The organism is Streptomyces sp. NPDC005805 (assembly GCF_040630445.1).
Lineage (GTDB): Bacteria > Actinomycetota > Actinomycetes > Streptomycetales > Streptomycetaceae > Streptomyces.
In genome coordinates this window covers 55,114-109,445 of record NZ_JBEXXN010000013.1, presented here as the reverse complement: position 1 = coordinate 109,445, position 54,332 = coordinate 55,114, and the positions used below count along the sequence as shown (strand labels likewise).

General features: G+C 73.6%; 55 protein-coding genes and 5 pseudogenes (2 of these 60 only partly in view). 28 read left to right on the top strand and 32 right to left on the bottom strand.

All coding sequences use genetic code 11. The features are described from left to right. Positions 1-180: 180 nt before the first annotated feature. Positions 181-414, bottom strand: a complete 234-nt coding sequence (locus tag ABZ457_RS10440; RefSeq protein WP_359156053.1) for a helix-turn-helix transcriptional regulator — start codon at positions 412-414, stop codon at positions 181-183. Positions 415-704: 290 nt separating this feature from the next. On the opposite strand from ABZ457_RS10440, the gene ABZ457_RS10435 reads away from it, so the two are divergent. Further along, complete coding sequence (locus ABZ457_RS10435; protein WP_359156114.1) at positions 705-1,718, top strand: bifunctional lytic transglycosylase/C40 family peptidase; 1,014 nt, start codon at positions 705-707, stop codon at positions 1,716-1,718. A 244-nt stretch (positions 1,719-1,962) separates the two neighbouring features. Continuing rightward, complete coding sequence (locus ABZ457_RS10430; protein WP_359156051.1) at positions 1,963-2,706, top strand: phosphatase PAP2 family protein; 744 nt, start codon at positions 1,963-1,965, stop codon at positions 2,704-2,706. Between the two features lie 211 nt (positions 2,707-2,917). Here ABZ457_RS10430 and ABZ457_RS10425 read toward each other — a convergent pair whose 3' ends face one another. Both ABZ457_RS10425 and ABZ457_RS10420 read right to left on the bottom strand, forming a co-directional pair. Further along, positions 2,918-4,510 carry an FAD-binding oxidoreductase gene (locus ABZ457_RS10425; RefSeq protein ID WP_359156048.1) on the bottom strand — a complete coding sequence of 531 codons (1,593 nt, stop codon included), beginning with the start codon at positions 4,508-4,510 and terminating at the stop codon, positions 2,918-2,920. A 76-nt stretch (positions 4,511-4,586) separates the two neighbouring features. After that, a complete protein-coding gene (locus ABZ457_RS10420) occupies positions 4,587-4,763 on the bottom strand; it encodes a hypothetical protein (protein ID WP_359156046.1) in 177 nt (58 codons plus the stop codon). Positions 4,764-4,964: 201 nt separating this feature from the next. Between ABZ457_RS10420 and ABZ457_RS10415 the strand changes: the two genes are divergently transcribed. Continuing rightward, entirely contained in the window at positions 4,965-5,792 is an 828-nt protein-coding gene (locus ABZ457_RS10415; RefSeq protein WP_359156112.1) for a hypothetical protein, read from the top strand. Between the two features lie 163 nt (positions 5,793-5,955). Next, positions 5,956-6,159 carry a hypothetical protein gene (locus tag ABZ457_RS10410; RefSeq protein ID WP_359156044.1) on the top strand — a complete coding sequence of 68 codons (204 nt, stop codon included), beginning with the start codon at positions 5,956-5,958 and terminating at the stop codon, positions 6,157-6,159. A 160-nt stretch (positions 6,160-6,319) separates the two neighbouring features. Here the strand turns inward: ABZ457_RS10410 and ABZ457_RS10405 are convergent, their stop codons facing one another. After that, the gene (locus ABZ457_RS10405) at positions 6,320-6,694 is read right to left on the bottom strand and encodes a metal-sensitive transcriptional regulator (RefSeq protein WP_359156042.1); all 375 of its coding nucleotides are present in this window, start codon (positions 6,692-6,694) and stop codon (positions 6,320-6,322) included. 195 nt (positions 6,695-6,889) lie between these two features. On the opposite strand from ABZ457_RS10405, the gene ABZ457_RS10400 reads away from it, so the two are divergent. After that, positions 6,890-7,510 carry a DUF47 family protein gene (locus ABZ457_RS10400; RefSeq protein ID WP_026277555.1) on the top strand — a complete coding sequence of 207 codons (621 nt, stop codon included), beginning with the start codon at positions 6,890-6,892 and terminating at the stop codon, positions 7,508-7,510. 5 nt (positions 7,511-7,515) lie between these two features. Further along, entirely contained in the window at positions 7,516-8,514 is a 999-nt protein-coding gene (locus tag ABZ457_RS10395; RefSeq protein WP_359156039.1) for an inorganic phosphate transporter, read from the top strand. Between the two features lie 90 nt (positions 8,515-8,604). On the opposite strand, the gene ABZ457_RS10390 is transcribed toward ABZ457_RS10395, so the two are convergent. The 12 genes from ABZ457_RS10390 to mshD form a co-directional block, all read right to left on the bottom strand. Continuing rightward, entirely contained in the window at positions 8,605-10,086 is a 1,482-nt protein-coding gene (locus ABZ457_RS10390) for an FG-GAP-like repeat-containing protein (RefSeq protein ID WP_359156037.1), read from the bottom strand. 265 nt (positions 10,087-10,351) lie between these two features. Then, positions 10,352-11,128: a phosphate ABC transporter ATP-binding protein PstB gene (pstB, locus tag ABZ457_RS10385; protein WP_359156035.1), complete on the bottom strand. Its 777-nt coding sequence runs from the start codon at positions 11,126-11,128 to the stop codon at positions 10,352-10,354. Positions 11,129-11,149: 21 nt separating this feature from the next. Continuing rightward, positions 11,150-12,229: a phosphate ABC transporter permease PstA gene (gene pstA, locus ABZ457_RS10380; protein ID WP_359156033.1), complete on the bottom strand. Its 1,080-nt coding sequence runs from the start codon at positions 12,227-12,229 to the stop codon at positions 11,150-11,152. Further along, entirely contained in the window at positions 12,226-13,230 is a 1,005-nt protein-coding gene (gene pstC, locus ABZ457_RS10375; RefSeq protein WP_359156031.1) for a phosphate ABC transporter permease subunit PstC, read from the bottom strand. Before pstC ends, pstA begins: the two co-directional genes overlap by 4 nt. 100 nt (positions 13,231-13,330) lie before the next feature. Continuing rightward, complete coding sequence (pstS, locus tag ABZ457_RS10370) at positions 13,331-14,464, bottom strand: phosphate ABC transporter substrate-binding protein PstS (protein WP_359156029.1); 1,134 nt, start codon at positions 14,462-14,464, stop codon at positions 13,331-13,333. Between the two features lie 276 nt (positions 14,465-14,740). After that, positions 14,741-15,226 carry an NUDIX hydrolase gene (locus ABZ457_RS10365; protein WP_359156027.1) on the bottom strand — a complete coding sequence of 162 codons (486 nt, stop codon included), beginning with the start codon at positions 15,224-15,226 and terminating at the stop codon, positions 14,741-14,743. Beyond that, the gene (locus ABZ457_RS10360; RefSeq protein WP_359156025.1) at positions 15,223-16,821 is read right to left on the bottom strand and encodes a CHAD domain-containing protein; all 1,599 of its coding nucleotides are present in this window, start codon (positions 16,819-16,821) and stop codon (positions 15,223-15,225) included. The genes ABZ457_RS10365 and ABZ457_RS10360 overlap by 4 nt, the downstream gene beginning before the upstream one ends. After that, on the bottom strand, positions 16,808-19,033 hold the full coding sequence (locus ABZ457_RS10355) for an RNA degradosome polyphosphate kinase (protein ID WP_359156023.1): 2,226 nt from the start codon (positions 19,031-19,033) through the stop codon (positions 16,808-16,810). The genes ABZ457_RS10360 and ABZ457_RS10355 overlap by 14 nt, the downstream gene beginning before the upstream one ends. Positions 19,034-19,322: 289 nt before the next feature. Further along, the gene (locus tag ABZ457_RS10350; RefSeq protein ID WP_359156021.1) at positions 19,323-20,291 is read right to left on the bottom strand and encodes an ABC transporter permease; all 969 of its coding nucleotides are present in this window, start codon (positions 20,289-20,291) and stop codon (positions 19,323-19,325) included. After that, positions 20,288-21,169, bottom strand: a complete 882-nt coding sequence (locus ABZ457_RS10345) for an ABC transporter ATP-binding protein (RefSeq protein ID WP_359156019.1) — start codon at positions 21,167-21,169, stop codon at positions 20,288-20,290. The genes ABZ457_RS10350 and ABZ457_RS10345 overlap by 4 nt, the downstream gene beginning before the upstream one ends. Beyond that, positions 21,166-21,588, bottom strand: a complete 423-nt coding sequence (locus ABZ457_RS10340) for a GntR family transcriptional regulator (protein ID WP_359156017.1) — start codon at positions 21,586-21,588, stop codon at positions 21,166-21,168. The genes ABZ457_RS10345 and ABZ457_RS10340 overlap by 4 nt, the downstream gene beginning before the upstream one ends. Before the next feature lie 109 nt (positions 21,589-21,697). Then, on the bottom strand, positions 21,698-22,621 hold the full coding sequence (gene mshD / locus ABZ457_RS10335) for a mycothiol synthase (RefSeq protein WP_359156015.1): 924 nt from the start codon (positions 22,619-22,621) through the stop codon (positions 21,698-21,700). A gap of 248 nt (positions 22,622-22,869) precedes the next feature. On the opposite strand from mshD, the gene ABZ457_RS10330 reads away from it, so the two are divergent. Both ABZ457_RS10330 and ABZ457_RS10325 read left to right on the top strand, forming a co-directional pair. Beyond that, positions 22,870-24,702, top strand: coding sequence for a bifunctional metallophosphatase/5'-nucleotidase (locus ABZ457_RS10330; protein WP_359156012.1), 1,833 nt, complete (start codon positions 22,870-22,872; stop codon positions 24,700-24,702). 144 nt (positions 24,703-24,846) lie between these two features. Further along, positions 24,847-25,722, top strand: coding sequence for a phosphatidylinositol-specific phospholipase C (locus ABZ457_RS10325; RefSeq protein WP_359156010.1), 876 nt, complete (start codon positions 24,847-24,849; stop codon positions 25,720-25,722). Between the two features lie 37 nt (positions 25,723-25,759). On the opposite strand, the gene ABZ457_RS10320 is transcribed toward ABZ457_RS10325, so the two are convergent. From ABZ457_RS10320 to ABZ457_RS10290, 7 genes are all read right to left on the bottom strand, one after another. Next, positions 25,760-26,299: a hypothetical protein gene (locus ABZ457_RS10320; RefSeq protein WP_359156008.1), complete on the bottom strand. Its 540-nt coding sequence runs from the start codon at positions 26,297-26,299 to the stop codon at positions 25,760-25,762. A 50-nt stretch (positions 26,300-26,349) separates the two neighbouring features. Beyond that, on the bottom strand, positions 26,350-26,907 hold the full coding sequence (locus ABZ457_RS10315) for a hypothetical protein (protein ID WP_359156006.1): 558 nt from the start codon (positions 26,905-26,907) through the stop codon (positions 26,350-26,352). A 247-nt stretch (positions 26,908-27,154) separates the two neighbouring features. Further along, a complete protein-coding gene (locus tag ABZ457_RS10310) occupies positions 27,155-28,663 on the bottom strand; it encodes a HAMP domain-containing sensor histidine kinase (protein ID WP_359156004.1) in 1,509 nt (502 codons plus the stop codon). Next, positions 28,660-29,373: a response regulator transcription factor gene (locus ABZ457_RS10305; protein ID WP_359156002.1), complete on the bottom strand. Its 714-nt coding sequence runs from the start codon at positions 29,371-29,373 to the stop codon at positions 28,660-28,662. Before ABZ457_RS10305 ends, ABZ457_RS10310 begins: the two co-directional genes overlap by 4 nt. Before the next feature lie 21 nt (positions 29,374-29,394). Continuing rightward, positions 29,395-30,552 carry a trypsin-like peptidase domain-containing protein gene (locus ABZ457_RS10300; RefSeq protein WP_359156000.1) on the bottom strand — a complete coding sequence of 386 codons (1,158 nt, stop codon included), beginning with the start codon at positions 30,550-30,552 and terminating at the stop codon, positions 29,395-29,397. Positions 30,553-30,707: 155 nt separating this feature from the next. Further along, positions 30,708-31,736: a LacI family DNA-binding transcriptional regulator gene (locus tag ABZ457_RS10295; RefSeq protein WP_359155998.1), complete on the bottom strand. Its 1,029-nt coding sequence runs from the start codon at positions 31,734-31,736 to the stop codon at positions 30,708-30,710. Between the two features lie 23 nt (positions 31,737-31,759). Then, positions 31,760-32,539 (bottom strand): response regulator transcription factor, encoded by a 780-nt coding sequence (locus ABZ457_RS10290; RefSeq protein ID WP_359155996.1) that lies wholly within the window; start codon positions 32,537-32,539, stop codon positions 31,760-31,762. 620 nt (positions 32,540-33,159) lie between these two features. Here ABZ457_RS10290 and ABZ457_RS10285 point away from each other — a divergent pair. The 7 genes from ABZ457_RS10285 to ABZ457_RS10255 all read left to right on the top strand — a co-directional run bounded on the left by ABZ457_RS10285 (position 33,160) and on the right by ABZ457_RS10255 (position 38,563). Next, on the top strand, positions 33,160-33,414 hold the full coding sequence (locus ABZ457_RS10285) for a MoaD/ThiS family protein (RefSeq protein ID WP_018847194.1): 255 nt from the start codon (positions 33,160-33,162) through the stop codon (positions 33,412-33,414). A gap of 688 nt (positions 33,415-34,102) precedes the next feature. After that, positions 34,103-35,524: a hypothetical protein gene (locus tag ABZ457_RS10280; protein WP_359156110.1), complete on the top strand. Its 1,422-nt coding sequence runs from the start codon at positions 34,103-34,105 to the stop codon at positions 35,522-35,524. A 235-nt stretch (positions 35,525-35,759) separates the two neighbouring features. Continuing rightward, positions 35,760-36,509 carry a DUF2993 domain-containing protein gene (locus tag ABZ457_RS10275; protein WP_359155994.1) on the top strand — a complete coding sequence of 250 codons (750 nt, stop codon included), beginning with the start codon at positions 35,760-35,762 and terminating at the stop codon, positions 36,507-36,509. Between the two features lie 219 nt (positions 36,510-36,728). Further along, positions 36,729-36,812 carry a putative leader peptide gene (locus ABZ457_RS10270; protein ID WP_355648638.1) on the top strand — a complete coding sequence of 28 codons (84 nt, stop codon included), beginning with the start codon at positions 36,729-36,731 and terminating at the stop codon, positions 36,810-36,812. Positions 36,813-36,960: 148 nt separating this feature from the next. Next, a complete protein-coding gene (locus ABZ457_RS10265) occupies positions 36,961-37,800 on the top strand; it encodes a sulfurtransferase (protein WP_359155992.1) in 840 nt (279 codons plus the stop codon). Between the two features lie 46 nt (positions 37,801-37,846). Continuing rightward, entirely contained in the window at positions 37,847-38,134 is a 288-nt protein-coding gene (locus tag ABZ457_RS10260; protein ID WP_359155990.1) for a DUF1416 domain-containing protein, read from the top strand. Positions 38,135-38,296: 162 nt separating this feature from the next. After that, positions 38,297-38,563, top strand: a complete 267-nt coding sequence (locus ABZ457_RS10255) for a DUF3099 domain-containing protein (protein ID WP_359155987.1) — start codon at positions 38,297-38,299, stop codon at positions 38,561-38,563. A 20-nt stretch (positions 38,564-38,583) separates the two neighbouring features. Here ABZ457_RS10255 and ABZ457_RS10250 read toward each other — a convergent pair whose 3' ends face one another. Further along, positions 38,584-38,946, bottom strand: coding sequence for a DsrE family protein (locus tag ABZ457_RS10250; RefSeq protein ID WP_359155985.1), 363 nt, complete (start codon positions 38,944-38,946; stop codon positions 38,584-38,586). Positions 38,947-39,177: 231 nt separating this feature from the next. Between ABZ457_RS10250 and ABZ457_RS10245 the strand changes: the two genes are divergently transcribed. The 6 genes from ABZ457_RS10245 (at position 39,178) to ABZ457_RS10220 (ending at position 44,083) form a co-directional block, all read left to right on the top strand. Continuing rightward, positions 39,178-39,849: a hypothetical protein gene (locus ABZ457_RS10245; protein ID WP_359155982.1), complete on the top strand. Its 672-nt coding sequence runs from the start codon at positions 39,178-39,180 to the stop codon at positions 39,847-39,849. Further along, positions 39,846-40,733, top strand: a complete 888-nt coding sequence (locus ABZ457_RS10240) for a hypothetical protein (RefSeq protein WP_359155980.1) — start codon at positions 39,846-39,848, stop codon at positions 40,731-40,733. Before ABZ457_RS10245 ends, ABZ457_RS10240 begins: the two co-directional genes overlap by 4 nt. A 134-nt stretch (positions 40,734-40,867) precedes the next feature. Next, a complete protein-coding gene (locus ABZ457_RS10235) occupies positions 40,868-41,704 on the top strand; it encodes a hypothetical protein (protein ID WP_359155978.1) in 837 nt (278 codons plus the stop codon). A gap of 252 nt (positions 41,705-41,956) precedes the next feature. After that, the gene (locus ABZ457_RS10230; RefSeq protein WP_018847182.1) at positions 41,957-42,529 is read left to right on the top strand and encodes an FABP family protein; all 573 of its coding nucleotides are present in this window, start codon (positions 41,957-41,959) and stop codon (positions 42,527-42,529) included. A gap of 50 nt (positions 42,530-42,579) precedes the next feature. After that, entirely contained in the window at positions 42,580-43,107 is a 528-nt protein-coding gene (locus tag ABZ457_RS10225) for a Fur family transcriptional regulator (RefSeq protein WP_359155975.1), read from the top strand. A gap of 10 nt (positions 43,108-43,117) precedes the next feature. Then, on the top strand, positions 43,118-44,083 hold the full coding sequence (locus tag ABZ457_RS10220; protein ID WP_359155973.1) for a folate-binding protein: 966 nt from the start codon (positions 43,118-43,120) through the stop codon (positions 44,081-44,083). A gap of 36 nt (positions 44,084-44,119) precedes the next feature. Here the strand turns inward: ABZ457_RS10220 and dtd are convergent, their stop codons facing one another. Beyond that, positions 44,120-44,557 (bottom strand): D-aminoacyl-tRNA deacylase, encoded by a 438-nt coding sequence (gene dtd / locus ABZ457_RS10215; RefSeq protein ID WP_359155971.1) that lies wholly within the window; start codon positions 44,555-44,557, stop codon positions 44,120-44,122. 160 nt (positions 44,558-44,717) lie between these two features. Between dtd and ABZ457_RS10210 the strand changes: the two genes are divergently transcribed. Further along, positions 44,718-45,314, top strand: coding sequence for an ABC transporter substrate-binding protein (locus ABZ457_RS10210; protein ID WP_359155969.1), 597 nt, complete (start codon positions 44,718-44,720; stop codon positions 45,312-45,314). A gap of 89 nt (positions 45,315-45,403) precedes the next feature. Next, complete coding sequence (locus ABZ457_RS10205; protein ID WP_359155967.1) at positions 45,404-46,390, top strand: asparaginase; 987 nt, start codon at positions 45,404-45,406, stop codon at positions 46,388-46,390. A 143-nt stretch (positions 46,391-46,533) separates the two neighbouring features. Here ABZ457_RS10205 and ABZ457_RS10200 read toward each other — a convergent pair whose 3' ends face one another. Continuing rightward, the gene (locus ABZ457_RS10200; protein WP_359155965.1) at positions 46,534-46,698 is read right to left on the bottom strand and encodes a hypothetical protein; all 165 of its coding nucleotides are present in this window, start codon (positions 46,696-46,698) and stop codon (positions 46,534-46,536) included. Between the two features lie 246 nt (positions 46,699-46,944). Here ABZ457_RS10200 and ABZ457_RS10195 point away from each other — a divergent pair, with 246 nt between their 5' ends. From ABZ457_RS10195 to ABZ457_RS10185, 3 genes are all read left to right on the top strand, one after another. Next, positions 46,945-47,910, top strand: a complete 966-nt coding sequence (locus ABZ457_RS10195; protein ID WP_359155963.1) for a GntR family transcriptional regulator — start codon at positions 46,945-46,947, stop codon at positions 47,908-47,910. 2 nt (positions 47,911-47,912) lie between these two features. Next, entirely contained in the window at positions 47,913-48,638 is a 726-nt protein-coding gene (locus tag ABZ457_RS10190) for an HAD hydrolase-like protein (RefSeq protein WP_359155961.1), read from the top strand. A 153-nt stretch (positions 48,639-48,791) separates the two neighbouring features. Further along, positions 48,792-49,898 (top strand): phosphotransferase, encoded by a 1,107-nt coding sequence (locus tag ABZ457_RS10185; RefSeq protein ID WP_359155959.1) that lies wholly within the window; start codon positions 48,792-48,794, stop codon positions 49,896-49,898. A 20-nt stretch (positions 49,899-49,918) separates the two neighbouring features. Here ABZ457_RS10185 and ABZ457_RS10180 read toward each other — a convergent pair whose 3' ends face one another. Both ABZ457_RS10180 and ABZ457_RS10175 read right to left on the bottom strand, forming a co-directional pair. Then, entirely contained in the window at positions 49,919-50,644 is a 726-nt protein-coding gene (locus ABZ457_RS10180) for an ABC transporter permease (protein ID WP_359156107.1), read from the bottom strand. An 82-nt stretch (positions 50,645-50,726) separates the two neighbouring features. Further along, positions 50,727-51,806, bottom strand: a complete 1,080-nt coding sequence (locus ABZ457_RS10175) for an ATP-binding cassette domain-containing protein (RefSeq protein WP_359155957.1) — start codon at positions 51,804-51,806, stop codon at positions 50,727-50,729. 311 nt (positions 51,807-52,117) lie between these two features. Here ABZ457_RS10175 and ABZ457_RS10170 point away from each other — a divergent pair, with 311 nt between their 5' ends. Further along, entirely contained in the window at positions 52,118-52,981 is an 864-nt protein-coding gene (locus ABZ457_RS10170) for a TetR/AcrR family transcriptional regulator (RefSeq protein ID WP_359155955.1), read from the top strand. Between the two features lie 22 nt (positions 52,982-53,003). On the opposite strand, the pseudogene ABZ457_RS10165 reads toward ABZ457_RS10170, so the two are convergent. From ABZ457_RS10165 to ABZ457_RS10150, 4 pseudogenes are all read right to left on the bottom strand, one after another. After that, positions 53,004-53,393, bottom strand: a pseudogene (locus ABZ457_RS10165) (histidine phosphatase family protein); the annotation flags it as partial. A 164-nt stretch (positions 53,394-53,557) separates the two neighbouring features. Beyond that, positions 53,558-53,812, bottom strand: a pseudogene (locus tag ABZ457_RS10160) (histidine phosphatase family protein); the annotation flags it as partial. 134 nt (positions 53,813-53,946) lie between these two features. Beyond that, positions 53,947-54,183, bottom strand: a pseudogene (locus ABZ457_RS10155) (DUF664 domain-containing protein); the annotation flags it as partial. Positions 54,184-54,221: 38 nt separating this feature from the next. Continuing rightward, positions 54,222-54,332, bottom strand: a pseudogene (locus tag ABZ457_RS10150) (EamA family transporter) (its annotated part continues 45 nt past the right edge of the window); the annotation flags it as partial. Beyond that, positions 54,328-54,332: pseudogene (locus ABZ457_RS10145) on the top strand (LysR substrate-binding domain-containing protein); its annotated part runs 534 nt beyond the window's last position; the annotation flags it as partial. The pseudogenes ABZ457_RS10150 and ABZ457_RS10145 overlap by 50 nt on opposite strands.

Below are 54,332 nucleotides of genomic sequence, written 5' to 3'. Positions count from 1 at the left end.
CGCGAACGGGCACAGCTCCGCACCGACCCCTGCCGTACGGAAGGGGCGGTGTTCCGGTGGGCTGCTGCTCCGAGCCTGCCGCGTGGGGCCGGGGCTCTCCATTGCCTCTAGAGGCATCGCCTGGTGAGGCGTCGCCGCATCAGGCGATGCCTCATGCGGCGACGCCCGGCGGGGCTCCGCTCACGAGGCGATGGCGTCGTCGGCCAAGGTGTCGTGGTGCTGGACGGCGACCAGGCTCGCCTCGAATCTGGACCCGACGTCCAGCTTGCGGACGATGCTGGTGATGTGCGCCCGCAGGGTCCGTTCGGCGATCCCGAGCTGGCCCGCCAGCACGCGGTTGGTCTTTCCCTTCGCGAGGTTGCGCAGGACCTCGCGCTCCCGGCCGGTCAGCCGGTCGAGCTTCTCGACGTTCACCGAAACGGGAAACGGGTGGGAATCATGTGCCGCTGTCATCGTTCTCCCCCTGTGTCTCTGCCCGCACGGGCCCCAAGGAGCGGGACGCCGCGCGGTGGGACGGGCAGGACCGTGCGAGGGCCGGCACTGGTCGGGTGCCGGAATCGCGGCCCGCCCGGCCCGACTTCGGCTGAAGCCTACTCGGAAGTACGGACGCGTACTCGGCGGGCCGTTGTCCTCCTCGGTGGGGCGTTCGCCTTCTACACTGGCCGGTGGTCGGTCTACTGCCGTGCGACGAGGAGTGGTTGACGGTGCGTAAGGCGTGGCTGGTCGCCGGGGTGTCCTTCGGGGGCGCGCTGCTGTTCCTCGCGCTGCTGGTCGTGGGGACGTACTCGGCCGCCGCCGGGCTGTTCGGCGGGGACGGCAAGAACGGCACGGTCTCCCTCGCCAAGGGGGCGGTGCCCGCGAAGTACCAGGCCCTCGTGCAGAAGTGGGGCACCCTCTGCCCGGCCATCAACCCCGCCCTGCTCGCCGCCCAGCTCTACCAGGAGAGCGGCTGGAACCCGCGGGCGCAGAGCCCGGCCGCCGCGCAGGGGATCGCGCAGTTCATCCCGGGCACCTGGGCCACCCACGGCATCGACGGGGACAAGGACGGCGACCGGGACGTCTGGGACCCGGCCGACGCGATCCCCTCGGCCGCCTCGTACAACTGCGAACTCGCCGGATATGTGCGCAAGGCACCCGGCGACCCGACCAACAACATGCTCGCCGCCTACAACGCGGGCGCCTACGCGGTCATCAAGTACGGCGGTGTCCCGCCCTACCGCGAGACACAGAACTACGTGAAGGTCATCCGCACCCTGGAGAAGAGCTTCGCGCGGCCCGCCGGGCGGGTGGAGCCCTCGCGGCAGGCGGCCGGCGCCATCTACTTCGCGCAGCAGAAGCTCGGCACCCCGTACCTCTGGGGCGGCAACGGCACCCCCGAGCAGGGCGGGCGCTTCGACTGCTCGGGCCTCACCCAGGCCGCCTACCGGACCGTGGGGATCGAGCTGCCCCGCGTCGCCAACGACCAGTACAACGCCGGGCCGCACCCCTCGCGGGACGAGCTGATGCCCGGTGACCTGGTGTTCTTCTCGGACGACCTGACCAACTCCCGGGCCATCCGGCATGTCGGCCTCTACGTCGGCGGCGGCTACATGATCAACGCTCCGTTCACCGGCGCGGTGATCCGCTTCGACAAGATCGACACCCCCGACTACTTCGGCGCGACCCGGGTCACCAAGGACGGCGCGGCGGCGCTGCCGACTCCGCCCGCGGGGACCTGACGCCTCCGGTCATGGCTGGAAACAGACCCTGGCCGCAGGGCTCTGAGCTGCGACGACGTATCACTCTTCGATAACGTCATCGTGATCGTTCGGTGGAGAGCGGAACGGCACCATGGATCGCGTCGTTCCCTTGGACAGGGACAGCCGCACTGACCATGCAGCACGCACCTGACGGATCACGGGGGTTGGCAGAGCGGCGCACAGGCGGTGCGCCCGCAGGCGACAAGGCAAGGGGCCGCGGCAGATGGCTGGACTCGCGAACGGGTTCCCCGTCACGGAGGCGAGGAGCGGGACCAACCCCGACGTCGGCCTGCTCTACGACATCAACGGCCTGGCCAAGGACGCCCCCGGCTGGTTCGACCGGGTCATGTCGTTCACCGGCGAGTACGGGATCATGATCGCCCTGGTCCTGGTGGTGCTCGGCTGCTGGTGGAGCGTCCGCCGGCGCGGCACCACGGAGGACTCCGTCTCGGCCCTCGCCGGACTGGTGTGGGCGCCCCTCGCCGCGGGCATCGCCCTGCTGATCAACATCCCCATCCGGGGTTTCGTCGAGCGGCCGCGGCCGTTCCTCGACCACCAGGGCCTGGAGGTGCTGGTGGCGGGGAAGACCGACTTCTCCTTCGTCAGCGACCACTCGACGATGGCCATGGCGATCGCCGCCGCCGTGTTCATCGCCAACCGCCGCTTCGGCGCGGCGGCCCTCGCCCTCGCCGCCGCCGAGGGCTTCTGCCGCGTGTACATGGGTGTGCACTACCCGACCGACGTCATCGGCGGGTTCGCGCTCGGCACCGCCGTCGCCCTGCTGCTCGCCCCGCTCGCCCTCGCGCTGCTCACCCCGCTGGTGTCCGCGGTGGCCGCGTCGCCGCGTCTCGGCCGGCTGGTCCGCTCGCGCCGGGCGGGCGCCGGACGGCTCGTCACCGAGCCCCTCGACATCCCGGACCCGCGCGGCGGACGGCGCGGCCCGGGGCACAAGGACCTGGCGGCGTAGGAACGCGGGGCACGCGGAGCGCGCGGGATCGGGAGGGGCCGGCCCGGGCGGGCGGCCCGGACGGGGGGCAGACCCCGGCAGCCGCGGGGAGCCCGCCCCCGAGCCCGGCCGCCGCGGGGGCTCACTGCCCGAGCCCGGCCGCGGGGAGCCCTCCGCCCCCGCCGCGGGCCAGACCCGGCCCCGGCCGTGAGGCCGCGTCAGCCCCGGCGGGTCAGATCACCTGGGGGTGGTCGAAGACCCGGTCCGGGTCGTAGCGCCGCTTCAGCCGCGCGAGCCGGTCCGCCGCCGGCCCGTAGTACGCCTCCCGCCAGTTCCGCAGCTCCGGGTCCGCGTAGTTCTGGTACGCGGCCCCCGAGGCGTACCGGCGCAGCGAGGCACGGGTCTCCCGCAGCCAGGACCGCGCCGCCGTGCCCGGAGTGTCCGGCCGCCACGCGGCGATGTACTGCGCGAGCAGCCGGGAGCGCCGGTGCACGAAGGAGGTGGCCAGCGGGTCCACCCGGTTCACCGCCCCGCCCAGCGCGGTGAGCTGGATCGTCCCGCCGCCCGCGCCCTGCCCCGCCGGGATGCGGGTGAACGCCTCTGCCGCCGCGAGCAGCGCGCGCACCCCGCCGTCCGGGATCACGCGGTCGTAGAAGTCCGAGGCCGAGGCGTAGGTCTCGCGCCGCAGCGCGCCCCGCTCCGACCGGCCCGGGGTGGTGCCCGGCAGTCGGCAGCGGTCCTCGTCGAGGGAGGAGCACCCGGCGAAGGCGAGCATCGCGTCCAGATAGGAGCGGGGGCGCAGGGCCACCGAGGAGGCGGGGGACCCGGCGGCGTCCGCGAGCCGGTCGACGGCGTTGCGCAGCCCGGCCTCGTCGCCGAGGGTGAACGCCGTGACGGAGAGGGTCGGCCGCACCCCGCCCGGCCCGGCGGACAGATGCAGCGAGGACCAGATCTCGTCCGGCTGCGCGGGTCCCCACCGCTGCCAGGCCGCGAGCACGGCGGCCGCCCTCGGCCAGGGCCAGGACAGATACGCGGTGACCGTCGGCGGGGCCGGGTGGGTGCGGAAGCGGAAGCCGGTGACCACGCCGAAGCTGCCCGTGCCGCCGCCGCGCAGCGCCCAGAAGAGGTCGGCGTCCGCCTCGGGGCTCGCGGTCCGGGTCCGCCCGTCCGCGGTGACGACCGTCGCCTCCAGGAGGCTGTCGCAGGTCAGCCCGTAGGTGCGGGAGGTGACGCCGTGGCCGCCGCCGAGGGTCAGTCCGGAGATGCCGACCGTGGGGCAGGAGCCGCCGGGGATCGTCCGCCCGGCGCGCGCCAGGGTGCGGTAGACGGTGGCCAGTTTCGCGCCCGCGCCGATGGTGCCGTCCGCCGCGACGCCGTCCAGCGAGGACACGTCGACGACGAGCCGGCCGTCTCCGGAGGACCAACCCCCGTAGGAGTGGCCGCCGTTGCGGACGGCGACGGGGACGCCGTGGGCCCGCGCGTACGCCAGGCACTCGCGGACGTCCCCCTCCCCGGCGGCGTAGGCGACGGCGGCGGGCTTCAGGCCGTCGAAGCGGGTGTTGTAGAGCTGCCGGGCACTCGTCCAGTCCGCGTCGCCCGGGGCGACGAGCCGGCCGTCGAGACCGCGGGCGAGGGCGGCCCAGTCGGCGGGGGCGTTCCCCTTCGGCGTGGTGGACGCGGACGCCGACCCCGGTGGGGAGGCGGGCCGGGTGCCGGGGGTGGTGCCGGCCGAGCCGGTCGGGCCGCCGTCGCCGCCGGTGCAGGCGGTGGCCGCCGCGCCCGCGGTGAGGGCGGTGGCGGTGGTGAGCAGTGTGCGCCGGTCCATGTCGTCCTCCCGGGGACGGAGACGGAAGAAGGGGACGGCGGGTTCCGTCGAGGGGACGCGGCTCGGGGCTCGGGCGTCAGCCGGGCGTGGCGTGGGTGCGGGCGTCCGTGCGGGCGCGGTCGCGGGATCTGCGGGCGGGGCCGGACCATCCGCAGCTGCACCGCGCGACGGCGAAGGAGCCGCGTTCGACGGTGCTGGTGAGATGCGTGGCGCCGTCCGTCGGAGGGGCGGCGGGCGGGTCCTGCTCGGGCACGTGACCACGGTACTGCCCGCCGCCGGGCCGCGGGACACCGCGTACCCGGCGCGGGATTCGGGCCCGCCCCGGGACCGGACCGGCGGGCGGCCGGTGCGTCCCGCGTCCGGGAACCGCGTGACGAGGTGACAGGGGCCGTCGTTAGGGAGGCGGGTGGGATTCCTGGAGGCAAGCGGTCCCGGTATGGGGGTTTGGCAGGCGATGGTGGTGCAGCGGCACTGGGGCAGAAGCGGCACGATGGCCGTCGCGGCGACCGTGGTGGGGGTGATGGCGGCCACGGGGTGTTCCGGCGAGGGGGCCGCGGCCGAGGACGGCAAGGGCGGCCCCGGCGCCGAGGCGGTCCGCACCGCCGCGGACGCGCTGGCCGGGGCGGGCAGCTCCCGGGCCCGGACCGCCATGGAGATGGCCACCGGGGGCACGCGCGTCACCATCCGCGGGGAGGGCGGCTACGACTTCGCCCGGGGCACCGGCCGGCTGCGGGTGGTACTGCCCGAGGACCCGGCGGGCCCGGCCGAGCACAAGCCGATCACCGAGCTGCTGACGCCCGGCGCGCTTTATATGAAGAACCGGGGCGCGGGTGTCCCCGCCGACAAGTGGGTCCGGGTGGACACCACCGCGCTGGACGACGGGAACCTCGTCACCGGCGGGGCGACCGATCCGCTGGCGGCGGCCGAGCTGCTGCGGGGCGCCGAGCAGGTCGCGCTCGTCGGGGAGGCCGTGGTGGAGGGGCACAAGGTCCGGCACTTCCGGGGCACCACCGACATCCGGCGGGCGGCCGAGGTGGCGCGTCCCCAGGTGCGGGCCTCGCTCGCGGCGGCGGCGAAAGGGTTCAGCAAGCACGCCGTCCCCTTCGACGCGTACCTCGACTCCTCGGGCCGGCTCTGCAAGGTGCGGCACCGGTTCACCTTCGCCAACGAGGGCCGGTCGGTGGCGGTGACCTCCACCACCGTGCTCTTCGACTTCGGGACGCCGGTCGAGGTGCGGCTCCCCGAGGAGCGGGACATCTACTCCGGCAAGGTCGGCGCCTGATCCGGCGGCGCCGGAGCCGCCACACGGGCCGGGAGCCCGAAGGGACCCGGGAAGGCCAGGGCGCAAATGGTCCGGACGTGCCATGCGCGGTGTGTGGCCCGCTCCCTACGCTAGGAGACCGGACCGAAGCGAAGCGACAGCGGTGGGAACGAGGTGACGGCGCGTGGCTCCGCCCAGTACGACGGCAGTCCCGGACGACTGCGTGGCCCTCGCCGAGATCGAACTGTGCGGCGAGCTGATGATCGCGGCCTCCGCCGCGGACGGTGAGCGGCTCAGCCCGGACCGGATCGACGAAGTGCTCATGGTCACGGCCGAGCGGCGGGCCAGGGTGCCGGTCCCGCGCCGGGCCGCCGCCGAGAACCGCTGAACCGAGAAGCGCTGAACCGAGGACCCCGGAGCCGAGAAGCGCCGAGCCGAGAAGCGCCGAGCCGAGAACCGCTGATTTCCGGCCAACAGCGAGGGCCCGCGGAGCCGGGCCGCGGCCGGGCCCGCCCCGCGGCACCCGGCGGCGCGCACGGCCGGACCGGTCAGGTGCGCAGCAGGCGGGCGATGGCCTTGGTGGCCTCCTCCACCTTGGCGTCGATCTCCTCGCCGCCCTTGAGGGCCGCGTCGGCGACGCAGTGGCGCAGGTGCTCCTCCAGGAGCTGGAGGGCGAAGGACTGGAGCGCCTTCGTCGAGGCCGAGACCTGCGTGAGTATGTCGATGCAGTAGACGTCCTCGTCGACCATCCGCTGGAGACCGCGGATCTGGCCCTCGATCCGGCGCAGCCGCTTGAGGTGCTCGTCCTTCTGCTTGTGGTAGCCGTGCACCCCGCGGTCGTGGTCGGTCACGACCTCGGTCCCGGTCGCCGCTCCGCCCTCGGTTTCGGAGCCGGTGACGGTCCCGGTCTCGGTGGTCGTCATCGCGTCCTCCCGTTGTCCTGAAAGGGGTCTGTATACCCCTCGTGGGTATATGTTAACGAATCGTGCGGAAATCGGAGGGGGTCTGTGCGGATCAGGCCGTTCGATGGGCGACACTGGGTTGTCGCCGCTCAGCAGTGGCCGGATGATGCGCCTAGCATCAGCCTGACCGACACCGGAACACCCCGAGGACCCCTTGTGCGATTTCGTCTGACCCCCAGGGAGACGAGCTTCTACGACATGTTCGCCGCGTCCGCGGACAACATCGTCACCGGCTCGAAGCTCCTGATGGAACTGCTCGGCGCGGAGCCCTCCGCCCGGGCCGAGATCGCGGAGCGGATGCGGGCGGCGGAGCACGCGGGGGACGACGCGACACACGCGATCTTCCACCAGCTCAACTCCTCTTTCATCACGCCGTTCGACCGCGAGGACATCTACTCCCTCGCGTCCTCCCTCGACGACATCATGGACTTCATGGAGGAGGCCGTCGACCTCGTCGTCCTCTACAACATCGAGGAGCTGCCCAAGGGTGTCGAGCAGCAGATCGAGGTCCTGGCACGGGCGGCGGAGCTGACCGCGGAGGCCATGCCGCACCTGCGGACCATGGACAACCTCACCGAGTACTGGATCGAGGTCAACCGTCTGGAGAACCAGGCCGACCAGATCCACCGCAAGCTCCTGGCCCACCTCTTCAACGGCAAGTACGACGCCATCGAGGTCCTCAAGCTCAAGCAGATCGTGGATGTGCTGGAGGAGGCCGCTGACGCGTTCGAGCACGTCGCGAACACGGTGGAGACCATCGCGGTCAAGGAGTCCTGAGCTTCGTGGACACCTTTGCCCTGATCGTGACCATTGGTGTCGCGCTCGGCTTCACGTACACCAACGGCTTCCACGACTCCGCGAACGCCATCGCGACCTCCGTGTCGACGCGTGCGCTCACCCCCCGGGTCGCGCTGGCGATGGCCGCGGTCATGAACCTCGCGGGCGCCTTCCTCGGCCAGGGGGTCGCCAAGACCGTCAGCGAGGGGCTCATCGCGACCCCGCACGGCGACCGCGGTATGGGCATCCTCTTCGCGGCGCTCGTCGGCGCGATCGTCTGGAACCTCGTCACCTGGTACTTCGGGCTGCCCTCGTCCTCCTCGCACGCCCTCTTCGGCGGGATGGTCGGCGCGGCGCTGGCCGGTGGGACGGATGTGATCTGGACCGGGGTGCTGGAGAAGATCGTCATCCCGATGTTCGTCTCCCCGATCGTCGGTCTGGTCTGCGGCTATCTGGTGATGGTCGCGATCATGTGGATGTTCCGGCGGGCCAACCCGCACAAGGCGAAGCGCGGCTTCCGGATCGCGCAGACCGTCTCGGCGGCCGGTATGGCGCTGGGCCACGGCCTCCAGGACGCGCAGAAGACCATGGGCATCGTGGTCATGGCGCTCGTGATCGCGGACGTCGAGCAGGCGGGCGACGAGATCCCGGTCTGGGTCAAGATCGCGTGTGCGGTGATGCTGTCGCTGGGTACCTACGCGGGCGGCTGGCGCATCATGCGGACGCTGGGCCGCAAGATCATCGAGCTGGACCCGCCGCAGGGGTTCGCGGCGGAGACGACCGGCGCGTCGATCATGTTCGGCTCGGCGTTCCTCTTCCACGCGCCGATCTCGACCACGCATGTGATCACCTCGGCGATCATGGGCGTCGGCGCGACGAAGCGGGTGAACGCGGTCCGCTGGGGCGTCGCGAAGAACATCATCCTGGGGTGGTTCATCACCATGCCGGCCGCGGCGGCGGTCGCCGCGCTGAGCTACGCGGTGGTCTGGCTGATCTTCGGCTGACGGGTCCCGCCCGGCAGCCGGAAAGGGGCGGGGAGAGAAGGGGACACCCCTCTCTCCCCGCCCCTTCGCTTTCCCGGGGTTACGGGACGGTCAGTGGCTGAACCACCGGCCGAAGTGGGCGCTGCCGTTGCCGGCGCCCATGCTGAAGCTCCGGGCGCCGGTGACCCCGTTGGTGTCGATGACCCCGCCGGGACCGGTCGGCAGCTGCCAGACCCGGCCGACCCAGGTGTTCTCGCCGTTGCCGCCGACATAGACCTCGGGCCGGCCGTCGCGGTCGGCGTCGAGGACGGTGACCGCCTCGCCGAAGTGGTCGGACTTCTCGGAGGTGTCCGGGATGCCCTTGGTGTTCTGCGTCAGGACCCGCGCACCCGTGGTGGTCACGCCGGTCTTGGAGCCGCGCAGCACGGTGATCGAGCCGGCCACGGCGGTCTCGGCCCCGGTGCCGCCCTCCCAGGAGGCGCCGACGACGATGTCCGCGTAGCCGTCCCGGTCGAGGTCGCCCAGGGCCACGTCGTTGCCCCAGCGGTCGCCCTTCTCGTTGACGCCGGGGACGCCCGGGGACGCCTGGTCGTAGAAGCGCGCCGGGAGGGTCCGGCTGACGCCGTCGGGGCCGCCGAAGGTGACGGTGATACCGCCGGTCATCTTCTGGATGAAGCGCTGCGGGGAGCCGACGAAGTCCTGGTAGCCGTCGCCGTTGATGTCCCCGAAGCGGCCGCCGTGCCGGGCGTCGATCGAGCCGCCGGGCACCAGCCCGCCGCGGGTGCCCTTGAGGACCAGGGCCTTGAAACCGCTGGTGGTGGCGCCGTTGCCCATCGCGACGATGTCCGCGATGCCGTCCCCGGTCATGTCGCCGACCCGGACGCCGCTGACGGCCACCTGGTCCCTGGCCTTGGTGTCCCGGAAGACGGCCGAGGCCGGCTTGCCGGTGGCGCGGTCGAACGGGCCGTACCGCACGGCCATCCCCCAGTTCGCTCCCGCGTTCGCGGAGCGGACCTGGGCGGGCAGGACGAGGTCCTGCCTGCCGTCGCCGTTCACGTCCCCGATGGCCAGCGAGGAGGACTCGATGGCGGGGGACGCGGTGGTGCCGGCGCCGGCCGGCAGCTCGGTGCCGCCGGAGAGGCCGGCGGGGCCGCCCCACAGCACCAGGATCGTCCCGTTGTCCGTGATGGCCAGGTCGTCGTAGCCGTCGTGGTCGAGGTCGCCGTGGGCGGCTTCCGTTCCCCAGCCGTTGCTGCGGTGCCGGGGCTCGCCCGGGATGCCGGGGGTGGCATGGGTGGTGATCTGCTGCCGGTCCGTGCGCAGACCGGTGGCGGAGCCGTAGATCACGGAGACGGCCCCGGCCCGCTTGATGCCCGTCACGGTGGCGTTCGGGGCGCCGACGGCCAGGTCCGGGTAGCCGTCGCCGTTGAAGTCGGCGGGGGCGGGGACGGCGGCGGCCTTGGCCTTGGTGGCGGCCGGTGCCTTGGCCGCGGGGGCCTTGGCGGTGGGCGCGGCGGCGACCTGGGTCGCGCCGGCGAGGGCGAGGACGGCCGTGGTGCAGGCGGCCGCCGTCACGCGGTGGATGGTGCGCAAGAAGGTTCCCCCAGGGTGCTTCGGATTCACGGGCGGCGGTCGCGGCCCGTGGCGGGTGCACGGGGGAGACCGGCAAGCCGATCATGAGGTTGTGCGGTCGGCGGAGTGGTCTTCGCCATAGTCCGCCCTGGTGCGGGCAGCGTACGGGCCGGTGGACGTGAGTAGGGCCCGCCCCCTCACCAGGGGGCGGGCCCTTCGCCTTGCGGTGGCACCGCCATGCAGCACCGCAGGACGCCTTGCGCGGCCGGGCCCGGCCGCGGCCCGTCTAGCCGAAGCGGCCCGAGATGTAGTCCTCGGTCGCCTGGACGGACGGGTTGGCGAAGATGCGCTCGGTGTCGTCGATCTCGATCAGCTTGCCGGGCTGGCCGACCGCCGCCAGGTTGAAGAAGGCGGTGCGGTCCGAGACCCGGGCGGCCTGCTGCATGTTGTGCGTCACGATGACGATCGTGAAGCGCTCCTTCAGCTCGCCGATCAGGTCCTCGATCGCCAGCGTCGAGATCGGGTCGAGTGCCGAGCAGGGCTCGTCCATCAGCAGGACGTCCGGCTCGACCGCGATCGCGCGGGCGATGCACAGGCGCTGCTGCTGGCCGCCGGAGAGGCCGGAGCCCGGCTTGTTGAGGCGGTCCTTGACCTCGTTCCAGAGGTTGGCGCCCCTGAGGGAGCGCTCGACGACGTCCGCCAGCTGGCTCTTCTTGTAGGAGCCGTTCAGCCGCAGGCCCGCCGCGACGTTGTCGAAGATCGACATCGTCGGGAAGGGGTTCGGCCGCTGGAAGACCATGCCGACCGTGCGGCGCACGGTGACCGGGTCGACTCCGGAGCCGTACAGGTTCTCGTCGTCCAGCATCACCTTGCCCTCGACCCGGCCGCCGGGGGTGACCTCGTGCATGCGGTTCAGGGTGCGCAGGAAGGTGGACTTGCCGCAGCCGGAGGGGCCGATGAAGGCCGTCACCGAGCGGGGCTCCACCGTCATCGAGATGTCCTCGATCGCCTTGTGGGAGCCGTAGTAGGCGGTCAGGCCGCTGACGTCGATTCGCTTGGCCATGGGGATCACTTCCTGGGTGGCCTAGCGGCCGGTCTTGGGGGCCTTCCAGCGGGCGATGCCGCGGGCCACGAGGTTGAGGAGCATGACGAAGGCGATCAGGACCAGGGCGGCGGCCCAGGCGCGGTCGTAGGACGCCTCGCTGCCGACGCGGTACTGCTCCCAGATGTAGAAGGGGAGCGAGGACTGCGGGCCTTCGAAGGGGTTGGCGTTGATCAGCTGGCTGCCGAAGACCAGCAGCATGATCGGCGCGGTCTCACCGGCGATACGGGCGATGGCCAGCATGACACCGGTGGTGATGCCGCCCAGCGCGGTCGGCACGACCACCTTCACGATCGTCCGCCACTTCGGCACGCCGAGGGCGAGGGACGCCTCGCGCAGCTCGTTCGGGACGAGCTTCAGCATCTCCTCGGTGGAGCGGACGACGACCGGGATCATCAGGATCGCCAGCGCCAGCGCGCCCATCAGGCCGGAGGGCTGGAGGTTGAACATCAGCATGATCGACAGCAGGAAGAGGCCCGCGACGATCGACGGGATGCCGGTCATGACGTCGACGAAGAAGGTCACGGCCTTGGCCAGCGCGCCCTTGCCGTACTCGACCAGGTAGATCGCGGTGAGCAGGCCGACCGGCACGGAGACCAGGGTGGCGATGCCGACCTGCTCCAGGGTGCCGAGGATCGCGTGGTAGACGCCGCCGCCCGCCTCGAAGCCGGGGACGCCGGCCATCGAGTGGGTGAGGAAGTACCCGTCGAGGACCTTCACACCGCGGCTGACGGTGACCCAGATCAGGGAGAGCAGCGGGATGACCGCGAGGACGAAGCAGACCCAGACCAGGCTGGTCGCGAGCCGGTCCTTGGCCTGGCGCTTGTTCTCCACGGCGCTGGTGACCGTGTACGAGATGGCGACGAAGAGCAGGGCGGAGATCAGGCCCCACTGGACCCGGCTCTCCCAGCCCGCGGCCAGGCTGATGCCGACGCCGAGGGCGATCGACACGGCGGCGAAGCCGGCCGGTGCCCAGCGCGGCAGGGAGCGGCTGCTCAGACTGCGGCGGGGGCCGGGCGCGGGGGGCGCGGCCTTGGGGTGCGTGACGGCTGCGTGGCTCATGCGTTGGCCCCCGAGTACTCCTTGCGGCGCGCGATGATCAGGCGGGCCGCGCCGTTGACCAGCAGGGTCAGGATGAAGAGGACCAGGCCGGAGGCGATCAGGGCGTCCCGTCCGAGCTCGTTGGCCTCGTCGAACTTGGCGGCGATGTTCTGGGCGAAGGTGCCGCCGCCCGGGTTGAGCAGATGCAGGGAGATCACGAAGCTCGGCGAGAGGACCGTGGCCACCGCCATCGTCTCGCCGAGCGCGCGTCCGAGGCCGAGCATCGAGGCGGAGATGACGCCGGACCGGCCGAAGGGCAGGACCGACATGCGGATGACCTCCCACCGGGTCGCGCCGAGGGCCAGGGCGGCCTCCTCGTTCATGCGCGGGACCTGGAGGAAGACCTCGCGGCTGACGCTGGTCACGATCGGCAGGATCATGATCGCCAGCAGCACGCCGACGGTGAAGAGGGAGCGGGCGACCCCGACCTCGGTCTTCTCGAAGACGTACGTCCAGCCGAAGAACTGGTCGAGCCAGAGGTTGAGGCCCTCCAGGTACGGGACGAGGAAGAGCGCGCCCCAGATGCCGTAGATGATCGACGGCACGGCGGCCAGCAGGTCGACCACATAGGCGATCGGGGTGGCCAGCCGGCGGGGCGCGTAGTGGGAGATGAAGAGCGCGATGCCGACGGCGACGGGGACGGCGATCACCATGGCGATGATCGAGCTGACCACCGTGCCGAAGAGGAGGACCGCGATGCCGAAGACGGGCGGGTCGCCGGCCGGGTTCCAGTCGAAGGTGGTGAGGAAGTTGCCCTCGTCCTTCGAGATGCCGAGCACCGAGCGGTAGGTCAGGAACGCCGCGATCGACGCCATGAGCAGGAGGACGAGGATGCCGGAGCCGCGGGACAGGGCGACGAAGATCCGGTCCCCGGCCCGGCCGGTGGATTTCCCGTCCCCGAGCCCGGCGGCCGGTGGCGCCGGCGGGGGCGGGGTGAGGTCTGTGGGTGTCGTGGAAGCCATGGTCTTTCCGGTCTGTGGTGGGGGAGCGGGACGGCTCCCCTGGCGGCGGTGCACCGGAGGGCGGGCCGGCGGGGGCTGGGCCCCCGCCGGCCGCGCGGTCCTACTTCAGGCCGGCGACGGTCTCGCGGACCTTGCTGTTGATCTCGGCCGGGATGGGGGCGTAGCCGTGCTCGGAGAGCAGCTTCTGGCCCTCGTCACCGGAGGCGTAGGTCAGGAAGGACTTGAGGGTGGAGAGGGTCTCGGGGTTGTTGCCGCTGTCGCAGACGACCTCGTAGGTCACCAGGACGAGCGGGTAGGCGCCCTCGGCCTTGGTGGCGTAGTCCAGCTCCAGGGCCAGGTCCTTGCCGGTGCCCTTGACCTTGGCGGCGGCGATGGCCTTGGAGGCGTTCTCGGAGGTGGCCTCGACCGGGGCGGAGGCGCCGGTGGCGACGTTCACCGTCGGGATGGACTGCGAGGTGGCGTAGCTCAGCTCGAAGTAGCCGATCGCGCCGTCGACCTGCTTGACCTGGGCGGCGACACCGGAGGAGCCGGAGGCGGCCTGGCCGCCGGGGGCGGGCCACTTCTTCTCGGCCTCGTAGGGCCAGTCGGCCTTGGCGGTGGCGCCGAGGTACTTGCCGAGGTTCTGGGTGGTGCCGGAGTCCTCGGAGCGGTGGAAGGCCTGGATCGCCTTGTCCGGGAGCTCGGTGCCCTCGTTGAGCTTGGCGATCGCCGGGTCGTTCCAGTTCTTGATCTTGCCGTTGAAGATCTTGGCGACGGTGGCGGCGTCCAGGTTCAGCTTGTCGACGCCGGAGAGGTTGTAGCCGAGGGCGATCGGGCCGCCGACCATGGGCAGGTTGATGCCCTGGCCGGACTTGCAGATCTTCTTCGACTCCTCGACCTCGTCGGGCTTGAGCGCCGAGTCGGAGCCGGCGAAGGCGACGCGGCCCTGGTTGAAGTTGACGATGCCCTCGCCGGAGGAGGAGGACTTGTAGTTGACCTCGACACCCGTGCAGGCCGCCATGTAGTTCTTGACCCACAGGTCCATGGCGTTCTTCTGGGCGCTGGAGCCGGCGGCCATGAGCTTGCCCTTGGCGTCGTCGCACTTGATGTTCGACGCAGCGCTGGTCTTCTCGCCCGTGCCGCCCGTGCCGCCGGCGTTGTTGTCCGAACCACACGCCGTGAGGACCAGGGCACCGGAAACGGCGAGGGCACCGAGCGCGGCGGCGCGAAGCCCGTTCTTGCGCTGAAGCTTCACTTTCGGGGGTTCCTTCCAGTTGCCGCTGTCCGTGCGGCGTGTGTCGGGGTGGGGGGCCGGCACTGTGCCGGTCACCGTGTAAGGCCGAAATTAGGCAGATCAGGTGAAGTGGCCGACGGGGGAGAGTGAACGCGAGGTGAACCGTGTCGGGCGGCCCGGTGCCACTACCCAGCATTGACCCGTTCGGCCGTGGCGGCCTGTCGGCGCGGCGGTGTGTCGGGGCGCGCGGGGGTACGGGCCGGCGGGGCCCGGAGCGGTGGGGCGGGCCGGCTGCTGTCAGGCGTCGCGCAGGGCGGCGAGGAGGGCGTCGACGAGGTCCCGGTCGCGGGGCTGGGTGAGCCGGCGGCGGGCCGCGGCGGGCGGGAGCCAGACGATGGCGTCGACCTCGGCGCTCGCGGCGAAGGAACCGGACCGGGTCTCGGCGGCCCAGTAGGTGACGTGCTTGGGCCGCCCGTTGGCGAGGTAGCGCAGGGACGGGAGGCGGGCGCCGGGGACGCAGCGGTGGCCGGTCTCCTCCAGCACCTCGCGCAGCGCGGCGGCGAGGGCGTCCTCACCGCGCTTGAGCTTGCCCTTGGGGTGCGACCAGTCGTCGTACTTGGGGCGGTGGACGAGGCAGATCTCGATGCCGGGGCCGCCGTGCGGGGCGTGCCGCCACAGGACGCAGCCCGCCGCCAGGACGGTGTCCTGGCCCGGGTCCTGGCCCCGGCCCGGGTCCTGGTGCGCGCCGGGGGCGGGGTGGGTCGCGTGGTCGCGTGCGTTCATGGCGCCGGCACCGCCGTCGTGGTGTGCCGCCACTCCTGCTGGAACGCGAAGCGGGCCGCCTCCACCTCGTGCCGCTGGTCCGCGTGGAGCACCCCGAGGGCGTACGCGGTGGCCGGGGCGATGCGCGGGGTCCGCGCGGCGGCGGCCGCGGCCTCGGCGGCCTCGGCGGCGTCCCGGTGGTGGTCGAGCAGCAGCGCGGCCCGGACGAGGACCGGGGCGGCGCCGGGGCGCGCCGCCTCCTGGGCGTAGCGGTGCAGCCGCAGCAGCCGGCGCACCTCGTGCCAGGGGGCGTCCTGCCGGGCGTCGTCGGGTTCGGGGGCGAGGCCGCCGCCGAGGGCCTCGGCGTTGTAGGGGTGGGCGGCGCGGCTCAGCGGCAGCCGGGCGACGGCGTCCAGCAGCCGCCGCTCGGCCAGGTCGGCGAGGAGGGGCAGGGTCTCGTCGGCGGGTCCGGCGGCCGCGGGGGCGAGCGGGAGATCCGAGGCCAGTAAGGCGACGGCGTCCGCGACGGCGTGGAACCGGGCGGACCCGAGGGCGCCGAGCGCGGCGGAGTGGGCCCGGGTCCGGGCGAGCGTGAGCCGCCGCTCCAGCAGCGCCCCGGCCCGCGCGGCCCCGACCGCGAGCGCCCCGCGGGCGCCCCCGGCGCGGGGGGCGGGGCCCGTGCCGGGCGCGGTCGGGGCCGCGCCGGTGGCGGGCGGATTGCCGGTGGTCGGTGTGCCCGGGGTCCGCCCGGGGCTTGCCGGGCCCTCGCCGGTGGAGGCCGGGTCCGCCGTTGCCGGGCTCGTGGGCCCGAGGCCCATGGCCGGGCCGGTGCTCGCGTCCGAGCTGCGCGGATTGCCGGTGGCGGGTGGGACCGGGCTGCCGTCCTGGGCCCCGACCGTGCCCGCCGGCCCGCCGTCGGCCGGGGCCGCGCCGCCGGTGGCGGGTGTGGCCTCGCGGGGGGTGCCCGTGCCAGGGCCCGGGCCCGTCCGGGGCCCGCCCCTGGCCGGCCCCAGGCCGGCGGGCGTGGTGGCCTGCGCATGTGCGGGCACCGGGCCCGCCGTCGCCCGTCCGGCGGGCCCGGGTGCCGGGGCCGGGCGGTCCACCGCGCCGTCCCCGGGAGCGGTCCCGGCCGCTGCCGGGTGCACGGCTGTGGCGTCGCCGCCTCCCGCCTGCGGGCCGGTTCCGGCCCCGCTGCCGGCCGGTGACCGCCGGGCCGCGCTGGTGCCCGCGTCCGCGCCCAGCGGGCGGAGTTCCGTGCGGGCCGGGGGGACCGGGGAGGTGCCCGAGAGGCGGGAGAGCGCGTCCATCAGGCGCAGGAGGCGGGCCGTGCAGGCGTGTTCCTGGGCCAGGACGGTCGAGAGCCAGGTCAGCTCCGTGCGCAGGCCGTCCGCCCAGGACGGGTCGAGCAGGGGCCGGAAGGTGGCGAGGGTTCCGCCGATCCGCCGGGACGACGCGCGCAGGGCGCGCGCCGCCTCCGCCGCGGCCACCGTGTCCGCACCGCTCTCGCTGTGCAGGCGCAGGCTGCGCAGGAAGTCCGCCGCCTGCGTGTGCAGGTGGCGGGACAACTGTTCACCCGCCGTGGCGGTGCCGCGGTGGGACGGTTCAGGGCTGTGCACGCCGGCGCCTCCGGGCGTCTATGAGCATCTCCTGCACATGCCGCAGCGGCTGCCCGTCCGGGTCGGTGGCGTGCCGGGTCCACGCGCCGTCCGGGCCGAGGTGCCAGGAGGCGGTGGAGTCGGACATGCCCGTCTCCAGGAACCGGGTCAGGGTCGCGCGGTGGGCCGGGTCGGTGACCCGGACGAGTGCCTCGATGCGGCGGTCGAGGTTGCGGTGCATCATGTCGGCGCTCCCGAGCCACACCTCCGGCTCGCCCCCGTTGCCGAAGGCGAAGACGCGCGAGTGCTCCAGGAAGCGCCCGAGTATCGAGCGCACGCGGACGTTCTCCGAGAGGCCCGCCACCCCCGGGCGGATCGCGCAGATGCCCCGGACCCAGATGTCCACGGGCACGCCCGCCATGGCCGCCCGGTAGCAGGCGTCGATGATCGCCTCGTCCACCATGGAGTTGACCTTGATGCGGACGTACGCGGGGCGCCCGGCGCGGTGGTGGGTGATCTCCTGGTTGATGCGCTGGATCAGCCCGTCGCGCAGGGACTTGGGGGCGACCAGCAGCCGGCGGTAGGTCTCGCGCCGGGAGTAGCCGGAGAGCCGGTTGAAGAGGTCGGAGAGGTCCGCGCCGACCTGCGGGTCCGCGGTGAGCAGGCCCAGGTCCTCGTAGAGCCGGGCGGTCTTGGGGTGGTAGTTGCCGGTGCCGACGTGCGAGTAGCGGCGCAGCGTCTCGCCCTCCTGCCGGACCACCAGCGAGAGCTTGCAGTGCGTCTTCAGCCCGACCAGGCCGTAGACGACGTGGCAGCCCGCCTCCTCCAGCTTGCGGGCCCACTTGATGTTGGCCTGCTCGTCGAAGCGGGCCTTGATCTCGACGAGGACGAGGACCTGCTTGCCCGACTCGGCCGCGTCGATCAGCGCGTCCACGATCGGGGAGTCGCCGGAGGTGCGGTACAGGGTCTGCTTGATCGCCAGCACGTCCGGGTCGGCCGCGGCCTGCTCCAGGAACGCCTGCACGGAGGTGGAGAAGGAGTCGTAGGGGTGGTGCAGCAGCACGTCCCGCTCGCGCAGGGCCATGAAGATGTCGGGGGCGGAGGCGGACTCCACCTCGGCGAGGTCCCGGTGGGTGCCGGCGACGAACTTGGGGTACTTCAGCTCGGGCCGGTCCAGGGCCGAGATCCCGAAGAGGCCGGTCAGGTCCAGCGGCCCGGGCAGCGGGTACACCTCGGCGTCGGAGACCTTCAGCTCGCGCACCAGCAGGTCCAGGACGTAGGGGTCGATGGACTCCTCGACCTCCAGGCGGACCGGCGGGCCGAAGCGGCGGCGCATGAGCTCCTTCTCCAGCGCCTGGAGCAGGTTCTCCGCGTCGTCCTCCTCGACCTCCAGGTCCTCGTTCCGGGTGACCCGGAACATGTGGTGGGCCAGCACCTCCATGCCGGGGAACAGCTCTTCGAGGTGGGCCGCGATCACGTCCTCCAGCGGGACGTACCGCTGGGGGGACGCCTCCAGGAAGCGGGAGAGCAGCGGCGGGACCTTGACCCGGGCGAAGTGGCGGTGGCCGCTGACCGGGTTGCGGACGACGACCGCGAGGTTCAGCGAGAGGCCCGAGATGTAGGGGAAGGGGTGCGCGGGGTCCACGGCCAGCGGGGTCAGCACGGGGAAGATCTGCTGGCGGAAGAGGGTGAACAGGCGGGCCTGCTCCTTCTCCGTGAGCTCGGGCCAGCGGATCAGGTGGATGCCCTCGTCGGCGAGGGCGGGGGACACGTCCTGCTGGAAGCAGGCCGCGTGCCGGGCCATGAGCTCGCGCGAGCGGGTCCAGATCAGGTCCAGGACCTCGCGCGGCTGGAGACCGGAGGCGGAGCGGGTGGCCACACCGGTCGCGATACGGCGCTTGAGACCGGCGACGCGGACCATGAAGAACTCGTCCAGGTTGGACGCGAAGATCGCCAGGAAGTTGGCCCGCTCCAGCAGGGGGGTGGCCGGGTCCTCGGCGAGTTCGAGGACGCGCTCGTTGAAGGCGAGCCAGCTCCGCTCGCGGTCGAGGAAGCGTCCCTGGGGCAGCTCGGCGCCGGTCGCCGGGTCGTCCTCGTAGGTGTCGGCGTCCGCGTCCAGGTCGGGTTCGAGATCGGAGACCGTGGCGGCGACGGTGTGCGGCCGGTGCGCCGCTATGGACGCGACGGACGGCTGGGGGTGCTGGACCGGGACCTCGGCAGGCTGCTGGCTCATGGAACCATTCTTCCGCGCGGAGAGGCTCGGCGGCGCGTCGGAGCGGGGCGGAGCGAGGGCTTTTCTCCCGTTCGGGGAGTCGGGCGCGGCGGTCTGCATCGACCGAGGGTCGCAAGGGTGTCTGAATGGCCGGTAACGACGACATGACGTACGGGCAAGCGGGACGGGGTCCGCGGGGGTCCGTCCGGGCCCGGGCGGTCCGGGGCGGGGCCGTCCCCCGATCGGCCCCGTCCCGGTGGCGCCCCGGCCCCGGCCGTGTGCGGCCGGTCCGGGGCGGGTCTCTGGGCCCTCAGCCGTGGCGGCGCCGGAAGACGCGCAGCGCGGTGTACGCGAGGGCGGCGGCGAGCGCGAGGACGACGGCGGTCTCGACGAGCTGGAGGGGCCAGAGGTGGGAGCCGGGGTGGTACTCGAACCACCGGCCGGTGACCTCGTGCTCGGCGAGGCAGGCGAGCCGGTCGGGGAAGCAGGTGGTCTCCGGGAGGCGCTGCCCGGACGCCGTCAGCAGTCCGCTGTCGGTGACGAGCAGGCCGTTGGGCAGGGGGTACGCGTCGGCGACGGGGCGCGTCCCGGAGAGGACCGGCCAGAGGTCCGTCCACCGGGAGGCCAGGACCGCGAGGACGGCCCCCGTCGTGAGCGCGGCGACGGACATGGCGACCAGCGTCCGGCGCACCAGCAGCCCGGCGAGGGCTCCGACGGCGACGGCGAGCAGTCCGTGGGCGGTGACGGTCGGCCCGAGGACCAGGAAGACCTCCCGCGAGGTCCAGGTGTGGGGCGCGTCGCCGGAGACCGGGGACCAGAGCAGCCGGAACGCGCCGGTGGCGACGGCGGTCAGCACGGCGACCGCGATCGCGGGGACGGCGAGCTTCACGGTGAACCAGCGCACCGGGCTCACCGACTGGGACCAGGCCAGCCGGTAGGTGCCGCTCTCCAGCTCGCGGGCGATGAACGGACCGGCGACGACGGCGGCGACGACCGGCGGCAGGAGCGTCCCGCTCAGCGTCGCCCACCCGACGACCGCCGTGATGGTGCCCCGGACCGTGGTGCGGGCGAACGCGTTGCGTTCGAAGTCGTCGGGTGGCGTCGCCTCGTACCAGACGCGCAGCCCCACCGCGGTGACCCATGCGAGCGTCAGCACGACCGCCGCGGCGGTCAGGACGGTGCGGTGCTGGCGCACCACGACCCAGGCGGGGCCGCGCAGCCCGCGCCGGACGGGGGTCGCGGCGGGACCGGCCGTGGCGGGGGCGGCGGGGGCGCTCATGCGGTCACCGCCGCGTCGGGCGTGAGCAGGGCCGGGGCCTCCGATGCGCGGAGATGGGCCATCAGCAACTCCTCCAGGGACGGCGTCGAGGTCGTCCAGACGGGGTTCAGCGGACCCTCCCGGCGGACCAGGGCGGTGAGCTGACGGCCCGTCGTGCGGGACTCCACGACGGTGTGCGGGTCCAGCTCGGCTATGGGTCCGGTCAGCAGGGTGTGGGCGGCGAGCAGCTCCTCGGTCCCACCCGCCAGCCGGACGCGCCCGCCGTCGACGAGGAGGACGTGGTCGCAGGTGTGCTCCAGCTCGGACAGGATGTGGGAGGAGATCACCACGGTGGTGCCGTGCTCGCCCGCCGCGGTCATCAGCTCGGCCATCAGCCGGTGGCGGGCCAGGGGATCGAGGTCGGCCATGGGCTCGTCCAGCAGCATCAGTTCGGGACGCTTGCCCAGCGCGAGGGCGAGGGCGACCCGGGTGCGCTGGCCGCCCGAGAGGGAGCGGACGCGGGAGTGCTCGTCGAGTCCGCCCTCGGCGACGACGCGTTCGGCCGTGGCGGCGTCCCAGCGGCCGGGGTTGAGCTCCCGGCCCAGGCGCAGCGTGTCCGCGACGGTGAGCTGCGGGTAGAGGGGCTTCTCCTGGGCCACGTGGGCGACCCGGTCGCGGGCGGCGCCGGGCGGGCCGCCGAGGACGGTGAGGTGCCCCGCGTCGGGGCGGGTCAGCCCGGCGGCGAGGGCGAGCAGGGTGGACTTGCCGGCCCCGTTGGGCCCGACCAGGGCGCACACCCGCCCGGCGGGCAGCCGGAACGAGCAGTCGTCCAGGGCCGGCCGCCCTCGTCTGCGGTACTGCTTCCCGAGGCCCCGGGCCTCCACTGCCGTCGCGGTCATCCGCCGCCCCCCTTGTCTGCCGTGTCGTCGTGTGTCTCGTGGTGCCCGGGTGCGTCCTCCGCGAGGACGGAGTCGAGCAGCGCCGTGATGTCGTCCGCCTCCAGTCCGGCGGCGCGGGCGCGGCCGACCCAGTCCGTGAGTTCCGCGCGCAGCGCGGTGTCGGCGGCCCCGCCCCCGAGGGTCCGGGTGACGAAGGTGCCGAGGCCGCGCCGGGCCTCGACCAGGCCCTCCCGTTCCAGCTCCCGGTACGCCTTGAGCACGGTGTTCGGGTTGACGGCGGTGGCCTCGACGACCTCGCGTGCCGTGGGCAGCCGGTCGCCGGGCTCCAGGAGCCCGAGCCGGAGGGCCGCCTTGGCCTGCTGGACGATCTGGAGGTAGGTGGCGACGCCGCTGCGCCGGTCGATGCGGAACTCGACCACTGCTGCACCACCCTTTCACTAATCGATTAGTGAAAGGGTGGTGCAAGAGAGGGGGCGGCGTCAAGTCCCGCCGCCCCCTGCCCGGTTGGCCCGCCAGGTACGTGCGTGCTTACGACTCGGTGCGGTACATCAGGTCCACCTCGTGCGTGACGAAGCCCAGTTGCTCGTACACCCGCAGGGCCGCCGTGTTGTCCGCGTCCACATAGAGCATCGCGGTCGGCAGGCCCTGGGCGGCGAGGTGGCGCAGGCCGGTCGCGGTCAGAGCCTTGCCGAGGCCGCCGCCCTGGGCGTCCGGGCGGATGCCGACCACGTACACCTCGCCCAGCTGCTCCTCGGCGTGGACCTTGGTCCAGTGGAAGCCGATGAGCTCGCCGTCGCGCTCGGCGAGGAAGAAGCCCCGCGGGTCGAACCAGGGCTCGGCCTCGCGGTCGTCGAGGTCGCGCCGGGTGAGCGAGCCCTGTTCGGGGTGGTGGGCGAAGGAGGCGGCGTTCACCGCGAGCCAGGTCTCCTCGTCCTGCCCGGGGACGAACGCCCGGACGGTGACACCCGGCGGGTAGTCGCGCGGCGGGACGGAGTCCGGGCCCAAGGGGCGGCGGAGCTGGCGCAGTTCGCGGAAGAGGGTGAGCCCGAGGACCTGCGCCAGATGGCGGGCGGCCGACTTCCCGTCGTGCGCCCACATCCGCAGCCGCTTGCCGGAGGCGTCCAGCAGCGCGGTGCCGAGGGCCCGGCCGTGGCCCCGGCCGCGGTGTCCCGGGGCAATCACCAGCTCGGCGGCGGGGGCCTCGACCGGGTCGGTGTCCTCCAGTTGCGCGTAGCCGACGAGCTGCCCGTCCACCGTGAGCAGGAAGTGCCGCACGCCCTCCCGGGGGCCGCCGCGCAGCTGGAGGCGGCCCTGTTCGGAGACGGCCTGCGTGCCGTCGGAGCGGGCCGCCTCGGCGAGCAGTGCGAGGACGGCCTCGGCCTGGTCCGCGGTGAGTTCGTCGAGGGCGTGGATCTGCCGGCCGGGTCCCGGAATCACTGCGTCGATCGTCATGGGTCCACGGTACGGCGGCCGGGTGCGGGGCGGTGGGGCGCGCGCGGCGGCGGAACGGTTCCCCGGGGCTCCCCGGGCGGGTGAAGTGTCCGGTTCGGTCGTTTCCTGGCTGTCCGTGGGCGAAAGGCAACCAGGTCGTAACCCGCATCCCCTGTCGCGCTACGCGCGTTGACCCTAGGCTGCGGCCCGGCGGGCCGTCCGCGGGCGGTCCCCACCAACCCTCCACGCTGGAACTGACAAGGGGACAGATGTCAGCGAGATCCCATAACCACCGCGCGTCCCGGCGCGCCCGGCGCCTGCTCGCCGCGGCCGCGGGACTGGCCACCGTCGGCGCCCTGGTCGCCGCCATGCCCGCCGGGGCCGCCCACGGCGACCGCCACGGCGGTGACCGGCACGGACACCCCGCCAAGCCGCGCACGGTCGATGTGCAACTCCTCTCCTTCAACGACCTGCACGGCAACCTGGAGCCGCCCGCCGGCTCGGCCGGCAACGTCTCCGAGATCCAGCACGACGGCACCGTGAAGTCGATCCCGGCCGGCGGCGTCGAGTACCTGGCGACCTCGCTGCGCACCGCGCGCGGCGGCCACCCGTACTCGGTGACCGCGGCCGCCGGCGACCTCGTCGGCGCGAGCCCCCTGCTGTCCGGCCTCTTCCACGACGAGCCGACCATCGAGGCGCTCAACAAGCTGAACCTGGACGTCGCGGGCGTGGGCAACCACGAGTTCGACGAGGGCGCGGTCGAGCTGGCCCGCCTGCAGAACGGCGGCTGCCACCCGACCGAGGGCTGCTACGAGAAGGGCCGCAAGTTCAAGGGCGCGGACTTCCCGTACCTCGCGGCCAACGTCACCAAGGAGAAGACCGGCAAGCCGATCCTCAAGCCGTACACGGTCTGGAAGAAGAACGGCGTCAGGATCGGCTTCATCGGGGTGACCCTGGAGGGCACGCCGGACATCGTCAGCGCGAACGGCATCAAGGGCCTGAAGTTCCACGACGAGGTCAAGACCATCAACAAGTACGCCCGTGAGCTGGAGCGCAAGGGCGTCAAGTCGATCGTGGCGCTGATCCACGAGGGCGGTTTCCCGGCCTCGCCGTCGTACAACTACGACTGCGACTCGCCCGGTCCGGGCGACGGCATCTCGGGCCCGATCGCGGAGATCGCCAAGGGCATCACGCCCAAGGTCGACGCGCTGGTCACCGGCCACACGCACCAGGCGTACGTGTGCACCATCCCGGACCCGTCCGGCAAGCCGCGGATGGTCACCTCGGCCTCCTCGTTCGGCAAGCTCTACACGGACACCACGCTCACCTACGACAAGCGCACCCACGACATCGTGCGCACGGCGGTGACCTCGGCCAACCACGTGGTCAGCCGCGACCAGGCCAAGGCCAAGGACATGACGGACCTGATCAGCCGCTGGAACACGCTGGCCGCGCCGATCGCGAACCGTCCGCAGGGCTTCATCTCCGCCGACATCCCGGGCCGCGGCTCCACCGCGCCGGAGACCCCGCTCGGCGACCTGATCGCCGACGCCCAGCTCACCGGGCTCGCCCCGGCGGACAAGGGCGGCGCGCAGCTCGCGCTGATGAACCCGGGCGGCATCCGCTCCGACCTGGTGTTCAAGGCGTCCGGCAGCGAGGGCGACGGTGTGGTGACCTACGGCGAGGCGTTCACCGTCCAGCCGTTCACCAACATGATGAACGTGGTCGACCTGACCGGCGCCCAGCTGATCACCACGCTCCAGCAGCAGGTCAGCGGCCCGAACGAGGCCGCCCCGAAGATCCTCCAGGTCTCGAAGGGCTTCACCTACACCCTGGACCTGACGAAGACCGGCGCCGCCCGGATCGTCACGGACTCGGTGAAGCTGAACGGTGAGGCGATCGACCCGGCGAAGACCTACCGCGTCGCGATGAACGAGTTCCTCGCGGGCGGCGGCGACGGCTTCGCGGTCCTGAAGGAGCACAGGAACAAGCTGGTGGGCGCGTCCGACCTGGACGTCTTCAACGCCTACCTGGCGGCCAACTCCTCGGCCTCCGCGCCGATCGCGCCGCCGGCCGCGGACCGGATCACCGTGATCCGGTAGTCCTCGGCACGACCCCCATGAGGGCGGGGCGGCCGGTCCGGCGTACGGACCGGCCGCCCCGCTCTGTGTGTGAACGCCGGCGGGCGCGAACCCCCGGTGTACGAACCCTGGTGGTTGTTGTCGTGTGCGCGACATACTCCGCGCATGGACCGACGCAGATTCCTCGCAGGCGCCGCGGCCGTCTCCGCCACCGCCCTGCTCGGCGCCCCCCGCACCGCCGTCGCCGCCCCCCGCCGCACCACCCTCTCCGTACAGGACTGGATGGCCGGGGCCGCCGACTCGACGCCCCTGCAACGACTCACGATCCCCGGCACCCATGACTCCGGCGCCCGCTTCGGCGGACCCTGGAGCGAGTGCCAGAACACCACCATCGCCCAGCAGTTGACCAGCGGCATCCGCTTCCTCGACGTCCGCTGCCGGGCCATCGACGGCTCCTTCGCCATCCACCACGGGCCCTCGTTCCAGAACATGATGTTCGGGGACGTGCTCATCGCCTGCCGCGACTTCCTCGCCGCGCACCCCTCCGAGACCGTGCTGATGCGGGTCAAGCAGGAGTACTCCGGCGAGAGCGACGCGGTCTTTCGGGCGATCTTCGACGACTACCTCGACCGCCGCGGCTGGCGGCCCCTGTTCCGGATCGGGGACGGCGTCCCGGCGCTGGGCGAGGCCCGCGGCCGGGTCGTGCTGCTCGGCGACAACGGCGGCCTGCCCGGCGTCCGGTACGCCGACGGCGCGCACTTCGACATCCAGGACGACTGGAACGCCCTGCCCGACCCCAAGTACGCCAAGATCCAGGCGCACTTCCGCAAGGCGGCGCAGCAGCCGGGGAAGCTGTTCGTCAACTACGTCAGCACCTCGGCGTATCTCCCGCCGCGCTGGAACTCGGACAACCTCAACCCCCGGGTGCACCGCTTCCTCGACGGCGAGGCGAGCGGCTGGCGGGGGCTGGGGATCGTGCCCATGGACTACCCCAACACCCGTGCCGGACTGGTGGAATCACTGATCCGCCACAACGGCTGAGGCGGCGTCCGGGGTCTCCTGGGAGTATTGGCACCTCCTAGAGCTCGTCGCAGATGCGGCGGGCCGTGGCGATCTCCTTCTTCGCCTGCGCGTCGAACTCGTAGGTGGTCAGGAAGCGGTCGGACGCCCGGGACAGGGCGTCGGCGAGGGGCTTGTGCGCCGGGTCGCCGCCCGCCGCCGCGGCGGCCAGGGTGACCGCGCCCGACCAGCGCTGGTGGACGACGAGGGAGGCGTCGCGGTCCTCGGCCCGGAAGTCCGCGATGTCCACGTCCGCGAGCGCGGCGCAGGCGCCCCGGGCGTCCCGCGCCGCGACCTCGCCGGAGGCCGCCCCGCCCGTGAGGGCCCAGGCGGCCCCCACCGCCCCGCCGCCGACGACCAGCCCGGCGACGAGGGCCGCGACCACCGGCCCGCGTCCGCGACGCGGTGCGGCGGCCGGGGCGGGCGCACCGAACCCCGGCGGCCCCGGAGGCTGCTGCGGAAGGTGCGGGGCGGGCGAACCCGGCTGCTGTGCGTACGGGTTGGGCTGCGCGTACGGGTCGGCGGGGTCCGGGTGGCGGGGCGGCTGCTGGGGCTCCATGCCGTCGACCGTACCGACGGCACCCGGACACGACCGCGGCGGGGCGGCGGTCAGCGCCCGCCCGCGCCGGGACCCGGCAGGGCCGGCACCGGCCCGGTGAACCCCGCGCGCATCCGGCGGTCGTGGGTGACCGTCACCAGCGTGCCCGGGTACGCGGCGAGCGCCTCCTCCAGCTCCTCCACCAGGGCGGGGGAGACATGGTTCGTCGGCTCGTCCAGGAGGAGCAGGTCGACGGGTTCGGCCGGCAGCAGCGCCGACTCCAGGCGCCGGCCCTGCCCGACCGAGAGGTCCCGCAGCGGCCGGCCCAGGTCGCGCGCCCGGAACAGACCGGTCGCGGTGAGGGCCCCGGCCCGCTCCTCGCCGTACGCCCGGGCGAGGGTGCGGCCGTCCGGCACCGGCGGGGGTGGTCTGACGCAGCAGACCGGTCCGCGCCGGGCGGGCCACCGTGCCTTCCGCCGGGGCGAGTTCACCGGCCGGCACCCGCAGCAGTTCGGGGGCGGCGGCGAGGGCGGCGGCCAGCGCCAGGCGGCCCGGCGGCCGCCCGAGAGGGTGCCGAGGGGCCGGTCGCGGGCGAGCCGGGAGCGGTCGCCGAGGCGGTGCGGCAGCACCTCGGTGCGCCGGTCCGCGTCCGGCCCGCCGCGCAGCTCGTACGCGGTGAGCAGCCGCTCGTACTCCGCCAGCCCCTCCTCGCCGGTGCGGTGCAGCTCGGCCTCGGCCGCGCGGATGCGGTGCTCCAGGGTTCGCAGCGGGGCGAGCGCCCGGTCGATCGCGTCCCCGACCCGGGCCGACGTTTCGTCTCGCGAGCTGCCGGGCGCCCCTCCGGCCCACCCGGAGCGACCACCGGCCCGCGCCCGCTCAGCGGCCCGTCGTCGCCGGTGGCGGGGTCGGCGCCCCGGGCAGCCGGATCGCGACCCGCGTCCCGCCGCCGTCCGCCCCGGTCAGCACCACCTCGCCGCCCGCCTGCTGCACCGTCCGCGCCACGATCGACAGGCCCAGGCCGGACCCGGGCAGCGACCGCGCCGACGGGGAGCGCCAGAACCGCTCGAAGACATGCGGCAGTTCCTCGGCCGGGATGCCAGGACCGTGGTCGCGCACGGTCAGTTCGCCGTCCCGCAGCCGCACCTCCACCCGGCCGCCGGGCGGCGAGAACTTCACCGCGTTGTCCAGGACGTTGACCAGCGCCCGTTCCAGGGCCGCCTGTTCGCCCCGCACGTACCAGGGGGAGAGGTCCGCCGCGAAGTCCAGCTCCGGACCCCGCAGCCGGGCCCGCTCCAGGGCGCCCTCCGCGATCTCGTGCAGGGCCACCACCTGCACCTGACGGCCGGGTGCGGCGCCCTGCGGACGGGACAGTTCCTGGAGGTCGCCGATGAGTGCGGCCAGCTCCGTCATCTGGGCCTTCACCGAGGCGAGCAGCGCCCTGCGGTCCTCCGGCGGGATCGCCCGCCCGGTCTCCTCGCTGCGCGCCAGCAGCTCGATATTGGTCCGCAGCGAGGTCAGCGGGGTGCGCAGCTCGTGCCCCGCGTCCGCGATCAGCTGCTGCTGGAGGTCCCGGGAGGAGGCGAGCGCGGCCGTCATGGAGTTGAACGAGCGCGACAGCCGGGCGATCTCGTCGTCCCCCTCCACCGGGATGCGCACGCTCAGGTCCTCGGTCCGGGCCACGTGCTCCACCGCGCCGGTGAGCCGGTCGACGGGCGACAGCCCGGCCCGCGCCACCCACAGCCCGGTCGCCCCGGCGCCGACGACCCCGATCCCGGAGACCAGGAGCAGCAGCAGCGCGAGGTCGCCGAGGGTCCGCTCGGTCTCCTTCAGCGGCGCCCCGATGGACAGGGCGGTGCCCTGCACCACGCCGACGCCGATACCTCCGTCCGGGCCCTGGTCCAGGACGACCGGCACGGTCAGCACCCGCACCGGGTCGCCCTCGGTGTCCGTGGCGTTGTGCAGGCTCTGGAACTTCGGATCGGCCCGGCGGGCCACCTCGCGGTCCTCCCCGGTCACCCGCAGGGTTCCCATGGAGTCGCCCGAGATGACGCAGGGACCGCCGTCGCCGGCGCGCACCAGTTGGTAGTAGTAGTCGCGCGGCGGGGCGAACTCGGTCTGCGGCGCGGCCTCGGACGGACAGCTCCGCAGCGCCGCGGCGATCGCCCCGGCCCGGAGGTTCAGCGTCTGGCGGTTGCTCTGGAGCCTGTTGTCCACCTCGTCGTACAGCTTGCCGCGCACCACGAACCAGCAGGCCACCGAGACGGCCGCGACCGCGAGGGCGACCGCCGTCGCCACCAGCAGCGCGAGCCGGGAGCGCAGGGGCAGCGCGCGGAAGCGCCCGAGCGGCCCGCGCCGCGCGGGCCCCGGTGCCGCCGGTCCGCTCACTCCGGGCCGCCCGCGCGGAGTGCGTAGCCGACCCCCCGGACGGTGTGCACCAGGCGCGGTTCGCCACCGGCCTCGGTCTTGCGCCGCAGGTACATCACGTACACGTCCAGGGAGTTGGAGCTGGGCTCGAAGTCGAAGCCCCAGACCGACTTGAGGATCTGCTCCCGGGTGAGGACCTGCCGGGGGTGGGCCATGAACAGTTCGAGGAGGGTGAACTCGGTCCGGGTCAGCTCGACCCGGCGCCCGCCCCGGGTGACCTCCCGGGTGGCGAGATCCATCCGGAGATCGGCGAAGGTCAGCACGTCCTCGTCGTCGGAGGCGTCCCGCGCGGCCGCGTAGGAACTGCGGCGCAGCAGGGCGCGGATACGGGCGAACAGCTCGTCCAGTTCGAAGGGCTTGACCAGGTAGTCGTCCGCGCCGGCGTCCAGGCCGGTGACCCGGTCGCCGACGGTGTCGCGCGCGGTGAGCATCAGGATCGGCACCCGCGAGCCCGCGGCCCGCAGCCGGCGGGCCGCGGTCAGTCCGTCCATCCGGGGCATCTGGATGTCGAGGACGATCAGGTCCGGTCCGTACGCCTCCGCCCGGGTGAGGGCGTCGATCCCGTCCACCGCCGTCTCGGTGGCGTAGCCCTCGAAGGCGAGGGAGCGACGGAGCGCCTCGCGCACGGCGGGCTCGTCGTCGACGATCAGGATGCGCTCGCCTTCACTCATGCGGTCCAGACTCCCACGCCGTCAGTCGTTCCCGCCGGAGCGGAGGGTGTCCAGGTCGGCCTTGACGGTGTCGATCGGGATGGCGAAGCCGAGGCCCACGCTGCCCGCGGTCGAGCCGTTCGCGGAACTGGGCGAGTACATGGCCGAGTTGATGCCGATGATCTCCCCGTTCATGTTGATCAGCGCGCCCCCGGAATTGCCCGGGTTGAGGGAGGCGTCGGTCTGGATGGCCTTGTAGGTGGTGGTGGAGTCGCCGGTGTCGCCGTTGAACTCCTGGCCGCCGAACTCGAACGGCCAGTCCTGCCGGGAGTCCTGGCGCGGCTGGCGCTGCTCGTCCTTGGCCACGGTCACGTCCCGGTCGAGGGCCGAGACGATGCCGCTGGTCACCGTGCCGGTCAGGCCCTCGGGAGAGCCGATGGCGACGACCTCGTCGCCGACCTTCACGTCTCCCGAGTCGCCGAGCGCCGCCGCCTTCAGGCCGGAGGCGCCGCGCAGCTCGATCAGGGCGAGGTCCTTGTCGGGGTCGGTGCCGACGACGTCGGCGGTGAAGGTCCGGCCGTCGCTGAGGCGCACCTTCACGGTGTCCGCGCCGGAGACGACGTGGTTGTTGGTGACGATCTCCCCGCCGGAGGTGATGATCACCCCGGAGCCGGTGGACTGACCGGAGGAGGTGGAGGCGCTGATCTCCACGATGCTCGGCGACACCGCCTGGGCGACGCCGGCCACGGTGCCCTTGCTGGACTGCGAGACGTTCGTCCCGGTGACCGAACCGCCCGTGCCGCCGGAGGCCCGGTCGCCGAGGAGCTGGTCCACCAGGAGGGAGCCGGCGCCGCCGACGGCACCGGCCGCGATGGCGACGGCGGCGATCAGGGCGACGGGCCGCTTGGCGCGGCGGCGCGAGCCGGGTGCGGCCGGGGCGACCGGGCCGGCGGTGGCGGTCCGGAGCGTGGTGCCCGGGCCCGGTACGTACGCGGAGCCGCCGTCGCCGGGCCAGACGGTGACCGGGGGCCGCGGGGGCTCCTGGGGCGGCGGCGGGAATCCGGCGCCGTCCGTCCGCGTGCGCGGGGCCGTGTACGGGTCGCCGTGCGGGGCGGGGGTGTGCGCCCACGCGGTGGGGGCGGGCTGCTGCGGGTACGGATGGCCGGTGTCGTCGCCGCTTCGGCGGTGGTCTTCGCTCATGCCGTCGACTCTCGGGCCCGTAGATGAGAGCCGTCTGAGACGCCACTGAGAAGCCCGGAAGAACCCCGTATGCCCGGGATAAAGAATGCGCCCCGGGCCGTCCGGGCCCGGGGCGCACGACCTGCCGAGCCCGCCCGGACCCGGGGCTGGTGCCGCTACGGCTCGCCGCAGCCGCAGGAGCGGCGGATCACCAGGCCCGACGGGAACTGCTTCACCCGCTCACGGCGGGAGCCGGCCACCCGGAGGCCGTCGTCCAGGACCAGATCGACGGCCGCCCGGGCCATCGCCGGGCGGTCGGAGGAGATCGTGGTGAGCGGCGGATCGGTGAGCGCCGCCTCCTTGACGTCGTCGAAGCCGGCCACCGCCAGCTCGCGCGGCACGTCGATGCGCAGTTCGCGCGCGGCCCGCAGCACACCGAAGGCCTGGTCGTCCGTGGAGCAGAAGATCGCGGGCGGCCGCTCCGGACCGGACAGCAGCTTCAGCGCGACCTGGTACGCGTCGTAGCGGTTGTAGGGCGCCTGGAAGAGCCGGCCCTCGGTGGACCGGCCCGACTCCTGCATGGCGCGCCGCCAGCCCTCGACGTGGTCCGCGACCGGGTCGCCGACCGCCGGGGTGTTCTCCACGCCGCCGAGGCAGGCGACATACGCGTGGCCGTGCTCCAGGAGATGCCGGGTCGCGAGCTGCGCTCCGCCGATGTCGTCCGTCACCACGGCCACGTCGTCGATCGCCTCGGGTCTCTCGTGCAGCAGCACGACCCGCGCGTCCCACGCCTCGATCTCGGCCGCGGCCCGCTCGCTGGGGCCCTGGCTGACCAGGATCAGCCCGGAGACCCGCATACCGAGAAAGGCCCGCAGGTAATGGACCTCGCGCTCGTCGCGGTAGTCCGAATTGCCGACGAGCACCATTTTCCCGCGTTCGGCGGCGGCCTGTTCGACCGCGTGCGCCATTTCCGCGAAGAAGGGCTGCCGGGCGTCCGGCACGATCATGCCTATGAGGTCCGTCCGCCGCGAGGCCATCGCCTGCGCGACCCGGTCGGGCCGGTAGCCCAGCTCCTTGATCGCCGCGAGTACCCGCTCGCGCGTGGCCGGGGCGACCGGCCGGGGTCCGTTGTTGATGACGTAGCTGACGACGGCGGTCGAAGTACCCGCCAGTCGCGCAACGTCGTCCCGCGTCACCTTGGCCACGCGCGAAGTCTACGCGGGGTGACCTACCTCTGGGCAGGGCGTACGGCGGCTTCCTCGGCGACCGCCTCGTCCTCCGTGTGGGTGACGGCCGCGGCGGCCTTCGCCTTGGCCTCCTCGGCCGCGCGTTCGACCTTCTCCGGGGCGACGAAGCGGTACCCGACATTCCGGACGGTGCCGATGAGGGACTCGTGCTCGGGGCCGAGCTTGGCGCGCAGCCGCCGTACGTGGACGTCGACCGTCCGGGTGCCGCCGAAGTAGTCGTAGCCCCAGACCTCCTGGAGCAGCTGGGCGCGGGTGAAGACCCGGCCCGGGTGCTGCGCGAGGTACTTGAGCAGCTCGAACTCCTTGAAGGTGAGGTCGAGCACCCGGCCCTTGAGCTTGGCGCTGTAGGTCGCCTCGTCCACGGAGAGGTCGCCGTTGCGGATCTCCATGGGGGAGTCGTCCGAGGTGATCTGCTGGCGGCCCATGGCGAGCCGCAGCCGCGCCTCGACCTCGGCGGGCCCCGCGGTGTCCAGCAGGACGTCGTCGATGCCCCAGTCCGCGGTGACGGCCGCGAGGCCGCCCTCGGTGACCACGAGGATCAGCGGACAGCCCGGCCCGGTGGAGCGCAGGAGCTGGCAGAGGGAACGCACCTGCGGGAGGTCCCGCCGGCCGTCGATCAGGATGACGTCGGCGCCGGGGGTGTCCACGAGGGCGGGGCCCTCGGCGGGGGCGACCCGGACGTTGTGGAGCAGCAGTCCGAGGGCGGGCAGCACCTCGGTGGAGGGCTGGAGGGCGTTCGTCAGGAGCAGCAGAGAGCTCATCGCGTGTCATCCGCCCGGTTCGCCCTGCGGTGGTCGTCTGGGGTTCGGTGTCCGGTCCTGTGCTCGGTTCGCTCGTCCATGACGTCGGTTCCTCCTCGGTCCCTGCGAGGACGCCTGCGGCACTGCTTCGTACTGCTTCTTCGTTACCGCTTCGTAAGCGTTGCTTCCGTCCCGCACCGGCTCCCGCGCGCCTGGAAGCCGGTGTGAGCTCTTGTTCACCTGGCCGTAACAACGACCGGAAAACGCAAAAGGACCCGGGGGCTGCTCTGCCCGGATCCTCTGCCGAGCACAATAGCCCAGATGCCTTCCGCGCAAGAGGGCGGATTTCACACTGTGGACGTGTCCTGGATCTCCTCCCGCCCCTTGCACGCAACATTTCCGGCCCGGTACGGGGCGGTGACCAGCGCGGCGGACGGGTGATGCCGGTGGGCCGTACCGCGCTGTATACGGGGGCGGCGCGTGGCGGCACGGGGGGCGCGAAGGGCGCGCGCGGGGGCACGGGCGGGGCCCGCGGCGGTGTCCGGGCGGGTGGTGTCCGGCCGCCGGGGAGCGGCCTCCCGGCCGCCGGGGCGATGACCCATCATGGAGGGCGGCGCGACACGAACGAGAGGAGTGCCGCTATGGCAGCGGGGACCATCCGCTACTGGGCCGCGGCCAAGGCGGCGGCCGGGACGGCGGAGGAGCCGTACACGGCCGGCACGCTCGCCGAGGCGCTCGACGCGGTGCGCGAACGCCACCCGGGCGAACTGAGCCGCGTCCTCCTCCGGTGCTCGTTCCTTGTCGACGGTGACCCCGTCGGGACCCGGAGCCATGAGACCGTACGCCTTGCCGAGGGCGGCACGGTCGAGGTGCTCCCGCCGTTCGCAGGAGGGTGAACCGCACAGCATGAGCAGCGATCAGCAGTACCCGTACGACCCGTACCGGCAGCAGCCGCCGGCCTGGCAGTCGCACGAGGACCGGGCCGCCGGTCAGGGGTACGGGCACCAGGACGGGGGCGCGGCCGCGGCGCAGACCTGGCAGGGCGAGACCTGGGACACCCAGTACCAGCCGGTGGTCCCGCCCACGTCCGCCCCTGCGGGGCCGCTGCCGCCGCATGCCCCTGCGGGGGCGCCGCCGGAGGCGGGCTACGCGCCGCCGCACGGGGGCGGCTTCCCGCCGCCCGGCACCGCGCCGGTCCCGGGCGCCGGCCGGGTGCCCGGCACGCCCGCCGGACCGCCTGCTCCCACCCCTGGGGGCGCCGGCTACGCGCAGGGCGGGGGGTCTCCCGTGCACGCGGGTGCCCACCCGTCCCACGGGGGCGGCCACTCGGCGCCGGGCGCGGGCCTCGGGGCGGCCGCCTCTGCACCGGACGGCGTCGGCCACGCGCCGGACCCGGGCCGCGCGTCGTACGGCACCGGGGTCCCGGCCCACCCGGCGCCCGAGGCGGGTTACGCGCCGCCGCACGGTGCGGGGCTCGCGCAGGGTGGGGGCTCGTCCGTGGACGGGGGCGCGTACCCGGCCCACGGCGCGAGTGCCCAGCCATCCCACGCCGCCGGCCTGTCCGCGCACGCGGACGGCTACTCGATGCCCGAGGCGGGTTACGCGCCGCCGCACGGTGCGGGGCTCGCGCAGGGTGGGGGCTCGTCCGTGGACGGGGGCGCGTACCCGGCCCACGGCGCGAGTGCCCAGCCATCCCACGTCGCCGGCCTGTCCGCGCACGCGGGCGGCCACTCGGTGCCCGAGGCGGGTTACGCGCCGCCGCACGGTGCGGGGCTCGCGCAGGGTGGGGGCTCGTCCGTGGACGGGGGCGCGCACCCGGCCCACGGCGCGAGTGCCCAGCCATCCCACGCCGCCGGCCCGTCCGCGCACGCGGGCGGCCACTCGGTGCCCGAGGCGGGCTACCCGGCGCCGCATGGCGCGGGGCTCGCGCACGGCCCGGGGGCTCCCGCGCACGCAGGCGCGTATGCCTCCCACGGAACCGGCGTCCCGGCCCACGCCGCCGGGCTGTCCCCGCAGGCGGACGGCCACCCGGCGCAGGGCACGGGCCTCGCGCAGGGCGCGGGCCACCCCGCGCCCGAGGGCGGCGCCGCGCACGCGTACGGGGACGCTGCCCCTGGCGGGCACGGCGGCGGCTACCCCGCCTACGGCGCGGGCGCGCCGTCCCACGGCAGCGGCGTACCGCCGCACGGCGGCGCCCCCGTCACCCCCGACGGCTACAGCACCCCCACCACCGGCGGCAACGCGCGGATCACCGATGCGCAGCGGGCCCGGGCCGAAGGGCGGTCGCCGATCATTCCGCCCGGGATTCAGCCTGCCGGGCTGACCGCCGGGCTCGGGCTGCTGCTCGCCGGTGGCGCCGCGCTCGGCCCGTACGCGCTGCTGGTGCCGCTCGTCCTGCTCCAGGCGGTGACCGCCGCTGGCTGGTTCCGGCTGAACGGGATGTGGCCCGCCCGCCAGGGCATCGCCCTCGCCTTCGCCGGCGGCCTCGCCGCCGACATCGCGCTGCTCGCGGCCGGTGACGGCGATGCGACCGGCGCGATCCTCGGCACCCTCGGCGTCTGGGTGCTCCTCACCCTCGTCCTCCAGCTGCGCAGCCGCGCCGCCGCCGACGAGCGGCTCTACGGACTGATGGCCACCGTCGTGTCCGCCGCCCTCGCGATCCTGGCGACCGCCCACCTCGCCGCCGCGCCCGACGCGGTCGTGGCCGGCGGGATCGCCGTCGCCGCGACGGCCGTCGCCCGGGCCCTCCCCCTGCCCGGCCCGCTCTCCGTGGCCGTCTCGCTCGGCACCGCCGCCGGTGCCGGGGCCGTGGCGGGCGCGCTGGCCGGACTCGGCGCCGGCGACGGCGCGCTGCTCGGCGCGGTCGCCGGGGCCTGCGCACTGATCGGCCTGCGGGTGGCCGGCTACGACTACCCGTCGCGCTTCGTGCACATGACCGCCGGCGTCGCCCTGCCGCTGACGGCCGCCGCGCCCGCGATGTACCTCCTCGGCCGCGCGCTCGCCTGACCCGCCGTCCCGGTCCCGGGGCCGGAGCGGGGACATGGGACGCCGCTCTCCGGGGCAGAGGCACCGGGCAGGCGGTGAAGCAGGGCCGGTGCGCGACCGGGCGCACCGGCTCCGCGCGGCTCCCGGAACCAACGGCGGTCCCGGGACGTCGATCATTGAGCGGATGGCGTCGTCCGGACCGATTTCGCCCGTGGGCGGCCGGGGGCCACAGACAGGGTGGGGGACACCGAACACAATGCGTGCACTGCGGATACTGCTGATCGTCGCCGTCGTCCTCGGCGGCCTCTTCGTCGCCGCCGACCGGCTGGCGGTCAACTACGCCGAGTCGGAGACGGCCGACCGCATCCGGACCAGCCAGGGCCTGGACCGGACGCCCGAGGTCTCCATCCACGGCTTCCCCTTCCTGACCCAGGTCCTCGGCAAGGAACTGGACGAGGTCGACGTGGCGCTCGCCGACCTCACCGCCACCGCCGGCGGCAACGAGGTCAATGTGACCGAGGCGCGCGCCGAGTTGCGCGGGGTGCGCATCGACGGCTCCTTCTCCTCCGCGACCGCCGCCCGGGCCGACGGCTCGGCCCGGATCTCCTACGCGGACCTCACCGAGGCCGCCCCCGGCGAGGCCGAGGTCACCTACGCGGGCCCCGAGCGCGCGGCCAAGGGCCAGGTCAAGGTGAGCGGCCCGCTGGTGAAGCTGCTGGAGGACGCGGACGTCCCGCTGCCGGAGGCGGCGAAGGCCCTGATCGGCGACCGCGAGGTCGCCACGTACAGCACGGTGACCCTGGTGGAGGGGGCGACGGTCCGGCTGAAGGCCGAGTCGCTGCCGAAGCTGCCGCTGCCGGGCTTCGAGGAGCGGCTGCGCAAGGCCGTCGACCTGGACCTGAGGATCGAGGGGCTGCCGTCCACCATCACGCTCGACAAGGTGGAGGCCGGGGAGACCGGGCTGCGGTTCTCCGGCACGGGCGAGGGCGTCCGGCTGACGGGCTGAGCCCGGCACGGGGCCCGGCCCGGGGAGACGCGCCCGGACGGCCGTTGGCCGCATGCTGAGACAGCGCCGTCCGGCAGGCAGATGAAGTGAGGGCGGAGCCCCCGCGCACCGCGCGGGAGAGGGCTTCACCCCTCTGTCCGTACCGCATAGTGGACGATCGCGTCTCACGATACGACACGCCGGTGACATCGCGCCCGTCTCGTCCCTACGATCGGTGCCATGAAGCAGCGACAGGCGGATCTCACGAAGCGGCGGGCAGTAGACCTGTGCCGCGTCGCCGCCATGCTCTGTCGCACCGTCTGAGCGGGTTCACACTCCCGTATCCCTCAGGCCCTCCGACCCTCGACGTCGGGGCCGCTCCGTGCAGGTCGACGCGCCGTCCGCGCGTCCCGCACACCCCGCGCACCACGCCCGCGCACCACCGCCGCACACTGCCCCGGAGGAGAAACTCATGAGCCGCAGCGACGTCCTGGTCGACGCCGACTGGGTCGAGGCCCGCCTCGACGACCCGAAGGTCGTCATCGTCGAGGTCGACGAGGACACCTCGGCCTACGACAAGAACCACATCCGCAACGCGATCCGCATCGACTGGACCAAGGACCTCCAGGACCCGGTCCGCCGTGACTTCATCGACCAGGAGGGCTTCGAGAAGCTCCTGTCGGCGAAGGGCATCGCGAACGACTCCACCGTCGTCCTCTACGGCGGCAACAACAACTGGTTCGCCTCCTACGCCTTCTGGTACTTCAAGCTCTACGGCCACGGCGACGTCCGCCTCCTCGACGGCGGCCGCAAGAAGTGGGAGCTGGACTCCCGCGACCTGGTCGCCGAGGTCCCGGCCCGCGAGGCCACGGACTACAAGGCCAAGCCGCAGGACACGTCCATCCGCGCCTTCCGCGACGACGTGGTGAACGCGATCGGCAGCCAGAACCTGGTCGACGTCCGCTCGCCCGACGAGTTCAGCGGCAAGCTCCTCGCCCCGGCGCACCTCCCGCAGGAGCAGTCGCAGCGCCCCGGCCATGTGCCGAGCGCCCGCAACATCCCGTGGTCGAAGAACGCCAACGACGACGGCACCTTCAAGTCGGACGAGGAGCTGAAGGCCCTCTACGCCGACGAGCAGGTGGACCTGGCGAAGGACACCATCGCCTACTGCCGCATCGGTGAGCGTTCCGCGCTCACCTGGTTCGTCCTGCACGAGCTGCTCGGCGTCGAGAACGTCAAGAACTACGACGGCTCGTGGACCGAGTACGGCTCCCTCGTGGGCGTGCCGATCGAGCTCGGCGCCAACAAGTAACCGGCGTCAACAGACCACCCCGATCCGACCTTTCTGGAGTAGCAACATGTGTGGAGCGAAGGCCGGCGGCCCCGACGCCTCGACGATCAAGCCCGGTGAGACCACCATCCAGGGCCAGGTGACCAAGGACGGCGAGCCCGTCACCGGTTATGTGCGCCTGCTGGACTCGACCGGCGAGTTCACCGCCGAGGTCCCGACCTCCGCGACCGGGCAGTTCCGCTTCTACGCGGCCGAGGGCACCTGGACCGTGCGGGCGCTCGTCCCGGGCGGCACCGCGGACCGCACCGTCGTGGCGCAGACCGGCGGTCTCGCCGAGGTCGCGATCGCGGTCTGAGGTCCGAAACGACCCGCATCACCCGCATCACCTGCACGACCTGACCGGCCGAAGGGCCGCACCTCCTGGGGGTTGGACGCTACCGGGAACGAGGTGCGGCCCTTCGGTCATGCCGGGTTCCGTTCCGGGGGCGCGTCCGGGGCACGGTCGTACCCTGGAGGCATGCTCGCCCGGAGGCGCCGCACCTACTTCCTGATGATGGGCGGCTGCCTGGTCCTGTTCGTGTCCGCCTGGGCCGTCGTACGGCTCTGGTCGGTGCCGGTCGCGGTCGGGATGTGCGTGGTCGCCATGGTGATCCCGCCGGTCGCCGCGGTGATGGCCAACCGGCGCGGCCCGGACGACCGCTGGTGGGACGACCCGTCCGGGGACCCGAAGTCCGACGAGTGGTGGGACGAACTGGACGGCAAGCGCCGCCGCCCGCCGTCCTGACGTCCCGCGTACGCGAGACGTCAGTAGACGAGGGCCTGGACGCCGTCCTGCACGGCCTCGCTCACGAACACCTGCGCCCCGGCGATCCGTACGCCCTCCAGCACGTCCTTCTCCGTGATCTCGCGCCGCGCCGCGCACTGCGTGCACAGGGTGACCGACCCGCCCGCCAGGATCGCGTCCAGCAGCTCGGGCAGCGGTGCCGCGTGCGGGAGTTCGAACTCGGCGGCCCGCCCCGGCAGCGTGAACCACGACGACTCACCGGTCAGCCACAGCGACACCTCCACCCCGCTGGCGACGGCGACGGCCGCCACCGTGAAGGCCTGCGAGCAGCGTTCGGGAGCGTCGGCCCCGGCGGTCACCTTGATCACGAGCTTCTTCGCCATATGCCGAACTGTAGTGCTCCTGACCACAACCCCCGGTAGGCGCTGCGGGTCAGCTCTGTGCGCGGATACGGAATCCGCGCCTCAAGTCTCGTGGGGGGACTCACTTGGAAACGCAGGACACCGGGGCCGCCGCGCCACCACCGGCGCCGGACACCCCGCCGGGGGTGCCGGACACCCCGGCCCCGGCCGCGCCGCCGGGGCCGGACCGCCGCACTGATCGGCGCGGCCGCGGTGCTCGGCCTCGTCGCGGGCACGGTCACCGGCTACGCGGTGCAGTACCAGCGGGAGCCCACCCCGCTGCCCGTGCTGTCGCAGCCCGACCTCCGCACACCGAAGCCGGTCGCCGCCGGGCCGGACACCACCACTCGCTCGCTCAACGCGAACCGCTGGGTCAAGACTGACGGTGACCTGCGTGAACTCCTGCTGCGGAAGCCCAAGGGCGCCAAGACCGAGGTCAAGGCCGACTGGGAGGACCTCTACTCCTTCGCGCACTGGTTCGAGGAGGAGGAGTCGATGTTCCGGGAACTCCTCGCGGACGAGTTCCGGCGCTCCGCGAGCGTCAGCTGGTCCCAGCGCGGCCGGGTCTACGTCGACATCCGCCTGATCCAGTTCCGCGAACAGGAGGAGAAGAAGGCGGAGTCCTTCGGCGAGGGCCAGCAGTGGTACCTCGACGAGGACGACTGGGCGGGCAACGACGGTGAGCCCATCCCCGGCAGCGCCGACGGCCGCACCTACGTCTTCGACGAGCCCCTCCGCGAGGCGGGGTACGAGCCCCTGTACCGGGGCCGGGCCGTGGCCTGGCGGGGCGACATCGTGATGATCATCGAGTACGCGGACAACGCGGGGCCGGTCGACGAGAAGGCCCTGAAGTCGCTCGCGAAGCGCCAGTTGGAGCGACTGTGAACGAGCCGACGAACCCGGGCGGGCAGCCGGAGCCGCAGCCGGCACCCGAGACACCGCCGACCCCCGCCCAGGCCACCGACCCGACCCCCGAGCCGACCACGGACCCGACCGCCGAGGCGGCAGTGGACCCGGACACCGCCCCCGCCCCTGCCTCGGCCGTGCGCCGACGCCGGCGGCGCCTGGCCGCGCTCGTCGCCGCCGTGGTGTGCACGGGCCTGGTCGCCGGCGCGGGCGCGTGGGGCTGGTCCGCCCTCCAGGACGCGGACCGCACCGCGCCGACCGTCCTGTGGGCCGAGCCCGACCCGGACACCGTGGGACCCGTCCCCGAGGCGGAGCCCACCGGCCTCGCCGCCCATCTGCTGCCCGTACCGGCCCACTACCGCCCCGGCCCCGACATCAAGGGCTTCGGCAACGACGGCGTCCTCAACGAGGCGCGGGCCGTCGCCCTGCTCAAGGAGGGCACGCGCGGTCTGCCGGGGCCGCAGCGCAAGCGGTTCGACAAGGCCGTCCGCGACCTGCGCGTCAAGGGCCTGGCCATGCGCAGCTACCGGTCGGTCGACGCCGAGTTCGTCGTGGAGACGCAACTCGCCCAGCTGGAGAACAAGAAGGCCGTGAGCGGGATGACCGCCTTCCACAAGAGCCTGGCGGACGCGTCCGGGTTCTTCCGCAAGGGGCCGAAGATCACGGGCCACCCGAAGGCCGTGTGCCTGCGGATGCCGAAGATCGACGGCATGGCGATCGACGGCATGGTCTGCACCGCCCCCGTGGGCGAGATCCTCGTGCGCGTGTACGCGTACGGGCCGAAGGGGCTCCCGCTCGGAACGATCAAGGAGTTCGTGGGCGACCAGCTCGACCACGTCACGTCGCCCGGGGAGGCCGTGTGAGCACCGACGCCGTATCCGAGCCCGTGGCGACGCCGCCGCCCACGACCCCTCCGCCGCCCGGGGCTCCGCCGGAGACCCCCGCGCCGGCGGAGGGCCCCGCGCCGACGGAGACTCCCACGCCGGCGGAGGGCCCTGTGCCCCCGGCAGCCCCCGCCGCGCCCGAGCCCACCGTCCCGCCGGAGGCGCCCGCCCCCGCCCCCGTGGTGAAGGACCGGCGGGTGTTGCGGGCCGTGCTGCGCTGGACGGCCGCCGTGGCCGTCTTCGCCACCGTCGCCGCCGGCAGCGCGTACGCCGTCGTGGATCGCGAGCGGACCGACGTCCCCGGCCTCGCCACGCTGGACGACGGCCGCTGGACGTACCCGAAGCTGAGCAGGCCCGCGCTGCCCGCCGGTGCCCCGCTTCCCTTCGCGCCCTCGAACCACGGCGAGATCCACTACGCCGACCTGGAGAAGCTGCTGCTCCCCGCCCCGGCGGGGGCCGCCGCGGACCCGTCCCTGCGGGGCGAGCGGAGCCGGGTCGGGGTCGAGCGCTATCTCAAGGAGTACGTGGCCGACGACCGCGAGCTGCTGCGCGAGCACCTGCGGGAGTCCCGGGTGCGCGAGGTCGTGGCCCGCGGCTGGCGGATGCCGGACGGCACCACCACCCGGATCTTCCTGCTGCGCTTCCACACCTCGGCCGTCGCCGGGGACTACTTCGACACCGAACTGGGCGGCGGACCCGACACCCTCCTCCAGCCCGTCGGCGTCGAGGAGATGTCCTCCTACGACGAGGACTACGACAAGTCGGCCGACGTCACGTCCACCGAGCGCTATGTCTACGACGAGCCGGCGCCGCGCGGGCCGGTCCACGTCCGGCACGCGTACATCACGGCGGGCGACACGATCGCCCTCGTGGTTCTGTCCCGCAAGGGCGAGGTCCCGGCCGTCCCCTTCCACCAGACCGTCGTCCTCCAGAACCAGCTCCTCGGCTGAGCCCCCGGGCCGGCCCCGGCGGGCCGGGCCCACCTCGCAGAACGGGCCGCACCCCCAGCGACTAAGCTGGGTGCGGCCCGTTCTGCCGTCACGCGTCGTCGAGGAGCCCTCCCGTGATCGTTTTCTTCGAAGCCCTGCTGGTCCTGGTCTGCGTCGGCGTGCTCGCCTTCACCGGTCTGGCCGTGAAGAAGCTCTACCAGGGCCAGCGCTGACCTTCCGTACCGCCTCCGCCTCCGAACGACAGAGCTGCTCATGATCGAGATTCCGTCCGACCTCAACCCGGACCTCGTGCCCCTGGCCTTCCTCCTCGGTACCTGGGAGGGCGCGGGCGTCTCCGACTTCCCCGGCGCCGAGAAGTGCAACTTCGGCCAGTCCGTCACCTTCAGCCACGACGGGCGGGACTTCCTCGAATACGTCTCGCACTCCTGGGTGCTGGACGGTGAGGGCAACAAGGTCAAGCCCCTGGAGAGCGAGAGCGGCTACTGGCGGATCGACAAGGACCGCAAGGTCGAGGTCGTCATGGTCCGCGACCAGGGCGTCGTGGAGATCTGGTACGGCGAGCTGGCCGACCAGAAGCCGCAGATCGACCTGGTGACCGACGCCGTCGCCCGGACCGCCGCGTCCGGCCCGTACAGCGGGGGCAAGCGCCTCTACGGCTACGTCAACAGCGACCTGATGTGGGTCGGCGAGAAGGCCACCCCCGAGGTGGAGCTGCGGCCGTACATGTCCGCGCACCTGAAGAAGGTCGTCACGCCCGACGAGGTCGCCAACTGGGCCAAGGACCTGGGCGATCTGCCCGACGACGGCATCGCCTTCTTCAAGTAGGCAGCCTCCGGGCAGGCGGCCCCCGGGCCGCCGCTGCCTACACTGGGGGCGTGGTGACCACCGACTGGAAGACCGATCTGCGCAAGCGCGGTTACCGGCTGACCCCGCAGCGCCAGCTTGTCCTCGAAGCCGTGGACACCCTTGAGCACGCCACCCCGGACGACATCCTGTGCGAGGTGCGCAAGACGGCGTCGGGCGTCAACATCTCCACGGTCTACCGGACCCTGGAGCTGCTGGAGGAACTGGGCCTGGTCTCCCACGCCCACCTCGGCCACGGCGCCCCGACCTACCACCTGGCCGACCGGCACCACCATCTGCACCTGGTGTGCCGGGACTGCACCGGGGTCATCGAGGCGGATGTGACGGTGGCCTCCGAGTTCACCGAGAAGCTCCGCCGCCAGTTCGGCTTCGACACGGACATGAAGCACTTCGCGATCTTCGGCCGCTGCGAGGACTGCACCAAGCGCAGCGAGAGCGCCAAGCGCACCGAGAGCACCAAGCGCGGCGAGAGCGCCGACAGCACCAACAGCCCCGACGGCACCGACAGTGCCGGGAAGACGCCCCCTACCGGGTCGTAGGCTTGTTCGCATGAAGAGCCCCCTCCTGTCCCAGCCCGGCGCGGTGCCGGCCGAGGGACGCGACGAAGGGGTCGCCGCGCACTACGGCGACCTGTTCCGTGAGCAGCGCGCGCTCGCCGACGGCAAGGGTCTGGTCGACCTGTCGCACCGCGGGGTCGTCTCCGTCACCGGCGACGACCGGCTGAGCTGGCTGCATCTGCTGCTCACCCAGCACGTCAGCGACCTCCCGGCCGGGCAGGCGACCGAGGCGCTGATCCTCTCCGCGAACGGGCACATCGAGCACGCCCTCTACCTCGTCGACGACGGCACCACGGTCTGGGCGCACGTGGAGCCGGGCACCCGGGAGGCGCTGCTCGCCTACCTGGAGTCGATGAAGTTCTTCTACCGGGTCGAGATCGCCGACCGCACGGACGAGTTCGCCGTGGTGCACCTGCCCGCCGGTTCGATCGCCGAGGCCCCGGCGGGCGCCGTCGTCCGGGAGGCCGCCCACGGCCGGGACGTGTTCCTACCGCGCGCGGAGCTGGAGTCGTACGCCACCGCCAACGGCCCCCTCGCGGGAATCCTCGCCTACGAGGCCCTGCGCATCGAGGGGCACCGCCCGCGCCTCGGCTTCGAGACGGACCACCGCACCATCCCGCACGAACTGGGCTGGATCGGCAGCGCCGTGCACCTCCAGAAGGGCTGCTACCGGGGCCAGGAGACCGTCGCGCGCGTCCACAACCTGGGGAAGCCGCCGCGCCGGCTGGTCTTTCTGCACCTGGACGGCAGCGAGGTCCATCTGCCCGGCCCGGGCACCCCGGTGCGCCTGGCGGCGGACGGCGAGGAGGGCCGCCAGCTCGGCTTCGTCACCACCTCGGGCCGCCACCACGAGCTGGGCCCGATCGCGCTGGCCCTGGTGAAGCGGAACGTTCCGGTCGACGCCGAGCTGATCGCGGGGGACACCGCGGCCGCGCAGGAGACCGTCGTCGAGCCGTAGCCGTAGCCCGGGGGCAGGGGGCGCGGTCCCGGCCCGTCAGACCTCGACGAGGACCGTGAACGGCCCGTCGTTGGTCAGCGAGACCCGCATCCGCGCCCCGAAGCGGCCCGTCGCCACGGTCGCGCCGAGAGCCCGCAGCTGGGCCACCACCTCGTCGACGAGCGGTTCGGCGACCGGGCCGGGGGCCGCCGCGTTCCAGGTGGGGCGGCGGCCCTTGCGGGCGTCGCCGTACAGCGTGAACTGCGAGATCACCAGCAGCGGGGCGTCCGCGTCCGAGCAGGACCGCTCCTCGGTCAGGATCCGCAGCGACCACAGCTTGCGGGCCAGCCGGGCGGCCTGCTCCGGGGTGTCGTCGTGGGTCACCCCCACCAGGACGCACAGTCCCTCGCCCGTGATCTCGCCGACCGTCTCCGGGCCGGACTCCCCCGGCACCACGACGCTCGCGCCGTCAACCCTCTGCACCACTGCACGCATGCGGAGAAAACTACCTGGCGGCCATTCGGGGCCGAACAGGTGCGGACCGCCTGCGTCGGCGCACATCGGGGTGGCACCATGCACCAAGGCGGTGCACCCCCTCGGCCCACCGGGCCCCGGGAGGCTCCTGCACCGGTCGCGAGGGGACGGACGTACGCACATGAGCACCACATCTGGCGCCGGGCCGCGGCTCGGCCCCGTCACGGGAGCCGCGGCGGACCCCGGAGCGGTGGCCGCACCGCCCCGGCAGCGGGCCGGGGACGGGCTCCCCGGCCGTTCGGAGCCCGACCTCGTCGCCCTGCGGCTGCCCGAGCTGCGGGCCCTGCGCAGGGACTCCCAGCGCGACGAGGCGGACCTCAGCTATGTGCGCCGGCTGGTCCAGGGCCGGATCGACATCCTGCGGGCCGAGGTGGCGCGCCGGGCCGACCCGGAGTCGCCGGTGGTCGACCGGCTCTCCGAGATCCTGGCCGACCCGCCGTCCGCCCGGGGCTCCTCCGCCCGGCACGTCACCCTGTCGACCCCGCACGGCGAGGAGTACCGGCGGCTCGCGGACGACGTCCTCGACGAGATCGGCCTCTCCGACCTCGGCGCCCGGACGGACGAGGAGCTGCACGCGGCGATGGGCCGCCTGCACGCCTACGAGCAGCAGGTCTCCCGGCGCCGGCAGCAGCTCCAGCGGACGGCCGACGATTGCAGCGCGGAGATCGCCCGCAGGTACCGTGAAGGCGAAGCACAAGTAGACGACCTGCTGATCTGAGCGGCCGCCGGGCGATCCCCGGGCGGCCCTGCCGGGACCGGTCCCGGCGTGCCCGGAGGGGCGGGTCCCGCACTGGAGACGCGCCCGCCATGACCTCATCCACCGCCCCCGGCACCGCGGACATATCCCGGGCCGCCGCACCCCCCGTCCTGGCCGAGGTCGTCCGCTCGGGCTTCGTCGAGGGCCACCACCGCGGCTCGCTGGTCGTGCTGGCGGCGGACGGCAGTGTGGAGCTGGCCATCGGGGACCCGGCGGCTCCGGTGTTCCCCCGGTCGTCCAACAAGCCCATGCAGGCGGCGGCCGTGCTGCGCGCCGGTCTCGACCTGTCCGGGGAGCGCCTGGCGCTCGCGGCGGCCAGCCACTCGGGCGAGGCCTTCCACATCGAGCTGGTGCGCCGGATGCTCGCGGAGCACGGGCTGGACGAGGCCGATCTGCGCACCCCGCCGGACCTGCCGCTGGACCCGGCCGAGGCGGAGACGTACCTGGCGCAGGGGCACGTCCGGGACCGGGTGACCATGAACTGCTCGGGCAAGCACGCCGCGATGCTCGCCGCCTGCGCGCTCAACGGCTGGGACCGGGAGGGCTATCTGGAGCCGGAGCACCCGCTTCAGCGGCTGGTGCACACGGTGGTGGAGGAGACGTCCGGGGAGCGGGTCGCGGCGGTCGGCACGGACGGCTGCGGGGCGCCGCTGATGGCGATCTCGCTGACCGGTCTGGCCCGCGCCTTCCGGCACTTCGTGCTCGCCGCGCCGGGCTCCCCGGAGCGCCGGGTCGCGGACGCGATGCGCGCCCACCCGGAGTATGTGGCGGGCACCCGGCGGCCGGACACCTGGCTGATGCGGGAGGTGCCGGGCGCGCTGTCGAAGATGGGCGCGGAGGCGGTGCAGGCGGTGGCGCTGGCGGACGGCCGCGCCCTCGCCTTCAAGATCGAGGACGGCGCGGGCCGCGCCCTGGGCCCGGTGCTGGCGCGGGCGCTGACCCGTATGGGCGTGGAGGCGCAGGTCGTGGACCGGATCGGCCATATGCCCCTGCTGGGCGGGGGCGCGCCGGTGGGCGGGGTCCTGGCGGCGTTCTGACCGGCTCCCGGGGGCGTGCGCGAGTCGGGCGCGCGCTGTACCTGGGCGACGCCTCGGCGGTGCGGTCGGCGACCCCGGAGCCCGGACGTGTTCTGAGGCTCCGGCCCGGTGAACGTGCGGGCCGGTCAACCCGTGCGGACCGGTCAGCCCGCGGTGACGGCGGGGGCGACCAGGAGCAGTCCGCCGACCCCCGCGCACGTCGCGTTCTCCGCCTTGATGCCGACCGCCAGCAGGGCGAGGCCCAGTCCGGCCGTGAAGCCGTACCGGAACTGGACGTACTGCTCGACGACGAGAGCGATGAGAGGCATGGTGTGTCACTCCTTCGAGGATGAGCCGCCGAGCTCGCACACCGTTGTGCTGCTGGGGAATTGGTCCGGTCAGATTGTCAACTCTCCGATGAATTGGTCCGGTTGACTTGTTGGAGTGATGCCCTGTCTCCGCAGATCCGTAAACTTGTCCGGTTGTTCGGTGGTGTCTTCGGGTGGTCAATCATTCGACTGACAGGATCTGTGGGGTATCTCCGCCTGCTGTACGGGGAGTTGTATGGTTGTGGGGTGACCAGTCAGGGATCCGCCCCGAGGGACGGCCAGTACCGCTATATGTGGCTGGCCGACGAACTGCGCAAGGAGATCCACGAGGGGACGCGTCTGCCCGGTCAGCGCATCCCCACCCAGGAGGTACTGGCCGGCCAGTACCACGTCTCCCGTCACACGGTGATCCAGGCGGTCAACCTGCTGCGCGAGGAAGGGCTGGTCCACGTCGTCCAGGGCAGCGGCACCTTCGTCCGCGAGCACGGCGAGGCCGGTGAACACGGTGAGCCCGGCGCCCACGACGGAACGGCGGCGGCCACCGGCGACCCGGCCGCCGCGGGCGACGAGAGCTACGCGGTCGTCTCGGAGAACGTGCCCCAGGTGCGGCTCAAGCCGTATCTGGAGGAGGCGTTCGAGGCGACCGAGGTCACCCTCGACGTGTTCTCCATGACCACCGAGTCCCTGGCGACCCAGGTGTCCCAGCAGAAGGACCGCATCCTCGACCGCGAGATCCAACCGCCCCGCAGCATCACCGCCCGGCTGCTCCTCCCGGACACCGCCTCCGACCACCTCGCCGTGCCCCGCCCGGTCGACGGATCGGACGACCCGCGGGTGCGCGTGCGGATGCACGGAATCCTGCGGGCGCATGCCACCATGCTCCGGGAGTCGCTGTACGAACTGCGCAACCGGGGCTTCGTCCCCGAGGTCTCGGTCGAGGTCCGCCTCGTCGCGTTCTCCCCGCAGATCAAGTTGTACATCCTGAACCGGCGGCTCGCCCTACAGGGCTTCTACCCGCCGGAACTCGGCACGGTCACGGTCCCGCCGGACAGCGAGGAAGTGACCATTCTCGACTCCTACGGCACCGGGGCGACCCTCTTCCCCTTCCGTGCCTCCGCCGACTCCACCCCCGATCAGGTCGGCATCGTGCGCCAGATGCGGAAGTTCTTCGAGAACACCTGGAACCACCAAGCCACAAGGGCGGAAATCTGACCGTGCCACACGCCACTGCCCCCCCGGAGGCCCCGTCCGCGACCCGGGAGGCGGTGACCCGGGCCCGGTGTGTCGTCCTCGACCTCGACGGCCCGGTCGCGAGCGTCTTCGCGGGGGAACCCGCGGCCGTCGCCGCCGCCGAACTCGTCGGCCTCGCCCGCCGGGACGGGCGCCTCGTCGAGGCGGTGCGCCACAGCGCCGACCCGATCGCCGTCCTGAGCGCCCACACGCTGGCCCTGCACGCCCACGGCGCGGACACCGGCTGGCGCCGCACCGTCGCCGCGATGCACGAACTCCTGGACGACTACGAGCGCAAGGCCGCCGAGACCGCCGTCCCCACCCCGGGCGCCGCCGCGTTCATCGAGTCCTGCCACGCCTCCGGCCGGAGCCTCGCCGTCGCGACGAACAACCACGCGGACGCCGCCGCGCGGATCCTGGAGCGGATGGCCGTGCTGCACTGCTTCCCCGAGGGCGCGGTCGTCGGCCGGTCGGGCGACGCCCGGGAGATGAAGCCCAGCCCCGTCCCGCTGCTCAGGGCGATGCGGCCGGGCCTCGGCCCCGGCGGGCACCTCATGATCGGCGACACCGTGACGGACTACCGGGCGGCCCGACAGGTCGGGATGCCGTTCTGCGGGTATCACGCCAAGGGGGTGGGCCGGCAGCGGCTGTCGGCCGCCGGCGCCCCGCTCGTCGTCGCGCGGATGGCGGAGTTGTCGGTGTTCGGCTGACACCGGGTGCGGAACGCCCCTCGCGGGCGGGCCCGCCGGGTGCCGCCCGGACCCGGTCGTTCCGCCCGCCGCGGTGCCGTCCCCGGCACGGCGCGGGCGGCGGGCCGGGCCCCGAGCGAAGGAGGCGGCCGCATTCACACGGGGGCAGCGCGCATGACGGCCGAGCCGGCGTCGCGGAGCAGGCAGCGGGCGGTGCGGCTCAGCGCCGGCGAGGCCCTGATCGAGGGCCCGCTCAAGGGGTACCACCACGAGACATACGCCTTCCCGCTCCCGGACGCGGCGGGCCGGGCCGGGACGGTGCGCTGGAAGTGCCGGGAGCCGCGGGACGGCGTCCTCTGGTTCGACCGGCGCTGGTTCGCCTCCGAGGGCGCCCTGCTCCGGGCCCTGGCCGGCCGGGTCGACAGCGTCCCGGAGATCATCCTGGTGGACGGGATCGGCCTCCAGCGGTTCATCGAGGGCTCGACCCTCGGCGCGCACGGTGGTCCGGGCCGGCCGGTCGCCGAGCGCCATCTCGCCCAGGTGGAGCGGCTGTTCGGGGAGCTGGCCGCGATCGGCCCCCGGGATCTGGGCCCGGGTCCGGCGGTGCTCCCGGCCACGGGCGGGCCGGTCGCGGACGGCGACTGCGCGGGCTTCGCCGCCGAACTGGTCCGGTTCACCGAACTGGAGGTCCGCCGCGCCCATCTCCCGCTCTACGGAGACCTGTTCGCCGCGCTCGGCGTACCGGACGACGGCCTGGACCGGATGGCCAGCCGGACGGAGACGTTCACCTCCCGGCCGTTCTGCCTGCTCCACGGGGACCTGCACCGGGAGAACTTCGTCGTCGACGGCCACGACCGGCTGTGGACCATCGACTGGGAGCTGGCGGCCTTCGGCGACCCCCTCTACGACCTCGCCACCCATCTGCATCTGATGCGCTACCCGGCCCGGCAGGCGGCCTCGGTGTCGCGGCGCTGGCGGGACGCGGTGGAGGCGGCCCGCCCGGGCGCCGCGCGCGGCTGGTGCCGGGACCTGCCGGAGCTGCTGGCGTACAAGCGGGTCCAGTCCGTCTACACGGACGTGGTGCGGGCCGGGATCGGGCTCGGTGAAGGCGGTGGCGGGCGCGGTGGCGGCCGGGCAGAGGTCGACTGGCGGCTTCTGATGGCCACCGCCCGCAAGCTGGAGTCGGTCATCGGCGGGGCGGCGCCCGCGCTGGGGATCTCCGCGCCGCCCCCGTTCCGCCGGATCGCCCAGGCGCTGGCGGACTGGCACCGCACGCGGTAGGGCGGCTGGGGCTTTGGGCCTCAGGAGGTGCGGGCGCGGAACAGGACGCCCGAGAGGACCATCGCCACCGCGAGAAGCCCCGAGCACCAGGCCAGCGCCACCCAAGGCGCCGAGCCCACCGGCTGGTCGTGCAGGAGTCCCCGGAGGGTCTCGATCAGCGGGGTGACCGGCTGGTGTTCGGCGAAGCCGTGCAGCCAGGTCGGCATGGTGTCCACGCGGACGAACGCGCTGCTCGGGTACGGCAGGAACATCATCACGAAGGTGAACCCGGACGCCGCCTCGGGTGTCTTCGCCAGCAGCCCCACGGCCGCCGACAGCCAGGAGACGGCCGTCACGAAGAGAAGCAGCACGCAAGCCGCGGCGAGCCAGCCCGCGAGGGTGGCCGACGGGCGGAAGCCGATCAGCAGCCCGACGCCGAGCACCAGGGCGGTCGCGCACAGGTTCCGCAGGGCGCTCGCGGCCACATGGCCCGCGAGGAGCGAGGTCCCGCCGATGTCCATGGCGCGGAAGCGGTCGACGATGCCGCCCTTCATGTCCTCGCTGACCCGCACCGCCGTGCCCGCCGCGCCGAACGCGGCGCACAGCACGAGGATGCCGGGCACCACGTAGTTCACGTACCGGGTGCCGGTGTCGATCGCGCCGCCGAAGAAGTAGATGAAGACCAGCATCAGCATGAGCGGCAGCATCAGCGCGGTGATGAGCGCGTCGACGTCCCGCAGGCTCAGCCGGACGCAGCGGCCCGCCAGGGTGACCGCGGGGGCCCCGGGCCCGGGGCGGGGGCGCGCGGTCCGGGTGGGCGCCGGTGGTGCGGGGGCGGGCAGGGTGGTCTCAGACACGGGAGGACTCCGTCCGTCCGTCGTGGGCGGCCCCGGCGCGGGTCGCGGTTCCGGTTCCGGTTCTTGTGCGCGTTCCGGCCCCGGCCCCGGCCCCGGCTCCGGTGCCGGTCCCGGTGCCGGTCAGGGTGAGGAACACGTCGTCCAGGGTGGTCGCGTGCAGCGAGAAGCGGACGATGTCGCGACGCTCGGGGTCGATCTCGTCCAGCAGGGCACGGACGTGCGCGGCCGTGCCGTCGGTCGCCAGCCCCACGGTGCGGGTGGCGCGGGCGCGGTGGACCGCGCGGGGAGCCAGCCGCCGGTAGGCGTCCTCGTCGGCGAGGACCACGTCCAGCCGCTGCCCGCCGACCGCGGCCTTCAGCTCGGCCGCCGTCCCCTCGGCCACGATCCGGCCGGTGTCCAGCACCGCGATCCGGTCCGCGAGGCGGTCGGCCTCCTCCAGGTACTGCGTGGTCAGCAGCACGGTGGTGCCGCCCGCGGAGAGTTCGCGCACCACCGCCCACAACTCCTGGCGGCTGCGCGGGTCGAGACCGGTGGTCGGCTCGTCCAGGAAGACGACCTCGGGGTCGGTGACCAGACCCGCCGCGAGGTCGAGCCGCCTGCGCATTCCGCCGGAGTAGGTGTGGGCGAGACGGCGGCCGGCGCCGGTGAGGCCGAAGCGTTCCAGGAGTTCGGCGGCGCGGCGGCGGGCGGCCGGGCGGGACAGTCCGCCGAGCCGGGCCATCATGCGCAGGTTCTCCTCGCCGGTCTGCTTCTCGTCCACGGCGGCGAACTGGCCGGTCAGGCTGATCGCCCGGCGCACCCGGGCCCGTTCGGCCACCACGTCGTGGCCCCCGACGCGGGCGCTCCCGGCGTCGGCGTCGGTGAGGGTGGCGAGGATGCGGACGGTGGTGGTCTTGCCGGCCCCGTTCGGCCCGAGGAGCGAGAAGACGCTCCCGCGCTCGACCCGGAGCCCGATGCCGTCGAGGACGGGCGTCCCGCCGTAGGACTTGCGCAGGCCCTCGGCCTCGACGGCGAAGCGCCCGTGGGCGGTCCGAGTGACTGTGCCGGTCTCGCCGGCCTGGGTGGATGACATGGCTGCGCTTCCTTTCCCGGAGCGTGCTGCGCCACGGGGGTGCCCGGCCCGGTCCGGCCGAGGGCCCTTCTGCGTATGGCATACGCGTTACTGTGTAAGGATTACGCATTACTAGGATGGCGTCAAGCGCGAAGGGCGGCGCCGGCGAGGCGCCGGGGCCGCGCGGGCGCGGTGAGCACGGGGTCGACGCGTTCGACGGCTCTGGCGGTTCAGCGGCTTTGGCGTTCGACGGCTCTGGCGGTTCGACGGCTTGGCGGTCGGCGGTTGACGGTTGACGGTTCGACGGGGTTTCGGCGAGGAGCGTGGCGGCGATGGCGGACGGCGGCGGTACGCGGGCAGGCGGCGACGCGCGCGGCCCGGGAGGCGAGGCCGGGGGCGGCTCGGGAAGCGGCTCCGGGGGTGGCGCGGACGCCGGTGTCGGGCTGCCCCCGAGCATCGAGGCCGCCTGGGGCCTGCGGGAACGTCCCGGCAAGGGGCCCAAGCCGGGAATCGGCGTCGACCGGATCGTCGAGGCGGCCCTCGCCCTCGGGCGCGCCGAGGGGCTGGCGGCCGTCTCCATGGGGCGCGTCGCCAAGGAGCTCGGCGTCTCCACGATGTCCCTGTACCGCTATGTCGGCGCCAAGGACGAGCTGTACATCCTGATGCAGGACGTGGCGATCGGCCTCCCGCCCGAGGCCCCCGCGCCGGGCACCGGCTGGCGGGAGGCGCTGGAGGCGTGGGCGCGGGCGCAGCGCGAGGTCTTCCACCGCAATCTGTGGATGCTGCGCATCCCCATCTCGGGCCCCCCGGCCACCCCGAACTCCGTCGCCTGGTGGGATCTGGGCCTCGCCGCGATGGCGGACACCGTCCTCGACGAGGGCGAGAAGATCTCCGTGATCCTGCTGCTGGGCGGGTTCGTGCGCAACGAGGCGCTGCTCATGGCCGACCTGGGCGCGGCCGTCGCGGCGAGCGGCCGCTCCGCCGAGGAGGTCATGCGCGGCTACGGCCTCACCCTTCAGCGCCTCGCGGACCGGGACCGCTACCCGTCTCTCGCGAAGCTGCTGGACAGCCGGGTCCTGTACGAACCGGACGACCCCGACTGGGAGTTCGAGTTCGGCCTGGAACGCCTGCTGGACGGGGTCGCGGTCCTGGTCGACCGCCGGGCGGCGGCGTCCGGCTGCGACCCGGCCGGCTGAGCCGGTCCGGTCCGGGGGCGTCTCAGACGCGGGGGACGCCCGGCGGGAACCCGGTCCAGCGCAGTTCGACGGGCAGATGGGCCATGTCGTTCAGCAGAAGCACGGCGGGGGGACGCCCGGGGGTCCACCGCAGCACGGTCAGCCCGGTGTTGGCGACGGGCAGCCCCATCCACCGCCACGCGGGCGCGTCGAGGGCCGCCCGGACCAGCCAGCCGACCAGGAACGCGTGGGTGACCACGAGTTCATGGCGTTCCTCGCCGCCGTCCACCGTCCCGGTGAACGCGGCCAGCGCCTCCCGCGCGAGGGCGGGCCCGCGCCGCCGGTCCTCCTCGTCCGCCCCGGCCAGGAACGCGAGCAGCGCCTCGGCGGAGTCGTCCGGCAACTCGGACCGGTCCGGGAGGTGGGGGATGTAGGAGGTGTCCGGTGGATCCTGGCCGGGGCCACGACGCCTGGCACGGCACCTCGCCGCGTTGCCGCAATGCCTGAATAGCTCCGCTATGAAGGCATCCCGGCGCCTTGCGATGCACCACACCAGACGCCGCGTCCTGTCCGGCCCTGATCCACCGGACACCTCCTGTCACCGGCGGGCTCGGAGACGCGGAGGGGCACCTCGGCCCCGGACCGGTCGGGCGCGAGCCGCGCGTGGACCAGGCGGGCGGTCTCGGCGGCGCGGGGGAGGGGGCCGTGGTGGACCGCGCTCAGGGGCACCGCCCGCAGCCGCTCGCCGAGCAGGGCGGCCTGGCGCCGGCCCGCCTCCGTCAGCCCGGACTCGTCGGCCGTCGCCTCCCCGTGGCGGGTGAGGTAGAGATAGCGCGTGGCGCGGTCCGTCATGCGGGAGCCTTCCGTCCGGGTGCCGTCGTTGCCGGCCGGGGCCGTCAGCCGGGAGGGACGCGCCCCCGCCCCACCCGGTTCCCGCGCCCCTACCGGCTACCCGACCGGAGGCCGGGCGACCCGGGCCCCTGTGTTCACGAACTCCCGTCCACCACCCGGGCCGTGCGCTCCAGCCGGCCCCGGTACTCCTCCCACCACGCCGGGTCGGCCGCCGGGACGCTGGTGGGGCCCTCGCCGCCCGCGCCGTCCAGCAGCTCCCGCAGGATGTCCGTGTGCCCGGCGTGCCGTTGGGTGTCGGCGACCACGCGCACCACCGCGTGGTGCTGCGTCACCGCGTCCCGCTCCGCCGGGCACCACGGCACCCGGCCGAGGGCGACCAGCCCGACGCCCGCCGCTCCCGCTGCCGTCACCACGACGGCGACTCGTGGAGCACGGCCACCGCGACCGGCTGGGCGGCGCCGACCTCGCCCGGCAGCCGTTCGGCCACCACGAAGAGCAGCGGGAAGAACGCCCCGATGTT

Bases quoted from the DNA above. Each gene is read 5' to 3' on its own strand.
- ABZ457_RS10430 (WP_359156051.1), top strand. From the start codon at position 1,963: ATGGCTGGACTCGCGAACGGGTTCCCCGTCACGGAGGCGAGGAGCGGG.
- ABZ457_RS10425 (WP_359156048.1), bottom strand. From the start codon at position 4,510: ATGGACCGGCGCACACTGCTCACCACCGCCACCGCCCTCACCGCGGGC.
- ABZ457_RS10415 (WP_359156112.1), top strand. From the start codon at position 4,965: ATGGTGGTGCAGCGGCACTGGGGCAGAAGCGGCACGATGGCCGTCGCG.
- ABZ457_RS10405 (WP_359156042.1), bottom strand. From the start codon at position 6,694: ATGACGACCACCGAGACCGGGACCGTCACCGGCTCCGAAACCGAGGGC.
- pstB (WP_359156035.1), bottom strand. From the start codon at position 11,128: ATGGCCAAGCGAATCGACGTCAGCGGCCTGACCGCCTACTACGGCTCC.
- pstA (WP_359156033.1), bottom strand. From the start codon at position 12,229: ATGAGCCACGCAGCCGTCACGCACCCCAAGGCCGCGCCCCCCGCGCCC.
- pstC (WP_359156031.1), bottom strand. From the start codon at position 13,230: ATGGCTTCCACGACACCCACAGACCTCACCCCGCCCCCGCCGGCGCCA.
- ABZ457_RS10365 (WP_359156027.1), bottom strand. From the start codon at position 15,226: ATGAACGCACGCGACCACGCGACCCACCCCGCCCCCGGCGCGCACCAG.
- ABZ457_RS10355 (WP_359156023.1), bottom strand. From the start codon at position 19,033: ATGAGCCAGCAGCCTGCCGAGGTCCCGGTCCAGCACCCCCAGCCGTCC.
- ABZ457_RS10350 (WP_359156021.1), bottom strand. From the start codon at position 20,291: ATGAGCGCCCCCGCCGCCCCCGCCACGGCCGGTCCCGCCGCGACCCCC.
- ABZ457_RS10345 (WP_359156019.1), bottom strand. From the start codon at position 21,169: ATGACCGCGACGGCAGTGGAGGCCCGGGGCCTCGGGAAGCAGTACCGC.
- mshD (WP_359156015.1), bottom strand. From the start codon at position 22,621: ATGACGATCGACGCAGTGATTCCGGGACCCGGCCGGCAGATCCACGCC.
- ABZ457_RS10330 (WP_359156012.1), top strand. From the start codon at position 22,870: ATGTCAGCGAGATCCCATAACCACCGCGCGTCCCGGCGCGCCCGGCGC.
- ABZ457_RS10325 (WP_359156010.1), top strand. From the start codon at position 24,847: ATGGACCGACGCAGATTCCTCGCAGGCGCCGCGGCCGTCTCCGCCACC.
- ABZ457_RS10320 (WP_359156008.1), bottom strand. From the start codon at position 26,299: ATGGAGCCCCAGCAGCCGCCCCGCCACCCGGACCCCGCCGACCCGTAC.
- ABZ457_RS10305 (WP_359156002.1), bottom strand. From the start codon at position 29,373: ATGAGTGAAGGCGAGCGCATCCTGATCGTCGACGACGAGCCCGCCGTG.
- ABZ457_RS10300 (WP_359156000.1), bottom strand. From the start codon at position 30,552: ATGAGCGAAGACCACCGCCGAAGCGGCGACGACACCGGCCATCCGTAC.
- ABZ457_RS10290 (WP_359155996.1), bottom strand. From the start codon at position 32,539: ATGAGCTCTCTGCTGCTCCTGACGAACGCCCTCCAGCCCTCCACCGAG.
- ABZ457_RS10285 (WP_018847194.1), top strand. From the start codon at position 33,160: ATGGCAGCGGGGACCATCCGCTACTGGGCCGCGGCCAAGGCGGCGGCC.
- ABZ457_RS10280 (WP_359156110.1), top strand. From the start codon at position 34,103: ATGCCCGAGGCGGGTTACGCGCCGCCGCACGGTGCGGGGCTCGCGCAG.
- ABZ457_RS10275 (WP_359155994.1), top strand. From the start codon at position 35,760: ATGCGTGCACTGCGGATACTGCTGATCGTCGCCGTCGTCCTCGGCGGC.
- ABZ457_RS10270 (WP_355648638.1), top strand. From the start codon at position 36,729: ATGAAGCAGCGACAGGCGGATCTCACGAAGCGGCGGGCAGTAGACCTG.
- ABZ457_RS10265 (WP_359155992.1), top strand. From the start codon at position 36,961: ATGAGCCGCAGCGACGTCCTGGTCGACGCCGACTGGGTCGAGGCCCGC.
- ABZ457_RS10260 (WP_359155990.1), top strand. From the start codon at position 37,847: ATGTGTGGAGCGAAGGCCGGCGGCCCCGACGCCTCGACGATCAAGCCC.
- ABZ457_RS10255 (WP_359155987.1), top strand. From the start codon at position 38,297: ATGCTCGCCCGGAGGCGCCGCACCTACTTCCTGATGATGGGCGGCTGC.
- ABZ457_RS10250 (WP_359155985.1), bottom strand. From the start codon at position 38,946: ATGGCGAAGAAGCTCGTGATCAAGGTGACCGCCGGGGCCGACGCTCCC.
- ABZ457_RS10230 (WP_018847182.1), top strand. From the start codon at position 41,957: ATGATCGAGATTCCGTCCGACCTCAACCCGGACCTCGTGCCCCTGGCC.
- ABZ457_RS10220 (WP_359155973.1), top strand. From the start codon at position 43,118: ATGAAGAGCCCCCTCCTGTCCCAGCCCGGCGCGGTGCCGGCCGAGGGA.
- dtd (WP_359155971.1), bottom strand. From the start codon at position 44,557: ATGCGTGCAGTGGTGCAGAGGGTTGACGGCGCGAGCGTCGTGGTGCCG.
- ABZ457_RS10210 (WP_359155969.1), top strand. From the start codon at position 44,718: ATGAGCACCACATCTGGCGCCGGGCCGCGGCTCGGCCCCGTCACGGGA.
- ABZ457_RS10205 (WP_359155967.1), top strand. From the start codon at position 45,404: ATGACCTCATCCACCGCCCCCGGCACCGCGGACATATCCCGGGCCGCC.
- ABZ457_RS10200 (WP_359155965.1), bottom strand. From the start codon at position 46,698: ATGCCTCTCATCGCTCTCGTCGTCGAGCAGTACGTCCAGTTCCGGTAC.
- ABZ457_RS10185 (WP_359155959.1), top strand. From the start codon at position 48,792: ATGACGGCCGAGCCGGCGTCGCGGAGCAGGCAGCGGGCGGTGCGGCTC.
- ABZ457_RS10175 (WP_359155957.1), bottom strand. From the start codon at position 51,806: ATGTCATCCACCCAGGCCGGCGAGACCGGCACAGTCACTCGGACCGCC.
- ABZ457_RS10170 (WP_359155955.1), top strand. From the start codon at position 52,118: ATGGCGGACGGCGGCGGTACGCGGGCAGGCGGCGACGCGCGCGGCCCG.